Source organism: Enterococcus plantarum (assembly GCF_001730295.1).
Lineage (GTDB): Bacteria > Bacillota > Bacilli > Lactobacillales > Enterococcaceae > Enterococcus_L > Enterococcus_L plantarum.
Map to the genome: position 1 here is coordinate 57,672 of NZ_MIKA01000045.1, position 57,671 is coordinate 115,342.

At 36.1% G+C, this 57,671-nt stretch carries 53 protein-coding genes and 1 pseudogene (2 of these 54 cut by a window edge); 43 read left to right on the forward strand and 11 right to left on the reverse strand.

Translation table 11 applies throughout. From position 1 onward, the window contains the following. Positions 1 to 1,195: the 3' portion of a glycoside hydrolase family 13 protein gene (locus tag BCR22_RS11250; RefSeq protein WP_069654979.1), read on the forward strand. The gene continues 419 nt to the left of window position 1, outside the view; 1,195 of the gene's 1,614 nt are visible here — the last part of the coding sequence; its start codon lies beyond the left edge, outside the window; the stop codon is at positions 1,193 to 1,195. A gap of 135 nt (positions 1,196 to 1,330) precedes the next feature. On the opposite strand, the gene BCR22_RS11255 is transcribed toward BCR22_RS11250, so the two are convergent. Continuing rightward, complete coding sequence (locus BCR22_RS11255; RefSeq protein ID WP_069654980.1) at positions 1,331 to 3,505, reverse strand: alpha-galactosidase; 2,175 nt, start codon at positions 3,503 to 3,505, stop codon at positions 1,331 to 1,333. Between the two features lie 88 nt (positions 3,506 to 3,593). Here BCR22_RS11255 and BCR22_RS11260 point away from each other — a divergent pair, with 88 nt between their 5' ends. From BCR22_RS11260 to lepB, 12 genes are all read left to right on the forward strand, one after another. Then, on the forward strand, positions 3,594 to 4,409 hold the full coding sequence (locus tag BCR22_RS11260) for a helix-turn-helix domain-containing protein (RefSeq protein WP_069654981.1): 816 nt from the start codon (positions 3,594 to 3,596) through the stop codon (positions 4,407 to 4,409). A gap of 144 nt (positions 4,410 to 4,553) precedes the next feature. Next, positions 4,554 to 5,009, forward strand: a complete 456-nt coding sequence (argR, locus tag BCR22_RS11265; RefSeq protein WP_069654982.1) for an arginine repressor — start codon at positions 4,554 to 4,556, stop codon at positions 5,007 to 5,009. A 37-nt stretch (positions 5,010 to 5,046) separates the two neighbouring features. Next, entirely contained in the window at positions 5,047 to 6,573 is a 1,527-nt protein-coding gene (locus BCR22_RS11270; protein ID WP_069654983.1) for a phosphohexomutase domain-containing protein, read from the forward strand. A 658-nt stretch (positions 6,574 to 7,231) separates the two neighbouring features. Further along, positions 7,232 to 8,332: a tyrosine-type recombinase/integrase gene (locus BCR22_RS11275; RefSeq protein WP_069654984.1), complete on the forward strand. Its 1,101-nt coding sequence runs from the start codon at positions 7,232 to 7,234 to the stop codon at positions 8,330 to 8,332. Positions 8,333 to 8,608: 276 nt separating this feature from the next. Continuing rightward, complete coding sequence (locus tag BCR22_RS11280) at positions 8,609 to 9,319, forward strand: winged helix-turn-helix transcriptional regulator (protein WP_069654985.1); 711 nt, start codon at positions 8,609 to 8,611, stop codon at positions 9,317 to 9,319. 179 nt (positions 9,320 to 9,498) lie between these two features. Then, positions 9,499 to 14,370, forward strand: a complete 4,872-nt coding sequence (locus tag BCR22_RS11285) for a pectate lyase-like adhesive domain-containing protein (protein WP_069654986.1) — start codon at positions 9,499 to 9,501, stop codon at positions 14,368 to 14,370. Positions 14,371 to 14,388: 18 nt separating this feature from the next. Then, on the forward strand, positions 14,389 to 14,751 hold the full coding sequence (locus tag BCR22_RS11290) for an LPXTG cell wall anchor domain-containing protein (protein ID WP_069654987.1): 363 nt from the start codon (positions 14,389 to 14,391) through the stop codon (positions 14,749 to 14,751). Then, on the forward strand, positions 14,748 to 15,542 hold the full coding sequence (locus BCR22_RS11295; RefSeq protein WP_069654988.1) for a WxL domain-containing protein: 795 nt from the start codon (positions 14,748 to 14,750) through the stop codon (positions 15,540 to 15,542). The genes BCR22_RS11290 and BCR22_RS11295 overlap by 4 nt, the downstream gene beginning before the upstream one ends. A gap of 29 nt (positions 15,543 to 15,571) precedes the next feature. Beyond that, positions 15,572 to 16,378 carry a WxL domain-containing protein gene (locus BCR22_RS11300; protein WP_069654989.1) on the forward strand — a complete coding sequence of 269 codons (807 nt, stop codon included), beginning with the start codon at positions 15,572 to 15,574 and terminating at the stop codon, positions 16,376 to 16,378. A 102-nt stretch (positions 16,379 to 16,480) separates the two neighbouring features. Beyond that, complete coding sequence (locus tag BCR22_RS11305; RefSeq protein ID WP_069654990.1) at positions 16,481 to 17,566, forward strand: WxLIP family cell surface protein; 1,086 nt, start codon at positions 16,481 to 16,483, stop codon at positions 17,564 to 17,566. A 22-nt stretch (positions 17,567 to 17,588) separates the two neighbouring features. Continuing rightward, positions 17,589 to 18,254 carry a hypothetical protein gene (locus BCR22_RS11310; RefSeq protein WP_069654991.1) on the forward strand — a complete coding sequence of 222 codons (666 nt, stop codon included), beginning with the start codon at positions 17,589 to 17,591 and terminating at the stop codon, positions 18,252 to 18,254. A gap of 12 nt (positions 18,255 to 18,266) precedes the next feature. After that, positions 18,267 to 19,028: a signal peptidase I gene (gene lepB / locus BCR22_RS11315; RefSeq protein WP_069654992.1), complete on the forward strand. Its 762-nt coding sequence runs from the start codon at positions 18,267 to 18,269 to the stop codon at positions 19,026 to 19,028. Between the two features lie 90 nt (positions 19,029 to 19,118). Here the strand turns inward: lepB and BCR22_RS11320 are convergent, their stop codons facing one another. Next, positions 19,119 to 19,979 carry an RluA family pseudouridine synthase gene (locus tag BCR22_RS11320; RefSeq protein WP_069654993.1) on the reverse strand — a complete coding sequence of 287 codons (861 nt, stop codon included), beginning with the start codon at positions 19,977 to 19,979 and terminating at the stop codon, positions 19,119 to 19,121. Between the two features lie 506 nt (positions 19,980 to 20,485). Next, complete coding sequence (locus BCR22_RS11325; RefSeq protein ID WP_069654994.1) at positions 20,486 to 21,442, reverse strand: endo-beta-N-acetylglucosaminidase family protein; 957 nt, start codon at positions 21,440 to 21,442, stop codon at positions 20,486 to 20,488. A gap of 523 nt (positions 21,443 to 21,965) precedes the next feature. Between BCR22_RS11325 and BCR22_RS11330 the strand changes: the two genes are divergently transcribed. From BCR22_RS11330 to BCR22_RS15780, 10 genes and pseudogenes are all read left to right on the forward strand, one after another. Then, the gene (locus tag BCR22_RS11330) at positions 21,966 to 24,128 is read left to right on the forward strand and encodes a PBP1A family penicillin-binding protein (protein ID WP_069654995.1); all 2,163 of its coding nucleotides are present in this window, start codon (positions 21,966 to 21,968) and stop codon (positions 24,126 to 24,128) included. Between the two features lie 68 nt (positions 24,129 to 24,196). Beyond that, positions 24,197 to 24,538 (forward strand): YlbF/YmcA family competence regulator, encoded by a 342-nt coding sequence (locus BCR22_RS11335; RefSeq protein ID WP_069654996.1) that lies wholly within the window; start codon positions 24,197 to 24,199, stop codon positions 24,536 to 24,538. Positions 24,539 to 24,744: 206 nt separating this feature from the next. Then, on the forward strand, positions 24,745 to 25,350 hold the full coding sequence (locus tag BCR22_RS11340; protein ID WP_069654997.1) for a CDP-alcohol phosphatidyltransferase family protein: 606 nt from the start codon (positions 24,745 to 24,747) through the stop codon (positions 25,348 to 25,350). Positions 25,351 to 25,371: 21 nt separating this feature from the next. Continuing rightward, positions 25,372 to 26,238, forward strand: coding sequence for a phosphatidylserine decarboxylase (locus tag BCR22_RS11345; RefSeq protein WP_069654998.1), 867 nt, complete (start codon positions 25,372 to 25,374; stop codon positions 26,236 to 26,238). After that, the gene (locus tag BCR22_RS11350; RefSeq protein ID WP_069654999.1) at positions 26,235 to 27,365 is read left to right on the forward strand and encodes a metallophosphoesterase; all 1,131 of its coding nucleotides are present in this window, start codon (positions 26,235 to 26,237) and stop codon (positions 27,363 to 27,365) included. Before BCR22_RS11345 ends, BCR22_RS11350 begins: the two co-directional genes overlap by 4 nt. A gap of 171 nt (positions 27,366 to 27,536) precedes the next feature. Next, positions 27,537 to 28,769: a metallophosphoesterase family protein gene (locus tag BCR22_RS11355; protein ID WP_069655000.1), complete on the forward strand. Its 1,233-nt coding sequence runs from the start codon at positions 27,537 to 27,539 to the stop codon at positions 28,767 to 28,769. Next, positions 28,766 to 31,462, forward strand: a complete 2,697-nt coding sequence (locus BCR22_RS11360) for an ATP-binding protein (protein ID WP_069655001.1) — start codon at positions 28,766 to 28,768, stop codon at positions 31,460 to 31,462. The genes BCR22_RS11355 and BCR22_RS11360 overlap by 4 nt, the downstream gene beginning before the upstream one ends. Before the next feature lie 2 nt (positions 31,463 to 31,464). After that, positions 31,465 to 32,409: a 3'-5' exoribonuclease YhaM family protein gene (locus BCR22_RS11365; RefSeq protein ID WP_069655002.1), complete on the forward strand. Its 945-nt coding sequence runs from the start codon at positions 31,465 to 31,467 to the stop codon at positions 32,407 to 32,409. A gap of 22 nt (positions 32,410 to 32,431) precedes the next feature. After that, the gene (locus BCR22_RS15775) at positions 32,432 to 32,623 is read left to right on the forward strand and encodes an ASCH domain-containing protein (RefSeq protein ID WP_240485883.1); all 192 of its coding nucleotides are present in this window, start codon (positions 32,432 to 32,434) and stop codon (positions 32,621 to 32,623) included. 15 nt (positions 32,624 to 32,638) lie between these two features. Continuing rightward, positions 32,639 to 32,911: pseudogene (locus BCR22_RS15780) on the forward strand (ASCH domain-containing protein); the annotation flags it as partial. A 23-nt stretch (positions 32,912 to 32,934) separates the two neighbouring features. Here BCR22_RS15780 and BCR22_RS11375 read toward each other — a convergent pair. From BCR22_RS11375 to BCR22_RS11385, 3 genes are all read right to left on the reverse strand, one after another. Then, positions 32,935 to 33,966 (reverse strand): peptidylprolyl isomerase, encoded by a 1,032-nt coding sequence (locus BCR22_RS11375; RefSeq protein WP_069655003.1) that lies wholly within the window; start codon positions 33,964 to 33,966, stop codon positions 32,935 to 32,937. A gap of 297 nt (positions 33,967 to 34,263) precedes the next feature. Then, on the reverse strand, positions 34,264 to 34,605 hold the full coding sequence (locus tag BCR22_RS11380) for a YtxH domain-containing protein (protein ID WP_083241826.1): 342 nt from the start codon (positions 34,603 to 34,605) through the stop codon (positions 34,264 to 34,266). Further along, positions 34,605 to 35,033, reverse strand: a complete 429-nt coding sequence (locus BCR22_RS11385; protein WP_069655005.1) for an HIT family protein — start codon at positions 35,031 to 35,033, stop codon at positions 34,605 to 34,607. Before BCR22_RS11385 ends, BCR22_RS11380 begins: the two co-directional genes overlap by 1 nt. 135 nt (positions 35,034 to 35,168) lie before the next feature. Here BCR22_RS11385 and BCR22_RS11390 point away from each other — a divergent pair, with 135 nt between their 5' ends. From BCR22_RS11390 to trmB, 5 genes are all read left to right on the forward strand, one after another. Further along, on the forward strand, positions 35,169 to 35,906 hold the full coding sequence (locus tag BCR22_RS11390; protein WP_069655006.1) for an ABC transporter ATP-binding protein: 738 nt from the start codon (positions 35,169 to 35,171) through the stop codon (positions 35,904 to 35,906). A 1-nt stretch (position 35,907) separates the two neighbouring features. Then, positions 35,908 to 37,125 carry an ABC transporter permease gene (locus BCR22_RS11395; RefSeq protein ID WP_083241827.1) on the forward strand — a complete coding sequence of 406 codons (1,218 nt, stop codon included), beginning with the start codon at positions 35,908 to 35,910 and terminating at the stop codon, positions 37,123 to 37,125. A gap of 2 nt (positions 37,126 to 37,127) precedes the next feature. After that, entirely contained in the window at positions 37,128 to 38,003 is an 876-nt protein-coding gene (gene dat, locus BCR22_RS11400) for a D-amino-acid transaminase (protein WP_069655007.1), read from the forward strand. A 98-nt stretch (positions 38,004 to 38,101) separates the two neighbouring features. Next, positions 38,102 to 38,881 (forward strand): phosphotransferase family protein, encoded by a 780-nt coding sequence (locus BCR22_RS11405; RefSeq protein WP_069655008.1) that lies wholly within the window; start codon positions 38,102 to 38,104, stop codon positions 38,879 to 38,881. Positions 38,882 to 39,068: 187 nt separating this feature from the next. Further along, positions 39,069 to 39,716: a tRNA (guanosine(46)-N7)-methyltransferase TrmB gene (trmB, locus tag BCR22_RS11410; RefSeq protein WP_069655009.1), complete on the forward strand. Its 648-nt coding sequence runs from the start codon at positions 39,069 to 39,071 to the stop codon at positions 39,714 to 39,716. Between the two features lie 169 nt (positions 39,717 to 39,885). On the opposite strand, the gene BCR22_RS11415 is transcribed toward trmB, so the two are convergent. Continuing rightward, positions 39,886 to 40,227 (reverse strand): PepSY domain-containing protein, encoded by a 342-nt coding sequence (locus tag BCR22_RS11415; protein ID WP_069655010.1) that lies wholly within the window; start codon positions 40,225 to 40,227, stop codon positions 39,886 to 39,888. Between the two features lie 251 nt (positions 40,228 to 40,478). On the opposite strand from BCR22_RS11415, the gene pepA reads away from it, so the two are divergent. The 6 genes from pepA to BCR22_RS11445 all read left to right on the forward strand — a co-directional run bounded on the left by pepA (position 40,479) and on the right by BCR22_RS11445 (position 45,988). Then, a complete protein-coding gene (pepA, locus tag BCR22_RS11420) occupies positions 40,479 to 41,555 on the forward strand; it encodes a glutamyl aminopeptidase (protein WP_069655011.1) in 1,077 nt (358 codons plus the stop codon). A gap of 10 nt (positions 41,556 to 41,565) precedes the next feature. After that, complete coding sequence (locus BCR22_RS11425; protein ID WP_069655012.1) at positions 41,566 to 41,880, forward strand: thioredoxin family protein; 315 nt, start codon at positions 41,566 to 41,568, stop codon at positions 41,878 to 41,880. Positions 41,881 to 41,942: 62 nt separating this feature from the next. Then, on the forward strand, positions 41,943 to 42,401 hold the full coding sequence (locus BCR22_RS11430) for a universal stress protein (RefSeq protein WP_111247939.1): 459 nt from the start codon (positions 41,943 to 41,945) through the stop codon (positions 42,399 to 42,401). Between the two features lie 194 nt (positions 42,402 to 42,595). Continuing rightward, entirely contained in the window at positions 42,596 to 43,213 is a 618-nt protein-coding gene (gene ytpR, locus BCR22_RS11435; RefSeq protein WP_069655014.1) for a YtpR family tRNA-binding protein, read from the forward strand. A 236-nt stretch (positions 43,214 to 43,449) separates the two neighbouring features. Next, positions 43,450 to 44,571 (forward strand): hypothetical protein, encoded by a 1,122-nt coding sequence (locus BCR22_RS11440; RefSeq protein WP_069655015.1) that lies wholly within the window; start codon positions 43,450 to 43,452, stop codon positions 44,569 to 44,571. A gap of 76 nt (positions 44,572 to 44,647) precedes the next feature. Beyond that, positions 44,648 to 45,988, forward strand: coding sequence for a dihydrolipoyl dehydrogenase family protein (locus BCR22_RS11445; protein ID WP_069655016.1), 1,341 nt, complete (start codon positions 44,648 to 44,650; stop codon positions 45,986 to 45,988). A gap of 191 nt (positions 45,989 to 46,179) precedes the next feature. Here the strand turns inward: BCR22_RS11445 and BCR22_RS11450 are convergent, their stop codons facing one another. Beyond that, positions 46,180 to 46,569, reverse strand: coding sequence for a hypothetical protein (locus tag BCR22_RS11450; RefSeq protein ID WP_069640263.1), 390 nt, complete (start codon positions 46,567 to 46,569; stop codon positions 46,180 to 46,182). A 163-nt stretch (positions 46,570 to 46,732) separates the two neighbouring features. Next, positions 46,733 to 47,473 carry a tyrosine-protein phosphatase gene (locus BCR22_RS11455; protein WP_069655018.1) on the reverse strand — a complete coding sequence of 247 codons (741 nt, stop codon included), beginning with the start codon at positions 47,471 to 47,473 and terminating at the stop codon, positions 46,733 to 46,735. A 614-nt stretch (positions 47,474 to 48,087) separates the two neighbouring features. On the opposite strand from BCR22_RS11455, the gene BCR22_RS11460 reads away from it, so the two are divergent. Together BCR22_RS11460 and BCR22_RS11465 are read left to right on the forward strand one after the other, a co-directional pair. Further along, on the forward strand, positions 48,088 to 50,949 hold the full coding sequence (locus BCR22_RS11460) for a Cna B-type domain-containing protein (protein ID WP_069655019.1): 2,862 nt from the start codon (positions 48,088 to 48,090) through the stop codon (positions 50,947 to 50,949). A 132-nt stretch (positions 50,950 to 51,081) separates the two neighbouring features. Continuing rightward, positions 51,082 to 51,534 carry a universal stress protein gene (locus BCR22_RS11465; RefSeq protein WP_069640260.1) on the forward strand — a complete coding sequence of 151 codons (453 nt, stop codon included), beginning with the start codon at positions 51,082 to 51,084 and terminating at the stop codon, positions 51,532 to 51,534. Between the two features lie 198 nt (positions 51,535 to 51,732). Here the strand turns inward: BCR22_RS11465 and BCR22_RS11470 are convergent, their stop codons facing one another. Together BCR22_RS11470 and BCR22_RS11475 are read right to left on the reverse strand one after the other, a co-directional pair. After that, positions 51,733 to 52,017: a hypothetical protein gene (locus tag BCR22_RS11470; RefSeq protein ID WP_069655020.1), complete on the reverse strand. Its 285-nt coding sequence runs from the start codon at positions 52,015 to 52,017 to the stop codon at positions 51,733 to 51,735. Positions 52,018 to 52,170: 153 nt separating this feature from the next. Then, positions 52,171 to 53,487 carry a S1C family serine protease gene (locus tag BCR22_RS11475; protein WP_069655021.1) on the reverse strand — a complete coding sequence of 439 codons (1,317 nt, stop codon included), beginning with the start codon at positions 53,485 to 53,487 and terminating at the stop codon, positions 52,171 to 52,173. Between the two features lie 423 nt (positions 53,488 to 53,910). On the opposite strand from BCR22_RS11475, the gene rlmH reads away from it, so the two are divergent. From rlmH to BCR22_RS11510, 7 genes are all read left to right on the forward strand, one after another. After that, the gene (rlmH, locus tag BCR22_RS11480; protein WP_069655105.1) at positions 53,911 to 54,390 is read left to right on the forward strand and encodes a 23S rRNA (pseudouridine(1915)-N(3))-methyltransferase RlmH; all 480 of its coding nucleotides are present in this window, start codon (positions 53,911 to 53,913) and stop codon (positions 54,388 to 54,390) included. 83 nt (positions 54,391 to 54,473) lie between these two features. After that, positions 54,474 to 54,887, forward strand: a complete 414-nt coding sequence (locus tag BCR22_RS11485; RefSeq protein WP_069655022.1) for a hypothetical protein — start codon at positions 54,474 to 54,476, stop codon at positions 54,885 to 54,887. Between the two features lie 171 nt (positions 54,888 to 55,058). Next, positions 55,059 to 55,577, forward strand: coding sequence for a hypothetical protein (locus BCR22_RS11490; protein WP_069655023.1), 519 nt, complete (start codon positions 55,059 to 55,061; stop codon positions 55,575 to 55,577). Then, a complete protein-coding gene (locus BCR22_RS11495; RefSeq protein WP_069655024.1) occupies positions 55,577 to 56,935 on the forward strand; it encodes a Tle-like phospholipase domain-containing protein in 1,359 nt (452 codons plus the stop codon). The genes BCR22_RS11490 and BCR22_RS11495 overlap by 1 nt, the downstream gene beginning before the upstream one ends. Before the next feature lie 19 nt (positions 56,936 to 56,954). Beyond that, complete coding sequence (locus tag BCR22_RS11500; protein WP_069655025.1) at positions 56,955 to 57,260, forward strand: hypothetical protein; 306 nt, start codon at positions 56,955 to 56,957, stop codon at positions 57,258 to 57,260. Positions 57,261 to 57,282: 22 nt separating this feature from the next. Then, on the forward strand, positions 57,283 to 57,546 hold the full coding sequence (locus BCR22_RS11505; RefSeq protein ID WP_069655026.1) for a hypothetical protein: 264 nt from the start codon (positions 57,283 to 57,285) through the stop codon (positions 57,544 to 57,546). 26 nt (positions 57,547 to 57,572) lie between these two features. Then, positions 57,573 to 57,671, forward strand: partial view of a hypothetical protein gene (locus tag BCR22_RS11510; protein WP_069655027.1) — the beginning only. Its footprint extends 162 nt past the window's final position; the window shows 99 of its 261 coding nt (coding positions 1–99); it begins with the start codon at positions 57,573 to 57,575; its stop codon lies beyond the right edge, outside the window.

Consider the following 57,671-nt stretch of genomic DNA (forward strand, 5'->3'; position numbering starts at 1 on the left):
CCAATCCAATTTTGGTGGTTCTGCTTGGACCTTTGTCCCAGAACTCGGGGAATATTATTTTCATTTACATGCAAAAGAACAGCCTGATTTGAATTGGGAAAATCCTCTGATGCGTCAAGAAATTTATCGTATGATGAATTATTGGATTGAAAAAGGGGTTGGCGGTTTTCGTTTAGACGTCATCGATTTGATAGGGAAAGAACCAGATCAGTTGATCACTAAAAACGGACCGAAGCTACATGAACTATTACAAGAAATGAATCGTAATACGTTTGGAGACTATGACTTAGTTACAGTAGGTGAAACATGGGGCGCAACGCCAGAAATCGCTCAGCTCTATTCGGATGAGAGCAGAGAAGAATTATCAATGGTTTTTCAATTTGAACATATCAATTTAGATAAGCAGACAGGCAAAAGAAAATGGGATATCAAAAAATTAGATCCTAAAGAATTGCATCAAGTGTTTTCTAAATGGCAAACGGAGTTAGCGGGGAAAGGGTGGAACTCGCTGTTCTGGAATAATCATGATTTACCTCGGATTATCTCTCGTTGGGGGAATGATCAGAAGCATCGGGTGATTAGTGGGAAAATGTTGGCTATCTATCTTTACTTCCTCCAAGGAACACCTTACATTTATCAGGGAGAAGAAATTGGCATGATCAACTATCCAATTAAAACGATTGATGAAGTTGATGATATAGAAAGTCGCAGAATGTATGATGAACGTATCAATTCGGGTTATACAGAAGAAGAAATTATAACATCGATCAACGCAAAAGGACGGGATAACGCACGTCATCCGATGCAGTGGGATGCTTCTGAACAAGCAGGTTTCACAAAAGGGACGCCTTGGCTTCCAGTGGGAAATTCAACTGAAATCAATGTTGAAGCTGCGCTAAATGATCCAAACTCTTTATTTTATACGTATCAAAAACTGATTCAGCTTCGTAAAGAAATGCCGATTATTATAGAAGGAACATTTGAAAATATTCCAACGGATGATGCAACAGTTTTAGCCTATATTCGCGAGTATCAAGGTGAGAGGGTACTTGTTGTCGTCAATTTCTCTGATCAACCAGCACATTTTGTATTAGGAAAAACACGGATAATAAAAGAAATGATCATCCATAATTATAAAAAAGAGATTACAGATGAGTTACTGGCTTATGAAGCCTATGCAGTCTATTTAAAGTAAGCAAAAGAGAAAAGTATACAGCCCAGAAAAATAGGTCAACCTCTACAAAGGATAGAAAAACGATTTTTGTAGAGAGTCCCTGATTTTTCTGGGCTGTTTTGATTCTGAAAATGAGTATAGAGATTCGTTAGCTAATTAATCAAGAACCGTCCAATATTTATAGAAGCATTGGAAATCGCCTTTTATTCTTGGAACCAGTATTCCGGCATGATTTAATTCACTACCGCTGTATATGTTTCCTGTTTCCGTGTCTGTATAGTGTGCAGATTCGTCTAAATAGTTTGTTTTTAAGTATTGAACAGGTTGAGCGGGCTGGGAAAGACCATTGGAATAAACAAGTAAAGCCTCTGTTTCATTTTTAAATAACCATGCAGTAGCATACGTTGAATCAATTTCTTTGATTCGGTAGAATTGTCCAAATTGCAATAATCTTCGATGTTTTTTATAAAAGCTAATTTGGTCTTTTATTTCTGCTAGTGCTTGTGGAGACTGCTTTTCTATTGCTAGTTCGTAACCAAAATTTCCACTCATTGCAATTAGAAAGCGGCTTTCTAATGGTGTATTTCGGCCTACTTGATGGTTTGGAGTATCTGAAACATGCGCGCCCATCATGATAGGTGGATAAAGATAGCTGTATCCGTACTGGATTTTTGTTCGACATAATGCATCGGTATTGTCACTTGCCCAGGTTTGAGGCATATAAGCGACCATTCCAGGATCGAACCGTCCACCGCCGCTCGAGCAATTTTCAAATAATACATGTGGAAATTGTTTTGTTACTTCGGATAAAATATGATACAGCCCTAAAATATACCGATGACTGACTTCTTTTTGTTGATCATCTGGTAAAATAAAGCTGCCAACTTCAGTTAAGTGTCGATTCATATCCCATTTTATATAATCAATTTTATTCGAAGAAAGATAATTGCTTAATACCTGTATAAGGTACTCTTGGACTTGTGGTAAGCTTAAATTTAAGACAAGCTGCTGCCTTCCTTGGGTTTGAGGATACGCAGGTACTTGTAAACTCCATTCAGGATGTGCTTCGAATAAGCGACTTTTCACAGAAATCATTTCTGGTTCAAACCACAAACCAAATTTCATCTTCTGTTGATGTAGAATATCTGCAAAATGTTCAATCCCATTGGGCAGTTTAGTTTTATTGACAACCCAATCCCCTAAGGAAGAGGTATCATCTTCACGTTGCCCAAACCATCCATCATCTAAAACAAACAACTCAATCCCTAAATCGCGTGCTTGTTTTGCTTGGCTAATTAGGTCCTCTTCTGTAAAATCAAAATAATTTCCTTCCCATGAATTAAGCAAAATTGGTCGTTCCTGTTCTTGCCAATATTCAGGTATTAAATACGTTTGGTACAATTTATGAAATGTTTGAGAAAGGGCGTTGAATCCTTGATTGCTAAAATTTAATACGACTTCAGGAGTTTGGAAACTAGACTCAGGCATCAATTTCCACTCAAACGTTTCGGGATTGATTCCTATCTGAATGCGTGTACTGCCATATTGTTCGACTTCGGCTTGGGCAACAAAATTTCCACTATAAATGAAATGAAATCCGTAAACCTGTCCTTGATCTTCATTTGTATAGCGATCGGCAAGTCCTAAAAATGGATGATGTTGTGGACTGCTCGTTCCCCTAGTGGAGCTTATTTTTTGGATCCCTGGATGAAGTGGTTGGCGATGAATCGTCGCTTCATTCGTGTGCGAACCATTCAGTGTTAATAAATCAAAATCAGACCGCGGTAAGTCTAATAACATGGAGCCAGCGTTTTCCAAATAAATAGGTTGTGATCCATTATTTCGATACTCAATACTGCGTGTAATGACTGGAAGATCATCATAAATGGTATAGCGAAGAACCATTTCGAGGGATTGGATTGGATCGATAAGATAGATTTCTACTGTTTGCTGCGTGTCCCCACGTAATGAAGGCAACCCTTTTAACGGACATTTGCCTTGTAAAATTTCAAAGCGATCATACACAAAATCTGTGATTCTAAAACCATCTATATTTCGAAACTGGTAATTACTTACCCGATAATCTAAACTCCCTTGTGTACTTGTTTCAAGAGGTAAGGCGTTTAAGGAAAATGTTCGTTCTTCACTGATTGGGTTCGTAGCAAAACCTCGATCGATATACTGCAATTGGTTGACTTGATGGTAGTTGTTTAAATAGGGACCGAAATATCTATGGGTAAGATATTTTTCTTTTTCGATGCCAATGATATAGCTTATTTTATGATTGCTTAAATGGAAAATATTTTGTGAATCATCGAAATGTATTGTCATATCAATCATTCCTTTTCGTTTGTTATGTATATAGTATCGAGTATAATAGAACGGAACAAGACGAAATAATTTTAAGGAGGGTAATAAATTGCGAAATTTTGTTCGGCAATTCCATTATACAGATGAGCAACATTTGCCGATCATTCGTGGAGTTGGTATAGGTGAGGGCAGTAGTACGTATCATTGGGATGCTCGTGTTCGAAAAGAACAGCTGATCGTTTTGCAGGTAACATTAACAGGGGAAGGGTTCATAGAAATGGGAGGAAGAAGAATTTCTCTAACAGAAAACAACGCCTTTTTTGCTAAAATACCTGGGAACTATCGCTATTTCGGTGAGGAATGGCAGTTTTTATTTATCGAATTTTCAGCTATAATGACGCAATGGCTCGATACATCCATTTCTATTATCGAATTATCAGCAGATTTGATTAAAAGACTTAGAAGGGTTGTCCTTGATCTAAAAGATCGTGAGTTGAGTGCAGTACAAAATGCTAAAATCGCATTTGCACTTTTTTTAGATATTAAAGAAACTATTCAAAACCAAATTCGACAAAAAACGGATGAGATTCAGGCGGTGAAAATATTCATTGATACTCATTATTTTGAAGATATAAGTTTAGATTTCCTATCTGAAAAATACATGATGTCCAAGTATACATTAATTCGTCAGTTTGAAAAAGTCTACAAATCATCACCCATAAATTATTTAAAACAGGTACGGATTATTCAGTCTCTGTCGTTATTATGGGAAGAAGAAGCGATTGCCCAAGTTGCAAGAAAGGTTGGATTTTCAACGGGAAATTATTTTAGTAAAGTATTTAAAAAGGAGATGGGAATGTCGCCAAGTGAGTATAGAAGGCAAAAAGAAATTTATTATCCACGTGAATCAATAAATCAAAAGTGAATTCTGTAAGGAAGCGTCTTTTGAAAAAAAGTAGTGGAGGATTGTCATAATTTTTCTAAATAAAGTAATTTTTACCAAAAAGAAATGCAAATTCCCCAAACTTTCGCTATAATAAAGAAAATAACCAAAACAGGAAGTGGAAAGATGAAAAAAGCAGACCGACAACGGTTGATCAAACAACTGATCACAGAAAATGAAATAGAAACCCAAGATGACCTAATTGCACTGCTTGAACAATCTGGTGTCAAAGCAACCCAAGCTACTGTCTCAAGAGATGTACGTGAAATGAGCATCGTTAAAACTCACGGCTCAGATGGTCGAGTAAAGTATGCCCTATTCTCTCAACAACAAGCATCTAGTAGTGAGGAAAAATTAAAAGAATCTGTGAAAGATTCAGTGATTCGGATGGAACGGGTTCAATTTATGGTAATCGTCCACACAGATATGGGCGCAGCAGATGTTGTTACTAATTTTTTAGATGAAGTCAGTTATGAAGAAATTGCAGGAACGGTCGCAGGCGTTGATACAATTATTATTATTGCTCGTTCGGAAGATGACGCAGTAGCTGTTGTTGAACGTTTTCAAGCGATGATGGATTAAACCTAACCAATCAAAAAATGAAGGGAGAGTCGGTTACATGAATTTGAGAGCGTTACAAAATGGATCGGATATAAGAGGGATAGCGGTCAATCATGAGGACAAAAAAGCGAACCTAACACCAGTGCAAGTCGGGAAAATTGCAGTTGGAATGGTTCATTGGCTTCGTGATGAGAAAAATTTAGCTGAAAAACATCAATCGGGAAAATTGAAAATCGGTATCGGTCATGATAGCCGAATTTCAGCAGATAGTTTGAAACAAGCGTTGATAGACAGTTTTGTTCAACAAAACGTTGAAGTATTAGATTTTGGTTTAGCGACAACGCCAGCCATGTTTATGGCTACTCAATTTCCTCAATATGAGTGTGATGCGGCGATTATGATTACTGCAAGCCATTTGCCTTATTATTTTAACGGATTGAAGTTGTTCACTAAATCTGGCGGAGCAGAAAAAGCGGATATTGTCTATATTTTAGAACATGCGGACAACCCTCCCCTTGTAGTGAAAGGCTCAGTAACCAAAACCTCGATTTTAGAGGACTATTCTGTTGATTTAACAGATAAAATTCGTAAAGGGATGGATACGATAGAAGAAAAACCTCTCACTGGTTTTCATATTATAGTAGATGCTGGTAATGGCGCAGGTGGTTTTTTTGCAGAAAACGTTTTAGCTAAACTTGGAGCAGATGTCACAGGTTCGCAATTTTTAGAACCCGACGGCATGTTCCCTCATCATATTCCTAATCCAGATAATAAAGAAGCGATGGCAAGCATCCAACAGGCTGTTCTGAAAAATAAAGCAGATTTAGGTGTGATCTTTGACACAGATGTGGATCGCTCTGCTGTAGTAGATGCTTCTGGTGAAGTGATCAATCGAAATAATTTGATTGCGGTGCTAGCAACAATTGTTTTAACTGAATATCCAGGCAGTAGCATTGTAACGAACTCGCCAACCTCAAGTCATTTGAAAGAGTTTATCGAGTCAAAAGGGGGCTCACAAGTACGTTATATTTCTGGTTATCGCAATGTAATCAATAAAATGATTCAACTCAATGATGAGGGGATCACTACACCGTTAGCAATCGAAACAAGTGGACACGCAGCTTTCAAAGAAAACTATTCTTTAGATGATGGGGCGTATGTAATTGCTAAAATTCTGATGTTGTTACCTAAATTAAAAAAAGAAGGGGAAACACTTGGGGATTTGATCAGCTCATTAAAACAACCAGCTGAAACCCAAGAATTACGCTTTGAAATTCTAGCAAGAAATATTCGTGAGTATGGGGAACAAATAATACGAGAGTTGTGTGGTTTTGTCGAAAGGCAAAGAGGTATGACCATCGATCCAGAAAATCATGAGGGACTGCGAGTGACTGTTTCTGATGATTATGGTAGCGGATGGTTTTTATTACGGTTGAGTTTGCATGAACCATTACTAGTGTTACAAGTCGAAAATGATCAAGCTGGAATGAATCAAAAGGTTTTGGAGAAATTAGCGGACTATTTTGAAGCAATCCCGAATATAGATTTAGATAAATTAAATCAAATCTTAAATTATAAAAAATAAATATAAAAGTTAATATTTTTTAACAGAGTGAATTTTTTTACTCTGTTTTTTTTATTCTCATAAATTATTTTTTTAATAAAAATTAAATGTATAATCTATCGGTCGATAAAAAACAAGTTATTTAAACTGCATATGTCGTTACTTTATGTTTAAAATAATTTATACATCTAAGCACTATTTGCTGAAGGGTATAAGTCTGTTTTTTTTTACATAAGTGTTGATAAATAGGGCTTAAAACAAAAAAATAATTGATTAATTCTGAATATTAATTGTACAAGCTGTTTAAATAGCCTGTTTGATGTATCAAGTATTTAAACTCAAATGCCAAAAAAAAGTTGCATATTTTTGTTATTTTATTTATAATACAAATAAAAAATAAAAGCCTTCTTGTTTTCAGTTAAAACAAGAAGCGCTTGAAAATAAATATTTAATATTTAACGTATGTATCTATTCTATTGTTTTGTAATTGAGAAATCAATAGTAGGGACGAGAAAATAATACTGTGAATTTTCTTTTTTTTGAGGAAATTTTAAAAAAAATGAGAAAGAAGAAGAAATACTTTACTTTTTAGCAACAAATTTAATGGATTTAAGAATAATCGGGTGGTTTTTACCGCCGTCAGATTCGCCGTCAATAAGTATAGAAAGGATTTGTTTTTTTGGCTAAAGGTGAGAATATTTACAAACGAAAAGATGGACGCTGGGAAGGGCGTTATCCTAAAGCAAGAAAAATAGATGGAAGCATCCATTATGGTTATGTTTATGCTCGTTCGTATCGAGTAGTGAAGGAACAATTACTCGATAAAAAGGCACAGAAACCATTTCACTATACTGGAGAGGTCAAAGAATTTCATGGAAGATTTGGTGAATGGGCAAATCTTTGGTTAACTGAGATTATGGCACCGAATATAAAAGAAAGTACCTATGCCAGTTATAGTAGTAAACTTCAAGTGCATGTTTTACCTAGCTTAGAAAATCGCGCTTTAAAGAAAATTACAGCTTTAGATATAGAAAAGCTAGTCAAACGGTTAGCACACTCGTTAGCAGCTAGCTCTATTCGTATTGTATTTCGTATCGTAAAAAGTTGTTTTGAAGCGGCTAAAGAGCGTGGCTACATATACATGAATCCTTGTGAGCGAATCATATTACCGAAAGTAAATAAACAAAAAGTTCAAGCGTTAACACGAGAACAACAAAGAGCAGTAGAGGCTGAAAGTAAAAAAACAGAGCAAGGATTGCCGATCTTACTAGCTTTAGAAACAGGAATGCGTATAGGCGAAATTTGCGCATTAAAATGGGAAGATATAGATTTTGACTCATCCGTGTTAAAAGTTCAGCGAACGAAGCAGCGTATTGCCTTACCCAACTTAGCAGGTCAGCGAACCAAAATTGTTGAAACAATTCCTAAAACGGTTAACGCTAGTCGTTCAATTCCGCTATCTCAAAAGATAAAAGAAGCCCTATTACATTGGAAAAAGCAATCAAACTCAGAGTATGTGGTAACTGCCAACGAACATTCCGTTGAACCAAGAACAGTGAGTTATCGCTTTGAACGAATCAAACGAAAAATTGGTTTAAATAATGTGTCTTTTCATGCGCTTCGACATACTTTTGCAACTCGCTGTGTAGAGTTAGGTGTCAATATTGCGGCAATCAGTTCGCTATTAGGCCATTCGTCCATTAAGCTGACGTTGGACACATACACAAATTCTTTTATAGAAGAACAACGTGCAGCGATTGAAAAATTAGCGTTTATTTAATTGTCTTTTGAAAATACACCCGTTTTTATAACATTCGTTATTTTAATTCCTTCAGTTTTCGTGAGTTCCTATTCATTTAGGGACTCATTTTTTTGTTCATCTCCGCCGTCAAAATCTCCGTCAACGTTAAAGAGAAATCTAGGAAAATAACGATTAACGGTACCCGCTTCTTGTTTTAACTGAAAACAAGAAGGTCACATTTTTTATTTTTCCTCTCAATAAAAAGTGTAAAACTAAATTGACCAAAATACATAGAAAATAAGGGAGAGAACGTACATGTGTAATATAGGAATTATTTCATCAAACAATGAGTTAGAAAACGGTGTATATGCAAATATGTTAGAAGTAGCAGAATACAATATTCATTTTCTCAATTTACATGAGAATATCAAATTAAATGATGCTACAAAAAAACTAGATGTTCTAATTATTGAAGAAGCTTCAATAGAGAATCAAATGAGCATTATTTGTGACACTATTATCAAAGTTCGAGAACAGACCTCTTTGTTGATTTGGATCTTGTCAGATACTACTGATAAATCGACTAGAATGGTTTATTTGAAACTGGGTGCGGACAGTATCATTGATAAAACAATTGATTCAGAGGAACTGATCTTGATCATTGAAAAAAATTTAAGTCGCTATCTTGAGAAATCAATGTATCATGCTAAAAATTCAACAGGTTTTCTACAACAAGGTAGCAAACAAGAGAGGAAAAGACTCAAATTAATTCACTCTAATTCTAGTGTGTTATTGAATGGAAAGCAAGAAGTAAGCCTTACAAAACTTGAATTCAAAACGATAGAATTATTAAGTAATCATATAGGTAAAGTATTAACGTACGAAGATATATATGAAAATATATGGGATAAAGTGAGTGAAGATAAGCAATATAGAGTAACAAATATTATTTATCACTTACGTAGAAAGCTTGAAGATGATTACATTAAAACAGTTCGTTCAAAAGGGTATATGTTGATGACGTAATTGAAACAAGCGCACAAAGTGACTGTATTATTTTTAGCTTCGTCCATCAATACAACCAGTTGAAAATAGGAAATAAAATGATCAATCCGTTTTCTTGTTTCTAAAATATAGATAGAAATTTGAAATATAGTGCTTCTAAATGTAGGAACACGCAAGATAAGAAGAAAGGAGGAAGAACATTGAAAAAGAATAAAAAGGGAAGAAAGACCTTTTTAAAAGTGACAGGAGTATGTGTGATTTCTATACTAAGTTTTCAATTTTTCAGCTCGACACACCTAAAAGCCCAAGAAGAGTCGAATACTGTAGATTCTTCAGTGAGTCAAAGTGAAACGAGTGCTGGAAAAGAGTTGACTTCTAATACGTCAGAAACAAAAGAAAGCTCTACCTCTAGCGAATCGGTCCAACAACTCGACCCATCGACAGCGGAAGTATTCAATTCTAATATAGAGCGAAAGCTACCAGATCAAACGAATAGAAAAGAAATTAGTTTAAAATCAAATGCTACCGGCATTGTAGCAAAAAATATTGCGAAAAACGTAATTGATATCAAGTCTGTTGGTAGTGATGTTGAGAAATTGAAACAGACGATCATTAAAGATAGTGGTGCCATAGCCTACGGATTATCTGGTGGGGCTATTTCTGATGTGACTGACCAGATTCAAATAGATAACTTAGAAGGATTAGAATCGCTATCTTCGAACGCTCTAAAAGAATTTCGTGTCACACTCAAAGTTCCTGCGGCTCTTGCTGGAACTGAAGAAGATCTTTCGACAGAAGTCATCGTGTATGTTGGTAAAGTTGCAAAACCAAAAACATGGGCAGAATTAGATGCCGCGTTGAAAAATTCATCCATCACGATTATTGATGTCCAAAACTCAATGACAAATACTCGAGGAAGTCGAAATGACATCAATATCGGAAATACCCGCTCTAATTATGTTTTATTAGGAAATGGACATTCGTTAGATTTTATTGGCGATTCATATAGATGGCCTACGTCGACAACTGCTGTTCATAAGGCCGTTGTGGATAACGTAAATTTGTATGGTGGACATTACTTTGGTCCGATTACAATGTGGGAGGAAAATGGTCCTGGATCAGGAATCACTTATCGAAATGTTCATTATACAGGATCGCAGCTAACAGCTTCTTTTCAAGCAATTTTAAGGTTTGAAGAGAAAAATGTTATAAGATCTGTGGCGACAAGTTATGTCTCGTATAATGGTACTCGACGTTCGATAGCTAATACGAATCAGTCTGGACTGGAATCGCATACCTTGGTTTTTGGAAAAGATACAGACACAACGATTGAAGTGGAAAATGGAGACGGAATCATCTTAGGAAGTTGGTATTCTAATACAAACTGGGCACAATCCGTTCAACCTTCAGCCGTACTTGAGGAAAATGCTATTGCAACGATTCGAACACTAGGAAATGGTGGGGAATCAAATTCTTGGCAAACTTCTGGTGGAACGATTCAGTCTGCTATTAGTATTCAACGTAATGGGAAAATAGTCGTTGGTAAAAATGCCGCATTGAATGTAGAGACAGCTAACGGAACAACCCGTGTACCTGTTCGATTAGGATATCAAGCGAATACATCACAATGGGTTACTTCTATTTCAGTAGGCGAAGGCGGAAAGTTCAATGTCAACGCTAACGGGCCAATTTCAACTACAGCTGCTAGAGCAGCCATTATGTTACAGCAAAATTCTGTCATTAATATAGCAAATGGCGCTGTAATGACGGTCAATGCACAAAATATGACCACGGGAGCCCCAGTTATAGATATGGGGGCTAACTCCAAACTTAATGTAGGGTCGAAAGGGCAGTTAGTCTTAAATAAGATCAAGGGAACAGGTCGAAGTTTACAACTTTCCAGTGGCGCACAATTTGAGGTGAAGGATGAAGGCACAGCTCATTTTGCTTCAATAGATGAAAGGAATTCTACCGATTCTCAAATATATGCAGGAAACAGTTCTAGTTTTTTTGTTGGTAATAAAGCAGTATTTGAATCTGTGATCACTAACGGATCAGGTAAGCGTAGTATGCTAGATTTTGGGAGTAATACAATATTCCGATTTGCTAATGCGAAACGAATTGATTTAGATTCAAGAGGGAACACCAATGTTGATATTGTTAAAATGACGAATCCAGGTATATTTTTGGCGGATATTCAAGAAGTTTCTGCTTGGACTAAACGGGATGCGTATTTACAGGATCCTACTTATAATTGGACACCCATGTATGGGGTTAAGGTAGGCTATAACGGAACGAGAACATCTAGTGTTGTTGCGAATAGTGTGATAAATGATACGCAAAAGAACTTTTTAAATGAATATAGAACTGAAAATTTTTCAAGAGTCTTATACCAGTTCATTCCAGATGTTGTCGTAGGACTAGATATACCATGTGACAACAAAAAACTTATAGACGGCGAACAGTTAACAGGAGCTGTCAATAACTTCGCTGCTATTCAATTTTATATCGTGTCAGATGAAAATGATCCAAGTAAAGATGTTTTGTTGACACCGCCTACTGTTGATTCACCTATAGACGGAGATACAAGGAAATTTCACACTATAGCAGATGGAAATGGAAGGTTTACTTATAAGTTACCAGATAATGTGGAACTAAAAGCAGGTCAAAAAATCAAAGCGTATGCTTGGCTAGATGGTAAGGATGCGTTTGCTATAGAAAAAGTACTAGATGCTACAGCACCTACTGGAGAGTCAGTGGATTATCATATTGCAATGGGAGAAAAAACAGCTGATGCCAGCAAATTTGTTGGTAATCCGAGTGATACGAATCCTGAACCACAAAAATTCAAATATGTCTTTAATGATGAGACACCTCAAGCGCAAGTAGAGGAGTGGATGCAAACACCAGGGGAATATACTGTACGAGTGGATCTATTTGATGATGCTGGGAACAAAGCAACCATCGTGTCTAAATTGATTGTCCATGGCAAGTTGGCCAATATTGAAGCGAAAGATATTCAAGTTAGTGCCGCCATAATCAATGGGATGAAACTGGATCAATTAAAAAAGTATATTATTCAAGAAAGTGAAGCAAATGCGTATCAAATTATGGATGGAACGATAGCTTCATTGAAAGACAAAATCGAAATTTCAGATTTGGGTGGTATGACACCTAGTACAACGGGTGGCGCATATAATGTAACGTTGAAAGTGTCAAGTGCAGTGTCTGGCTTAGGCAAAGATCTGATTAAAGTACTCACTGTCACACTAACGGATGATACACCTCCAAGTGGAACAGGGAAGCTGACCATTGTTCCAATGGGAGATGCAGCATTTATTCGAGAGGAAGCTAATTTGTCTAAGTTTTTAGAAACTTGGCAAGATGACGTTACAGCTCAAGATAAGCTAGCGATTCGTTTTGCAGAAAACACTGATTTTGATGCATTAGTCGCCAAAGAAGGGGATAACGAGTTTTATTTAATCTTAACAGATGAAGCGGGAAATGATAGTGAACCAGTAAAAGTGCCAATCTTTGTATTTGATGGACCTGGCGGGGCAAATAGCATCAAAGGAAAAGATTTTAGAGTAGATCATTCAGACTGGCAAACAAATTCGACAACAGTAGAGAGGTTACGAGAGTTTGTTATTACACAAGGGAAAATCAAAGCAATAGAAGTGAACAAACAGACTATTGCCGATATCACCAAGGATACCAGTAAGTTTACAGTGAACACGAAAGATGTAGGCAATAAAGAAGAGACGTCCTATCCACTCGTATTGACAGTCAACTCAAATGGTGAAAAAAAATCAGTAACGATTTACGTAACGTTTAATGATAAAACAAAACCAAAGGGAACTGGGAAGTTTACATTAATCGACAAAGAGGATACTGCAGCTATTCTTAATGCGGCTGATTATATGAAGTTCTTAACGGATTGGTCAGATAACGTTACGGCCAAAGAAGAGATAGACATTACTTTAAAAGAAAATCAAGATATTGCGAAGATTGTTTCTAGTGTTGGGCCTAATAGTTTTTACGTCACACTAACGGATGAAGCTGGAAATATGACCGATGTTAAGGTGCCGATTTATGTGAAAGATAAACAGTCTATTATCGGTGAAAAATATATCATTGAAAGAAAGAATTTTTCTATTGCAGCTATTGATTATCCTAAAACACCCAAAGGTATTTTAGCTATGATTCGTGATAAAGGACAACTGCAACTTTTTGAAATAAGTGACACGACAGTAACTGAATTGAATGGGGAAGAGATCGTTCTTGCAACAGGGTCCTTACCAGAACCGTCACCTTCTGGACAAGTGCCAGTGAATGGTGATTATGAAGTGACACTCACTTATGGGAATGGAAAGTCTAAAGTACAAGGAACGCTCACTGTTACTATTTCAAAAAGTTTGGATACCGTAAAAGTGGAATTCATAGACGAAAAAGGACTGCCAATCGCGGACATCGATCCTGTCGTAATCACAGGGAATATTGGCGATTCAGTTGATTTGACAAGTGATAAGAACGTAAAAGACACGTTAGCTGCTATTGCGGCTAAGAAATATGTTTTGGATAAAGAGCCAGCTAATGTTACTGAGGTGATCATCAAAGATGGCGGAAGTGTTGTACAGTACAAATTTAAAGGAACATTATCGATTGATTCTGGTCCTAAAGTAATAAACTTTGGTACTCACAATATATCATGGAGAAAAACGGTTGAAGAAAATCCTGAATATGATGAGCCGCTGGTCATTTGGGATAACCGTGCAACCTTAACGAATTGGAAGCTGACGGTAAAATTAAGTCAGGAGCTAGAAATCGTTGAAACACATCACGTATTAGCGGAAGCATTAAAGTATAAAACAGCAACAGATGAAAAAACATTAACCACTGACGCTCAGGAAATTTTGACGCATAAACATAGCAGCTCAGGAAAATACAATGTTAGCTCAGAGACTTGGGGACCAGCTAAACAAGGATTACGTCTAGAAGTACTTCCAGGCATGGTAAAACAAATCGGTGACTATCAAGCGAACCTAACTTGGCGTGTAGAAGAAACCTATTAAACAATGGAGGCGAAAAAAATGAAAAAAAAGAGAATTTTCTATTTGCTTCTGACCTCGTTTGTTTGTATGGGATTCGTGATGGATACGATTCTAGTTTATGGGGCAGAAGAAGGTGGAAGAGTTCAGTCCAAAGCGGGTGTAGGTTTTTATGAAGAAAGTACAGAGTCATCAACCAAATCAAGCTCGACCTCTGACTCTCAACCAAGCCAAAGTACTTCTTATGAATTAAAAGCTGAAAAGCCAACGGGAAAATTACCTGAAACAGGGGAATTAGTGAAAAAAAGTCTATTCATCAGCGGAAGCATCCTAGTGGTCCTTATTCTAATTTTCTTTTTCTATAAACGTAAAAAGGAGAAAAGGAAAAGGAGCAAAAGGTTATGAAGAAGGAAACATTGATTTGTTCTGTTACACTTACGCTGTTTATGTTGCTAATTCAGCCTAATGCGACTTTTGCAGATGCTTTTCAGTCTGAAGGAGAAGGCAGTATCGGGTTTAGTGGAAAGTACCCCAAAGCTACCTACGATCCAGAACATCCAGAACAATTAGCCAATCCCGGACCGAGTCCAACTACAGATGGTGCGCTAAGATTTGATTTTGTTCCACAACTAAATTTTTGGACGAATGCTATTTCTGATAACGACCAAAGCTATTATGCTAATGCTCAATTATTTAAGGATGACACAGGGGTTCGCGGAAATTTTATCCAACTATCAGATTATCGTGAACAAAAGAGTGGTTGGCAATTACAACTTCGACAAGAAACACAATTCAAGAATACTGCCACCGAGAAGGAACTAAAAGGGGCCGTTATATCATTAGATAAATCATGGGCAAATTCTACCACAAGCAAAGATCAGGTTCCATTGGTGTCTAAAGAAGTGATTCACTTAGACAGCATCGGAGAAACATATAATTTGGCAAATGCAGAAATCGGTAAAGGAAGTGGAAGTTGGTCGATTATTTTTGGCGCTTCCATAGATAATGATCAAAATCAAAAGGATACCCTTATCCCTCGTTTAGATGAAAAAGGCAATCCGCTTCTTGATCCAGATTTCGGTAATAAGCCAATATTTGAAAATACAGCTGTATCATTAAACGTGCCAGGAAAAACAAAAAAAGAGCCTGGAAACTACCAAACGGTGATAACTTGGATTTTATCTGAGTTGCCATAAATAAAACACAATAGTAGGAGGATACAAAAATGAAATTGACACAAAAATTATGTGGAACTGCTTTATTATCAGTAGTTGGATTAGGGCTAGCTTTGCCAACCGTCGTAAATGCTGCACCAGAGTCACATACAGGAGATGCAACAATTAAATTTAAAGAAGATGACGGGGAAGATATTGTTACACCACCAGGAACAGATGGCCCTGAAATTGAAGAACCGACACCAAATCCTGATGCAGGACCATTAAAAATTATTGCTATTTCATCCCTTAAATTCGGTGAACACAGTATTACTGCTGCATCAAATGGTGGTTGGGAATACTATGCACAAACAGCTAAAGCAGTAGCAAAAGTGAATGAAGATAATCCTCTTGAACTACCTGAGGCAGTGAGAAGTAATAGAGATAACCTTATTGAAATGCCTAACTTTGTAACATTTAAAGATACACGTGCGGATGATCTTCCCAATACACACACAGTATCTGCTAAAGTAACAACACCATTTACAAACGAAGCACAATCAGTTTTGACTGGAGCGAGTTTAACATTTTCTAATATTGAATTAGGTACGACTGGTGATGCAGCGACGCAACTTAATCCCTCTGCGATTGTTGCACCAACAAGAGAATTATTAACGGATGGCACACCAACGACTTTTATTGAACAAAAAGATGATAGTAAAGGTTTTGGTAAATTCGATTTAACATTCGGTACAGTGGGGGAAAATGGAACGGCAGATAAATCAGTGAAATTATCTATTCCAGCAGCAAATAACAAACTATCAACAAAAAGTGAATATAAAGCTGTAGTCACTTGGACTATTGCATCAGCACGTTAAACGAAACATAACTTAAATTAGCAAAAAAGAAAATGGACAGGATACACTAGCTCAATCGAGCTAGTGAACCTGTCATTCTTTTAAGGAAGGTAAATAAATCGAATGAAAAAACAGAAAATCAAATGGTTGATCGCTCTTATATACATAATGTTTGGGTATGTTACTATGCCCGTTCAAGCAACAGCACAAAAAGATAAAAATGCATCAGAGGGTGGTTTTACATATAAAGCAATCTATCCAGAAAATCAACATAACGATGTAGGTTATTTTGATTTACGTATGAAACCAGGGCAAAAACAAACCGTAATCATGCAAATGAGTAACAGTAGTAACAAAGAACTTGTAATGGAAGTTCGACTAAATAGTACAAAAACAAATAGTAATGGGGTGCTTGAATATGGCTCTTCTTCTCTGGCAAAAGATAAGTCCCTTAAATATGAGTTCAGTGATATTGTAAAAGGTCCAGATACTGTTACAATCCCCGCTAAAGGGACTCTTGATTACACTATGGAAATTAAAATGCCAGAAGCTACATTTGACGGCGTGATTTCTGGAGGCATTGAAATCCAAGAAAAAGAATCGGAAGAAGCTCAAAAAAGTGAAAAAGGAATGGTCATCAATAAATACGCATATGTTGTGGGAATGCTTTTAACGGAGACCGATAAACAAATCAAACCTAATTTGAAATTTAACAAAGTATATCCAGAGCTTAAGAACTATCGGAATGCTATTTTTATTAATTTTTCTAATGTAGAATCAGCTTTTATAGATGAAATGACCATTGACGTACAAATCATGAGAAAATCCTCTGATGAAGTTGTTTATGATACAAAACAGAGCAGAATGAGGATGGCCCCTAATTCAATGATTGATTTTCCCGTTTCACTGAATGGAGAAAAGATGGTGGCAGGTGATTATCGCGCTCGAGTGGTTGTCACAGCAGATGGGGAGAAATGGTCATGGGAAGAGCCATTTACAATTACAGATGAAGAAGCGGATAAGTTTAACCAAGAAGATGTATCTTTACTGCAAGAAAATGGGATCAACTGGGTCATGATCATTCTAATCGTTAGCGGAGTATTTCTGTCAATCGTCGCTATTTTCTTTGTTGTGAAAAAGCTAAGCAATAAACCAAGTAAAAAGAAAAAAGGGAAAAGAAAACAGTCAAAAAAAAAAAGAACTATTTAGACTGATTGAGGAGGATAGATAAATGCTTTTACTAGATTGGTTTTTTATAGGACTATTATCAGGCGCTATCCTCTTCAGTATGTTTGCCTTACTCTTTCTGTCATTCTCCATAGTAACCAACAAAAAGGAAAAGCAACTAAATGGGAAAAGAAGCAAGAATAAACAGAGAAATAAAAAAATAAAGAGAGAACGAAATCGATTAAGAAGCCAAAAGAAAAAACAAGTTCAATCTACAATTAGCCTCGTTGTATTAGCGACAATGTTATTCGCAGGTGCTTGGTACTCTCGTTATTATCAGAAAACAAATCTGGCAGACCAAGATGGAGCCAATATCGTACAAGGCTACTATCTATTATCGCAGGTAGAAAAGCAAATAGAGTCCGTAAAAAACACTTCAAATATAGAAAAAACGAGAAGTAACTTACGAGATTTATCAGCAAAAATCGCTAGTTTTGGGATTAAATCTGCAAATGGTCGTTTAACGATAGAAGGACAACAAATCCTGAATCGTTACTATATTCAGATGAAAGAGTTGGGGTTGAACCTCAATAATCAAAGTGTAGAAAGCCTTCGAACCGAAGAAGTGTATAATGAATATGTAGAGAATTTAAATAAAGTAAAAAATATTCAAAAGAAGGTAATCACGTATTTTAAAGTGAACGAAACAGCTCTTAAAAATAAAAAATAAGAGATAGAGGCAATGACAAAAGATAAACGACATACCCAATTTTCTACTAATAAAAAGGATAAAGCAGAACGAAATCGAACAAGACAAAAACCTAAGAGAATAGCCACAACTAAAAAGAAGAAACTAAATAAGCAAACAAAAGTTAAAGTTGGGGAAAAAAAGAGTCAACGAGTTGTAAGAAGAAAAAAGAAGGTATTGAAAAAGAAACACCAAAGAAATCATTTCTCTGCTCTACCCTTTTATTGGAAAGAACTGATTATCACGGCTTTTATCGTGAGTGGGCTTTTCTTACTTGGTTCCCAGATTTTTTTTGCGCTACCATTGTTTGAAGGATACGGGATGACTCCAACAGTAAGTGATGGAGATCGAATCTATGTAAATCGTTTAAAGAAGGTTAAACGATTTAAACTAATCTATTTTAAAGTTCCTAATAGTAAAGAGCGCTCCATTAGAAGAGTGATTGGACTCCCTGGTGAGGAACTAAGTTTTAAAAATGATCAATTACTGATTAATCAACAGCCGATTGTAGAACGCTTTTTGGCAATGCCGCTGTATCGCGCTAAGCAAGAAGAGCAGTTGTTAACAGAAGATTTCTCAGTCAATCAGTTGTCGAATGGGCAGCAACAACATATTCCTAAAGGCAAATATCTGGTGCTAGGGGATAATAGACAGTATTCTACAGATAGTCGTTATTATGGAATGATTGATGAAAAAGACATTATTGGTGTTGTTGAAGCAAGAGTGTTCCCGGTATATAAATGGAGGTCCTATTGAGCAACGTATAGGCAGTTGTTCCAATATAAAACGAAAAATAGAGTATACAGACATTTTTAGTTGACTGTCTACTCTATTTTTGACGTGTCCTTACCATAAACTATGTTCTGTAATCACTTTGATTTGCTCTTTGCTGAATGGGTGTATTAGATGTAGCTCATAAGCGTGTAGCATCAAACGTCCACTGGGTTTTGGATGATACAAAGGATCTCCAATGATAGGATACCCAATACTGGCTAAATGCACGCGTATTTGATGGGTTCTACCGGTTTCCAAAATGCAATAAAGAGTTGTTTGGTTTGTCTTTTTCGCATAAGAAGCAATGTCAACATGAGTAACCGCGATATCCCCACGTCGCTCATCCACCACTCGTTTTCGTCGATCATGCCGATCACGCCCAATTCTTTTTCGAATCGTTAAAGACTCGTTTAAATGACCTGAGACAATTGCTTGATAGCGTCGGTAGATTTGCTTGCTTTCTAATAACCGTCCTAAAATTGGCAATACAAAAGGATTTTTAGCAAATAAAATCGCCCCACTTGTTTCTTTATCCAACCGATGAACCACATAAGGAGTTTGATTTTTAGGGGCTAAGTAAGCAGCTAAATGGTTCAGTAGCGTGTCCTGTTCATCCGGTTGATTAGGATGGGTTTTCATCCCGATCGGTTTATTCAAAATAATCAACTGTTCATCTTCAAAAAGTACATCAACGTTCGAATTATTGCCCAAAAGGATCTTAGGTGTGGGGTAGTCTTCTGGTTCGAACTGTAACGTAATGACATCCCCACTTTTTACAGGGAAATGGAACAAAGCAGTTTCGCCATTGATCGAAACATTTTTTCGAGTACGTAAAAAATGACGTACTTTACGAGGGACTAGCCATTCTTGTTCGAGTAATTCTCGAACGGTTTGTTCTTTAAAATGCTGAGGTAACTGGATGGATAATTCCATTGGTGTCCCACCTTTTCATTAGTGTTCTCTCATAGTTTAACAAATGAAAGGATAAGTTCAAGTGGTTAGGTAGAATTAAAGCAGCTGATGAAGAAGAAATCAATTTTTTTGAAAAGAATTAATAGAAAGGCGTCAGTTTTCCATGGTTACTTTTTTGAGTTATAACAACTTACAAATCAGTAAAATATGCTGTTCTTTTGGGATTTGTCTAACGTTGTGTAGTCTGGAAATAGTAATGATTCACAAGTAAGGAAACGTTGCTCACTGCGTTCGCCAAGTACTGTTTATTATCCGCTAGGGCAAAGCCAATGGCAGTGACGAAAAAAATACCCGTCCTTTGGGGAAGGACGGGAAAAGGAGTTAAAAATGAAAAAGTGTTTTGTTAGGGTTGTTAGTTGGTATACATATATAATACAAATCAAATATGAATTTTTTGTGTATTAATTTACTCAAAACTGTAAAATTTTTCTAAAGAAGTGTTTAAGTTTCAAACAAAACACCCCTAATTAGTGGGTATTCATCGTATTGATCAAACGTTTTGTCCAGCTGAAATCGGTTTTTGTGATTGTATCATCCCCAAATTGTTTACCATCACGATCAATCGCATAGACAAACATTCCGCCTTTTTGACCCTCTTTTGGATGCCATTTTGCATAAGAATACGCACGACTTGTTTCGTAAGGTTCTACCGTATCGTTCCATCTATTGTGGTCCTGTTCTTCTGGGAAGGAGATCCCTGGAAGAAATTGTTGTGGCGTCACAGAACTTTTATAAGTATTCCAGGTCTTATCTAAAGAACTAGCTGGGCGACCATAGGCTTGGATAAAAAGATAATCAACATAAGAAGCAACTTTTTGAAATAAAGAATGATTGTCTTTATTAGTGTCATAAATCAACAACTTTCCGGTATTAGCATTAGGACCTAAGTGTTGAGATAACGCTTTGAATGTCCCAGCAGCCATTGCTTCTTGTTTAGCTGTTAAACTAGACTCCATATCGATATCTAGTCCGTCCAGATTCCATGGCGTAAGATAGGTATCTATTAATTGTTGCGCATATCGATCATATTCTTCAGTGGTTGGTATTGCACCTGCATGAGGGACATTCCAAACTTCTCTAATATCGATCGTTCGAATAACGCGCGTTCCTCTAGCATGTAATGTCGGAACATAAGTATCTCTTAATGTATCCCAAAATTTCTGTTGATTGGTACCTGGGTTTACATAATGAAAAACAGAGACGATAGCTACGCCTTCAGGAATATCAGTCATCGCAGTGACATTTTGATCAGGTAACGTTGAATTTGCATCATGAGGCATCGTCACGTCTCGCCAGGTACGATAGTAAGCCATCATAACTGGCTCTTTTGGAGATGCTTGTACGGCGTTGGCTTGTGTAGATACTAAACTAAAGCTTAGTAGAAAGAAAACTGGAACAAGGAATGACGCTAACTTGTTAGACATAAAAAACGCTCCTCTTCATTTTTTGTAAAACGTTTACATTTCGGGAAAAGTGTAGCACAAAAAATTCTTTAAACACAAGTGCAAGGAGCTCTCAGCAACAATATAGGTAGAACTTTCATTTCGTTTGGTTTTAATTGAAAACTTTCTCAAGACAAAAAGAGACCCACTCTTTGGGGAAGAGTGGGAAAAAGGAGTTAAAAAATGAAAAAGTGTTTTGTTAGGGTTGTTTGTTGGTATACTTATATAATAAAGGCAAAATATGAATTTTTTATGATTAAACTTTTTATAAAGTAGCACTTTTTTACAACGAAAATAAGAATTTATACGTTAAATAGTTATTCTACTCCGTGAGTTCTATGATTTCTTGATGGATTCTTAACCTTTTCTACATAAAAAGAAAAGAAAAACGTGTTAAAATAGGCAAAACAAAATTTATGTGCATTATTCATGCTAAAGCCGTATGAATAAGAGTAGCTTTCTATGTTAAAATGGCTTAGAAACTTTTATATAAAGAGGGAGCACTATGGACGTTAAAACAATTATGGGAAAAATAAAATCTGGTTTCCAACGCTTTTGGACGTGGATCAAACCGTATCTTGTTCGTTTTCACTATTGGAGAAAGCGGATTTGGAAGAAATATCAAATTAATAAAATCATTTTACTTTTAGGTTTGGTAGCTGTTTTAGTAACTAGTATCTATCTATTTACTTTAGCAAAATCAGCGAATGTCGGTGCGTTGAAGGCCGGTCTAGAAGAGTCAACGGTTATTTATGATAAAAATGGAGAGCAGGCTGGAAAATTATTTGGTCAAAAAGGGACTTTTGTCACCATAGATCAGATTTCACCATTCGTTAAAGATGCCTTGATCTCAACTGAGGATCGAAACTTCGAAACACATCATGGGTATGATATCAAAGGACTTTTACGAGCAGTAGTTGGAAAGTTGAGTCTTGGTATGATAGGTGGCGGTGGTGGTGGTAGTACCATCACACAGCAACTAGCTAAAAATGCCTACCTGACGCAAGAGCAAACTATGACACGTAAAGCGAGAGAATTATTTTTAGCGATTGAAATCGAGAAAAAATACGATAAATCACAAATTTTAGAAATGTATCTCAATAATTCATATTTTGGTAATGGGGTTTGGGGAATTGAAGATGCCTCTCACAAATATTTTGGTGTTAGTGCCAGTGAATTGTCAGTCGGCGAAGCAGCCACTTTGGTCGGAATGTTGAAAGGCCCTGGAATCTACAACCCACTAGATTATATTGACAATGCAGTAAATCGTCGTAATACGGTTTTACAGTTGATGGTCGATAACGGGAAATTATCCCAAGGTGAAGCAGATGCGCAAGCAGGAGTCGAGATGGCTAGCTTATTGAATGACAATTATTCTGATCAAAATTCAGATTATAGATATCCGTATTACTTTGATGCAGTCATCGATGAAGCGGTCAATCAACATGGCTTAAAAGAAGAAGATTTATTGAATAAAGGCTATAAAATCTATACAGCATTAGACCAAAACTATCAAAAAGCGATGGAACAAACCTATGCGAATGACGCCTTATTCCCGCCAAATGCAGAAGATGGCGCAATGGTGCAAAGTGGTTCTGTTGCGCTAGATCCAAAGACAGGCGGAGTTCAAGGGGTTGTAGGTGGACGTGGCGAACATGTATACCGAGGATTTAACTTTGCGACTCAAACGAAACGGTCACCAGGGTCATCCTTGAAACCAATTTCAGTTTATACACCTGCATTAGAATCAGGAATGAAGCCCAATAGTATTTTAGAAGATAAACCACAAGAGTATTATCCTGCTGAAAACTACAGCCGCACAAACAGCGGTGAAGTGACGATGTACCAAGCGTTAGGTGAAAGTTTGAATCTCCCAGCCGTTTGGACGTTGCATAAAATTGGGTTGGACAAAGGCTTTGAAAAAACAGAAAAATTTGGTATTCCTTTAGCCCAAGAAGATAAGTATTATGGATTGGCTTTAGGGGGCTTGAAAACGGGTGTTTCTCCGTTAACGATGGCAAATGCTTATAGTCCATTTGCCAATGGCGGTGTTCAGTCAGAAGCGCATTTGATCAACAAAATCGTTGACTCTACGGGAGCGGTCATCGTTGATAATACGAATGCTAAAACGAAACAAGTTATCACAAAAGATACCGCAGACCAAATGACGAGTATGCTTTTAGGCGTATTCAGTTCAGGAACTGGGATGAATGCTGATCCAGCAGGCTATGTCATGGCTGGGAAAACTGGAACCACAGAAACGAACTTTGACACCGATAAAACGAATGACCAATGGGTTGTCGGATATACACCTGATGTGGTAGTCGCGACATGGTTAGGCTTTGAACAAACGAGTGAAAGTCATTACTTACAAGGTAGCAGTGCCACGCATGCTTCGACTGTTTTCAGTAACCAGACGCAAGGAATATTACCTTATACGACACAAACACCATTTACTGTAGCGGATGCTTATGCTACAGGAGGCGTCGTGCAGCCAGCAGGTGAAGTACCAACTAATGATAATAGCGATGCCTGGAAAGACAGTGTCAAAGATATTGGCGGTCAAGTCAAAGAAGGTGCGAAAGATATCGGCGGCAAACTCAAAGAGGGCTGGGACAATGCGAAAAATGGTCTTAAAGACTTTTTGGGTGGTTTAACAGGAGAATAATCGGTTTGAAAACGAATCAAAGAATGGTACAATCAAAGAGAAGAATCTATAGAAACGAGGGAGATTGAATGAGTAATATTTATGATACAGCCAATCAAGTAGAACGCGAAATCCGCGAAATGGAAGAATTTAAAGCCTTAGAACAAGCGTATGCAGATGTAAAAGCAGATGAAGAAGCGTACAAATTATTTAAAGAATTCCAAACGTTCCAACAAGGACTACAAGAAAAACAAATGCGTGGTGAGGAATTTTCAGAAGAAGATGCTGAAAAAGCTCAAGCTTTGGCAACGGAAGTTCAAAAAGCAGAAGTCATCAATCAATTGATGCAAAAAGAACAAGCATTTAGCCTGATCGTGAATGATTTAAACCGTATTATCATGACACCGATTCGTGATTTATATAACGATTAAGAGCTAAATAGAGAAGGGGTTAAAGATAGTGGACACGGAATATCTTCCGCTATCTTTATCCTCTTTTTTTAGTGGATTACACTAAGGGGAGAGACTGCACTTATTTCTGGCACTAAAAACACATAAAATGTCAAAAAATCTCCCAAATTCGGTAACTTTAATGATATAGTAATACTAAACGAAAAAAGAATTGGGGAACAAATTGTATGATTGGTATTTATGATTACACAGTTATTCTAACTTATGGAAATGCCATTTTTTCTATAATCGGAATGTATTTAGCGTTAACGCAGCATATCGTTGAAGCAATTTTTTGTTTAGTCCTTTCTGGGATTTGTGATATGTTTGACGGATTCGTCGCAAATCTTAAAGAGCGTACAAAAAGCGAGATGTGCTACGGTATTCAAATCGATTCACTTGCTGATTTGATTAGTTTTGGGGTTTTCCCAACAGTTCTAGGTTATGCTTCAGGACTGACACAAGGAATTTATTTGCCATTATTTGCATTTTATATTTTAGCTGCTTTGATTCGATTAGCCCACTATAATGTAACGGAAATGGAAAGAAAGGAACAAGCCGACGGATGCCGAGAATATTACGAAGGGCTGCCGGTAACAAGCAGTGCAGCATTGATTCCGTTGTTATTTTTTGCTGCGGGTCGTTTTCATATAGCAATCACACTTGTTTATCCAGCGGTGCTGTTGATTATCGGATTCTTATTTATTTCAAAGGTAAAAATCAAAAAAGTCGATCCTAGAAAATTAGCTTTCGGAGCCTTAGTTGGCGCTGTTGTTGCTTTTTTTGTTCGTTAAATTGTTCAAAGGGGAAAATAGATGGAGAAGCACTTTAAAACAAAGCCTATCAATGAAAATGATAGCTGGTCATTAAACTTTTTATATAAAAATCCGATTGGACGCTTTATTCTAAAAGGACTCATCCAACCACCGCTTACAAAAGTGGCTGGGGCTTATTTAAATAGCTCGCTTTCAAAAGCAATGATCAATCCGTTTATTCAGAAAAACGAGCTTCAAATGGACGAGTATGAACCGATGGTCTATCGTTCATTCAACCATTTTTTTATGCGTGAAATCAAACCTGAAGTACGTGTTTTGTCCCAAGAAAAGACAGTGTTGAGTGCGCCTTGTGATGGCAAGGTCACAGTCTATCCAATCAGTGCAGACCAAACATTCAAAATCAAACGATCAGAATATGCTCTGTCGGAGTTACTTGATAGCACAAGCCTTGCCCAAGAATGGCAAGGCGGCTGTGCTGTCATTTTTCGTTTAACACCAGATGATTATCATCATTATTATTATATTGATGAAGGAACTATTTTAGCGCAGCAGGAAATAGCGGGAGTGTTTCATACTGTACAGCCGATAGCAGTTCATAATGAACCGGTCTTTTCGAGAAATGCAAGAGAAGTTACGATTATCGAAACGAACCACTTTGGGAAAATCGCTCAAATCGAAGTCGGTGCTCTAATGGTTGGGAAGATCAAAAATCTGAAAAATTCAGGCGGTTGTCAGCGTTTTGAGAAAAAAGGCTGGTTTGAATTTGGTGGCTCAACAGTAATCTTGCTATTCCAAGAAAATCAAGTGACGATTGATCCGGACATTTGGTCAAATACCGAAAATAATCTCGAAACAATCGTGAAATTCGGACAAATCGTGGGTAAAAAAGCTGGAGGACAGGCATGAATAAATTAGTATTTTTACTTATCGGAGGATTATTCCTCTTGAGTAATTTTTACATCGGGAAACTATTTTTGTCCATACTTGAACAGTTTTCATTTTTTAAGTATTCATTTATTGTATGGGTCATCATTAGCGTATTTTCGATTGCATCGTTGCTGACGATGTTCTTATTTGATGCAGATGTGGGCGGTATTGTCGGGAAAATGGGTAGCTACTGGTTATCATTTTGGTTTTTATCGTTGGTTATTTTTGGTTTGACAGACTTGATCTTAAAAATTACTAGAAAAATCACTCTGCTTCATTCAAAGACCGAACTGATGGTTTGGGTAGGGGCGGCGTTACTGGTTTTTGTGCTATTTTGCTATGGTTCATGGCAGGCGCAGCAAATCAAGACGGTGAGTTATCAAGTGGTGATCAATGAACCAACCAATCAGCAACAGAAAAAAATCAATGCTGTGCTGATCAGTGATTTGCATTTAGGGTATGTCAACGACGTGAAGAAGTTGGGCAAAATCGTGAATAAAATCAATCAACTACATCCAGATATTGTGTTTATTTCAGGTGATTTATTTGATGGAAATTATAATGCATTACAAGATCCACAAGGGATGGAGAAAGAATTCAAACGTCTTTCGTCTACTTACGGAACGTATCTATGTTGGGGCAATCATGACGCTGGAGAAACGTTTGAGAAGATGAGAGCACTTGTTGAGGCGTCAAACATCACGTTACTTGAAGATGAAATGACCGTGGTAGGTGAAGAGATTTTAGTGGTCGGTAGAAAAGATAGTCGGCCGATTGGATCACAAGATGGTGGTAGAAAAAGCATGCAAGAACAATTCAAAAAAGTAGGCAACAAACTTCCAAAAATCATCTTAGATCATCAACCTTCAACGATTGAAGAGTATGAGCAGGCGAATGAATTGATTCTTTCAGGACATACACATCAAGGGCAAATTTTTCCATTTAATCTAGTTACAAAAGCGTACTTCACTGTGGATTATGGCTATTATCGTAAAAATAAAAATAGCCCCCAAGTCATCGTGTCTTCTGGTGTTGGGACATGGGGCCCGCCGATGCGAATCGGAACGCAAAGCGAAATTGTTCAAATCGAGATTTTAACAAACTAAGATAGAGCGAATAGAGGCTGGAACGAAACTCATAGAGTTGGATTTCAGTCCCTTTCTTTTTTATCTCTTCAAAAAAATAAAAAACGAACAAATTTTCGTATATTTTTACTGACCGCTTCTTAATAAAATGATATGATTAAAGAAAACAATTAGGGCGAATAGGAGGATCTAATGAAAGTATTGCATACGGCAGATTTACATCTGGATCGGTCTTTTGAAGGCCTAAAAAATAGTCCAAAACAAATCGTTGAAAAACTACAACAAGCGAATCACGAAGTAATCACAGCGATTGTTGATATAGCACTAAAAAATCAGGTAGATGCAGTGATTTTTGCTGGGGACACATTTCATCAAAGTCGAACTTCGATCCGAACACAAGCTTACTTTATTGATGAAATGAAGCGGTTGGATCAAGCGAAAATTCCTGTGATCATGTCATTTGGAAATCATGATTATTTTGTAGCTGAGCGCTATTGGTTTGATTTTCCGAAAAATATGTCCCTTTTTCAGAAAGAGCAAGTCGAGACACATTATTTTATGACAAAGAATCAAGAAAAAGTAGCCGTCACAGGATTTAGTTATGAACATCCTTGGATCAATGAAAATAAACTAGCGACTTTTCCCACTAAGGATTCATCGGTAGACTTACATATCGGAATTTATCATGGTGATACAACGAATAATGGTCAGCAGAATTATGCACCATTTTCATTCAGTGAGATGAAAAATAAGGGGTATGATTATTGGGCATTAGGGCATATTCATCAGCCGCAGGTAGTGAGTGCAGCCCCCTTGATCGTCTATCCAGGAACACCGCAAGGACACACGAAAAAAGAACGAACAGTTCAAGGGGTCGCTATCGTATCAATAGAAGCTGGGCATGCGACGGTTCGATTTGAATCGGTAGCTCGAGTCAGTTGGCAAGTGGAAAAGTATTCATTGCGACATGCAGGAAGCTTACAAGAGGCATTGGTTATTCTTCAGGATCTTCTGTTAAAGAATGAACTGAACCAAGGACAGCTGGTTTTAAAAGAGATCCAATTAGCAGATACACAGCATTTAGGTGAAGAATTTCGTCTCTCTTATGAAAATGGAGAATTACTTCAATATCTACAAGCAACGCTAGTACAGCAAACAAATCAGGCAATATATTTATTTCGAGTAGAGGTATTGAACAACAATCTGGATAAAAAGGTTGTGATCACTGCAACACCAGAGTTGTTGAATCAACTAGAAAAAATCTATTTGCAACCAGATATATTCTCAAATACGTTACAGGAACTGACGCAAAATCCGCTATTTTCTTCAGTTGTACAGATTAATGAAGAGTGGCGTGAGCGCAGTCTTGAACATGCCGATCAAAAGATCAAGGAAGATTTTGTCATTCAGGAGGATCAGCCATGAAACTCATTGCAATAGAACTTGTTGGATTTGGTAAATGGCAACAACATAAAATTGAGTTTCTACCAAAAAATCAATTATTATTTGGTGCAAATGAAGCTGGAAAATCAACGATTTATCAATTTATTCAAGCAATGCTTTTTGGTTTTCCGGCCAAAGGAAAACGAAAAAAAGATTATCAACCGAAAAATGGTGCAGCCTATGGAGGGCGTTTATGGTTTGCTCATCCAGTTTATGGAGAAGTGCAAGTAGAACGTTTCAAAGGGCAAAATAAAGGACAAGCTAAAGTGTATTTTGATGATCAAATAGGAGACGAGGCACTGCTGGAAAAGATGATTCATCCACTAACGAAAGAGTTATTTCAGTCAGTCTTTACTTTCCAACAGGAACAACTTAGCCAATTAGAAAAATTAAATGAAGAAGAACTGCAAACCTCGTTGCTTTCTTTAGGTCTGTCTGGAAGTCAGCAACTATTATTGAGCAGAGAAGATTATTTTAAGAGTGCTCAAACGATTTATAAAGGCAAAGGCAGTCAACCACCATTAAATCAAAAATTGCATGCTTACCAAAAACTACAACAGCGTATCAATGACAAAGAACAGCAAGAGAGACCTTTTCAACAATTGAATGTAGAACTATCAGATACGGAGCATCAGATTGCAACACAACGTCAAGCGGCTCAAGAAATTAAGAATCAGCTAGCGCTGGTTGAAAAACAAGTAATGAATTTACCTTTATACGAAGAGCTGCAATCGATCGAGCAAGTCAAAACAACTGTTCTATTAAAACCAGAAGAGCAAGAGGAACTGCTTGCCATCTACCAGCAGCATCGCTTTTTGAGTGAAGAACTAACTCGTTTGAATCAAGAGATTGCTGCGCAAAGTGAGACAGAGGATCATAATGAGGACTATCAGTTTTATTTAAAAGAAGAAGAACAGATTCAGCAATTACTGAATCAACGATATGATATTGATAAATTACTTTCTGAAATCAGTTGGATGACCCAATCCTTACAGCAAAATCAGCAAGAAATGTTTCCTTTAGAAAGACAATGGGGTTGGAATTCAGAGACACCTCCGCAACTATCTTTTGAAGAGCAGGTGGTCAAGGAGATGAGAGAGGAAATCGTTGCCCGAGCAGTCAAATTACAGACCACTCAGACTGATTTACAGTTGTTGGAAGAAGAAATTACGACACGTGAGGACAATTTAAGCACGTTTGAAACAATCAATAAAGAAATGTTTCGGAAAAATCATCGTCAACCTAAAAAGGCAGTTAATTTTGTTTTTTGCGGATTTGCAGGAATTATTGTATTGCTGAGTTTCTTTTTACCCGTACCAATTCGGTATGGCGCATTCTTTTTAAGTGCAGGACTTTTGATTGCAGGGGTATTACCGCTCTTTCATCAACCCAAAGATAACTATGAAAATGAAAAACGGCAATGGCAAGAAAAGTTATCACAATTGGATTATTTAAATGATCAATTAGTAAAAATAAAATCGGAAATCAAAAAAATTCGTGAAGAAGAAACAGAAATGGCACGATTTATTGCTCAAAAAGTGAAGGAAAACAATTTAGGGCGTATGGATCAAGTCGAGTTTTGGGTGACTCATCGTACCGATATTACCCGTTATTTGATTTTGCGCAATACAAATCAAGAGCTTGAACATCAGTTGAAAGAGGATCAAAAACGTGTAACAGTATTAGCAGAACAAACTGAACGCTATACAGCACGCCTACCGATCGCTGGAACATCATTGGCGGAAAGAATCCGTGTAATCAGTAACTTTGCGGATAAAATGGAGAAAGTGCGTTTTGCCCAAGAATATCAGGCAGATGCTTATTCACGTCAGACGATTCGCGAAGTCAAAGAAAAACAGCAGCAAGTGATCGACCAAGCTAGACCCTTGTTACAACGGTTCCAGATAGGATCAATCAACGAGATTCCAGAAATGGTTCAAAGCTACCAAAAAGCTACAGCTAATCACAAACGAAAACAAGAACTACAAACAATGCTAGTAGGCTTATACCCTGATTCGAGTGAGCCAAAACAATTCCCATCCTCACAAAGAGAATTGGCACAAAGCCTTGATGAGATAGAAGCGTGTATCCAACAATTGCAGGAAAAAGAACAAAAAATTCTTTATCAGCGGCAACAAATGTTGTCTGATGGCACGCTAGATGAGCTTTATCAGGAACAGACCGAGCTGAAAACAGAAATCGAAGAACTTGCTTTAGATTGGTCAGCTTATCAATTGTCTGGTCAGTTATTAATGGATCTGTTAAACGAGTTATCAGAAAAACAACTACCGAATTTATTAAAAAAAGCGACGGATTATTTTAAACTCTTGACCCGAAATGCGTATCGAGGAATTCAATTGCATGAAGAGCAATTGATCGTGATTCGTGAAGATCAGCAACGGTTTATGTTGCACGAACTATCTACAGGTACTAGAGATCAAGTTATTATGGCTGTTCGTTTTGCGTTTCTTTCTTTACAAGAGCAGCGTAATTTATGCCCGATTATTATAGATGATGGCTGGTTGCATTACGATAGTCAAAGAAAAGAACAACTAGCACAACTATTTGCCGTTTTTTCGGAACATCAGCAAGTGATTTGTTTTTCTTCTGACCAAGAAATGGTAAGCTATTATAAAGAGTTAAAACAACCGATTATTGAACTAGAAGGAGCATAAGTATGAAAAAAATCCGTGAACTGTCTGTAGATGAGATGTTTGAATTATTTCTGTTGATCAAAAATGCTGATGTACGCGTAGCAAAAAATGGCAAAAAATTTATTGCCTTTACTTTTCAAGATACGTCAGGTACGATTGATGGGAAATATTGGGATGCTTCAGAAGAAGAAATCAGCCGTTTTACAGCTGGAAACGTTATTCTTTTAAATGGGAAAAGAGAAGTATATCAGGGAAATCCCCAAGTAAAAATCATTCATATGCGTGTTGCGCGACCAGATGAGCCTTGTCAGCCAACCCTATATATGGAAAGAGCACCATTGAAACGAGAAGATATGGTTGAAGAAATCAATCAAACGGTATTTGAAATCACCAATGCACATTGGCAACGAATCGTTCGCTATTTATTAACGCAGTACCAAAAAGAATTTTTTGATTATCCAGCAGCGAAACGGAATCATCATGCTTTTGCAAATGGCTTAGCATACCACACAGTTTCTATGCTTCGTTTAGGGAAAGCAATCTGTAAAGAATACAATGAATTAAATGCAGCACTACTTTATTCGGGTATTATTTTACACGATTTGGGAAAAGTCAAAGAATTGTCTGGAGCTATGACCACTGAATATACCCTTTCAGGAAATCTGATCGGTCATTTAGTTCTTGTAGATGAAGAAATTACGAAAGCTTGTATTGCGTTGAAAATCGATGAGAATGATGAAGATGTGATTGTGTTACGTCATATGGTTTTAGCACATCATGGTTTATTGGAATACGGGTCACCTGTTCGCCCACGAATCATGGAAGCGGAAGTATTGCATCAAATCGACAATATTGATGCATCAATCCAAATGATGTTAGGCTCAGTCCGTCAAACAGAACCAGGACAATATACTGATCGTATCTTTGGGTTAGACAATCGTAGTTTTTATGTGCCGAAAGATATTTAAGTAAATGAGGCGGGAGATAAGAATGAATCAATCCGTGGTAGCGTTATGGACACAATTTAAAAATCAATATGGAATCACGCATGATGAGTATCAAGCTTGGGCTTTTGGCAATTCTTCGAAGATGGCCGATGAACTGTTAGCTCATGTTCTCAGAAAAGAAAAGACTGGTACGTCGTCTTTACATCTTTTGTATGAACAAGGTTTTGAAGGGTAGAAGTTACCAGAAGTTGGGGATTATAGTGTGCTGTTGGATGGCAATGACCAAGCACAAGCAATTATTTGCACAAGAGTAGTCGATATTCTACCTTATTCTCAAATCTCCGAAGTGCATGGCTATCTAGAAGGCGAGGGGGATCGGACATTACAGTATTGGCGCAATGTCCACCAACCGTTTTTTGAACAGGAGTTACAGGTGAATGGGCTACCTTTCTCTGAAGATATGTTGATTGTTTATGAACTTTTTGAATTGGTTTTTCAAAATAGTGCACAAAAAAAGAGATGACTATCATCTCTTTTTTGTTGTGCTTATTTAGAAGATTCTTCTGTTTTGCTTGATGAATCTTTAGATTTTTCAGAGTCGCTTGATTTAGATTCTTTTTCTTTAGAAGAAGATTCTTTTTCTTCTTTCTTAGAAGAATCGCTTGATTTAGCTGAATCTTTTGTTTCAACTAAGCCGGCTAAAACATCTTTAAAGGCATCATCTTTGATTTTAACGTTTGCTTCAGTTAAAACTTCTGATGTCACTTTTTGAGTGAATTCTTGATCGTTTTGTTTTGCTGTTTCAGCAATTTCTTTCAACTCTTTTTTGTAAGGAGTCATGTCATTGCCTTTTTCTTTGTTTTTAATCATTTTTACAATAGTGAATGTTGATTGGTAACCAGTTGCATCAGTTGCTTGGATTGGTTCAGAAACTTCACCGTCTTTTAATTTGAAAGCAGCTGTTTTAACTGGTTCAGAAATTGTTTCTGTTTGAGAATCAAATTTCACTTTGCCGCCGTCTTTTTTAGTGGCTTCATCAGTTGATTTTTCTTTAGCGATTTTAGCGAAGTCGCCACCATCATCTAATTGTTTTTTGATTTCTTTTGCTTCGTCCTCAGTAGCAACTTGGATAATTTCTGCTTCAACTTCTGGGTGGAAAGTTTCCCAAGCAGCTTTTAAATCAGCATCAGTAATTTTGATGTGTGCTTTGATCCCAGCTTGATAAGCTAAGCTTTGTTTGATTTGTTCTTTATAGCTTTTCTCTGTAAGACCAGCTTGTTTTAATTGATCCGCAAAGTTTCCGCCTTGGGCTTCAATACTTTTCTTAGTTTCGTCAAATTTAGCTTGAACCTCTTTGTCTGAAACATCTTTGCCATATTTTTGATCAAATACTTTGAAAATGATCATTTGTTGAACTGTTTGTTGGCTTTGTTGACTTGATTTGGTTTGGTTGTAGAAATCATCAACAGTGATTGTGCCACCTTTCATTGTTGCGATGTCTTGTGAACCACCTGTACAAGCAGCTAAGGCGAAAATACTGAACATACCTGCTGCAGCTAAGATTAATTTTTTCTTCATTCTTGTAAGCACTCCTAAGTTTGTTTTATTTTTTATTATGTAGAAATAATTTCTCACGGTTATAACTATAACACACTATGTTTCATAAAAGAAATACGTAAGCAATAGTTTCGAAAAAATTTCGAATTTAGGACACAATTTCATCTATAAAAACGGAGGGTTTTAAAAAATTAAGTCTAAATTTCGAGTTTTACTGGGGAATAAAGCCGAAGAAAGGAAGGAAAGTAAAAAAAGGGTGTGTAACCAACGTATAGTTCACGTAGGTCACACACCTTAAAGACTTCCTCTCAAAAGTGATTAATCTTTTGACGTTGCCTCAGGTAATTCCTCTTGGATTTTTTCAACTTGTTCTTGGATTTGGTCTAAACGTGGCTCTGCTTGGAACATGAAATTTTCAACGTCTTGATTGACACCATCGATGAATGGCTCGATATACATATCAGCAGCGGCTTGGAATGCCTGCGCTGATTCTTTGAATTGATCTAATTTTTCAGTAAAATCCTCTTTTAAATCAGACCAATCTTCTAGTTCATCGACAAATTTTTGACGAGTAGCCTTACCACTTCTTGGGGCAAAAAGTAACCCGCTAGCAGCACCAACGACAGCTCCGAATAACATTCCTTTAGAAAATTTTCCCATTATTGTTCCACCTGCTTCATGATTTTTTCAGCTATTTCCTGCATTTCTTCAGAAGAATAGGTTTCCTGATTATTGCCAAAATGAATAGAGAAGTCATCTGTTTTCCCATAACGAGGTATTAAATGGATATGAGAGTGAAAAACAGATTGATAGGCTAATTCTTTATTATTGTTGATAATGTTTAATCCTTGCATTTCTGGAAATGCTTTTTCCAAAGCTCTCGCTACTTTAGGAACACGAGCAAAAACGTCGCCTGCAAGGGCTAGATCATACTCAAAAATGTCAGTTACGTGTTCTTTAGGAACAAGTAAAGTATGGCCTTTGGTCACTTGAGTAATGTCTAAAAAGGCGTAAACCTTGTCGTCTTCATAAACTTTATAACTTGGAATTTCCTGATCAATAATCTTGCAAAAAATACAATCTGTCATGGTTTCCCTTCTTTCTTTTTGTTGTTTCTTTTACTTTACCATACCTTGAAATTTATTTGGGAGGAAAAGTTCATGAATCCTTCAAAAAGTTCGTGGTATAATAGAATCATGATAAAATAAGTTGGAGGAAATAAAATGAGTTTAATGATCGAACATTTAACAGGAGGCTATGGCCATATTCCTGTATTAAAAGATATTAATTTTGAAGTGAAATCAGGCGAAATGGTAGGCTTGATCGGTCTAAACGGTGCTGGCAAGAGTACGACGATCAAAAACGTGATTGGTTTATTAACACCCCAAAAAGGAAAAATTTCCATCGATGGCGAGACGTTGAAGCAACAACCGGAAAGTTATCGAAAAAAAATTGGGTATATTCCTGAAACGCCTTCTTTATATGAAGAATTAACCTTGCGAGAACATATTGAAATTACTGCAATGGCGTATGATATCCCGATTGAAGAAGCTTTTAAACGGGCAGATACATTATTAAAAACCTTCCGTTTAGAAAATAAACTAGACTGGTTTCCCGCTAATTTTTCAAAAGGGATGAAACAAAAAGTCATGGTTTTATGTGCTTTTTTGATCGAACCGAGTTTATATATCATTGATGAACCATTTTTAGGCCTAGATCCTTTAGCGATTCATGCGTTGTTAGAATTGATGGATGAAATGCGCAATCAAGGAGCAGCCATCTTGATGTCAACGCATATTTTGGCTACTGCTGAGCGCTATTGCGATCGTTTCGTTGTCTTACATGACGGTGAAGTTCGAGCAGTAGGCTCAATGGAAGAGTTACGTGAAGAGTTTAGTTTACCTGGTTCTTCATTAGATGATATTTATATTGCACTGACAAAAGAAGAAAAGGTGGGTTAATATGTCTGGATTTTTTGGCATTCGTTTAGCACGCCATTTGAAAAAAATGATGAAATATATGCGTTATGTGTTTAATGACCATTTTATATTGGTTTGTGTTTTTCTATTAGGTGGATTGGGTTTTTATTATTCTCAAGTATTAAAAACATTACCGGCAAATTTTGTTTGGGGCAGACCGATTATCTTAATTTTTTGGCTAGCGTTGTTGCAAATCGGCCGCATTGCTACATTAGCAGAAGAGGCGGATAAAGTTTTTATTTTACCGAAAGAGCCCGAAATGAATCGTTATTTGAATCGTGCTATTCGTTATTCTTTCTGGATACCATTAGTCGCGTTATTCTTGCTAGGCGGTATGTCAATGCCGTTAGTCGTAGTTTCGACAGGGTGGGCTTTTTCAACATTTTTCTACTTTATTGTGATGTTAGGGATTTTGAAGGCCGGTCATTTGCGGTTACAAAAATATGAGCTGTACCAAATTTCTTCAAGAGAATATTATTTGTGGTTTCTCCTATGGTTCATCACAAGTTTAGTCGCAATTGTTCTTAGTTTATATGTGGTACCTATAGCAGGACCACTTATCGCATTAGTACAGGTTGTTTTTTTCTATATACTATTGAATAAAAAAGAACAAACTGTATCGTTAGATTGGGAACGAATGATTCAAAAAGAAAAAAATCGGATGCATCGAATTTATCAATTTATCCACTTATTTACAGATGTACCAGAAATTTCCAGCAGTGTAAAACGTCGGAAATTCCTAGATCCGTTATTGGGAAAAATCAAGAAAACAAGCCAAAATACCTATTTATATCTTTATGCCCGTAGTTTTTTAAGAGGCTCTGAGTATAGCGGATTATTTATTCGTTTGGTATTGGTTGCTGGAGTGATTCTATTTTTCTTGAAAGAATTTTGGATTTCGATGGGAGTATCTGTTTTATTTGTTTATCTGATCGGCTTTCAGTTGATTCCAATCTATACGCAGTTTGATTATATGGTGATGACCCACCTTTATCCCGTGCCAGACGGTCAAAAGAAGCAGGCTGTGAGTAAACTTGTAACAGTGTTATTACTTGTAGCAGCTCTTTTGTTCAGTGTCTTTGTTTTGATTGCGTTACCTGATCTTAAAGAGGGGCTAATGGTGGTAGTTGCGTTGATTGTTGAAGTTTTGTTATTTGCTAAATTTTATGTTCCTTATCGGTTGAAGAAAATGGAGGGCTAATCATGCATATTTTATGGAATGATCAAATTGTTGAACGAGAAGCAGTAAAAATTGATATTGAAGATCGCGGCTATCAATATGGAGACGGTCTGTATGAGGTGGTGCGCGTGTATAATGGTCATCTATATATGGTAGAAGAACACCTGGATCGTTTATGGCACGGTGCTGAAAAAATTAGAATGCACTTGCCTTTTACAAAAGAAGAGTTGACCGCTAATTTAAAAAAATTAGTCGAACTTGAAAGGTTCAAAGAAGGAAAGCTTTATTTTCAAGTAACGAGAGGCATCGATTCACCAAGGAATCATGCGCTGCCAGATCCTGAAAAAGTCAAAGGAGTTTTAACGGCCAATTATAGACCGTATGAACGTCCAGTGGAAAAAATGGAAGAAGGAATCACCGTTGCTGTAGTTCCGGATACACGGTGGTTACATTGCGATATCAAATCATTAAGTTTATTGGGGAATGTTTTATCCTTAGATGAGGCTCGCCGTCAAGGGTTTGATGATGCAGTGCTTGTACGTGATAACAAAGTGACGGAAGCATCAGCTGCCAATTTCTGGATAGTGAAGGATGGTACAGTTTATACACATCCAGACGGTCAATTGATTTTACCTGGCATCACTAAAATGAAAATTATCGAGTTGGCAAGAGAAATGGGCATTAGAGTGAAAGAAGAAGCAGTTTCAGAAGAAGAATTGTTTACGGCAGATGAATGTTTTGTATCTGGATCGCTAACCGAAATTGTGCCTGTTATAAAAGTAAATGATCATATCGTAGGAACAGGAAAACCAGGAGAAATCACTAAACGATTGCTCAATGCCTATATTACCAGTGTCGATACAGTATGCGGAACGTCAAAAAACAAAGGTGAACGTTAAAAGAACAAGAGAGATGCTTGACGTTAAACGCTGTGGAAGATAAAATGATACTTACTGTAATTAATTATTAGAAGTTGTTAGGATAGGAGATAATTTCCATGGCATTTCAGTTGGATAAGGAATGGCGCTTGCAGCCAATAAAAGGCGCAACTGGCCAAACTTTCATGGGTATACGTGCGACTGAAAGAGTATTTATTAAACGAAATACTTCTCCTCTTTTGGCTGCATTGTCTAAAGAAGGAATTGCCCCTAAGCTAGTTTGGACGAAACGAACAGTGACAGGCGATATTTTAACAGCACAAGAGTGGCTAGACGGTCAGGTACTCAAAGCCCAAGAAATCGGTGGAAGAAATGACGTTGTGGATGTCCTTTATCATTTGCACCATTCACATATGCTGAAAAGCATGCTAGGAAAAATCGGCGGTCAAGTCCAAACACCTGCGATGATGCTTCAATCATATGGCGAGAGATTGCCTCAAGAACTTCAAAACAATTCGTATCTTGCTAGAGTCTATCGCTATCTGCAAGAAAATATACCAAATTATTCTATTCATAATTATATGGTTGTTCATGGTGACGTTAATCACCGTAATTGGATCGTATCGAATAATTATTTATATTTAGTTGACTGGGACTCAGTAATGATTGCAGATCCAGCTTTAGATTTGGGCATGCTATTAGGTCATTATGTTCCAAGAAGTAGCTGGAATAAATGGCTGCTAGCATATGGTATGCGACCAAGTGAAGAAGCATTGACACGAATCAAGTGGTACGCGTTATTCAATTTTCTACAAGAAACTCTCCGACACTATCAATCAGGAGAAAAAAGAGAAATGAATGCTGAAATCTTGAAGCTGAAACAAGCTTTTGGGTATTAACAGAAGGTTGAGATAGACGTCCAATAACTCCAGCATGTGTCATGTTTAGAAGTTAATGAGATTGAAATGAAGTGTAGTCGTTGCTTCTGTTTTCAACGTTTACTTAAATAATTAGAGGGCAGCACAAGACGATGATTGTTTTGTTCTACCCTCTTAAAATTTGTTAGGGAGAAAGGAAATAAAGAATATGCGAATGAGAAAAAGACCTGGGGCAGCTGAACTTTTGGCTAGTCATCCTGAATTAGTAGTGGATGAACCAGAGAAATGGCAAGGACGTTGGACTGAACGTTTTGGGAATGATCACCCGATTCATATCGAAATTGGCTCCGGAAAGGGACAGTTTGTAGTTGGGATGGCAAAAGCAAATCCAGAAATCAATTATATTGGGATTGACATGCAACTAAGTGTTCTTTCAATTGCGTTAGAAAAAGCCTTGGAAGAAAAACTGCCGAATTTACAATTGCTTCATGTGAATGGAGAAGAGTTAACACAATACTTCGCAGAAAATGAAGTGGACCAAATTTATTTGAACTTTTCTGATCCTTGGCCAAAAACAAGACATGAAAAACGTCGTTTGACGTTTAAAACTTTTTTAGCGACAGATGAAAAGATTTTAAAACCGAACGGAGAAATTCATTTTAAAACGGATAATCGTGGCTTATTTGAATATTCATTAAGCAGCTTTTCGAAATATGGCATGATTCTTGAACAAGTTTGGCTAGATCTACACGCTAGTGAGTATGAAGGCAATGTCATGACTGAGTATGAAGAAAAGTTTTCTGCTAAAGGTCAGCCAATATATCGCGTTGAAGCGAGGTTTCAATCTGAAAACTAAGGATATTTTTATTGATTGGATTGCCCATTGCGAGTTCCTTTTTTTAAAAATGAATTTGAGAAAAAATAACCTATAGAGCATAGAAGCAACAGACGGAAAAAAATAAAATAAGAGCAAACAAAAGCAGTTGAAACACTACACATAAAGATGTATCGTTTCAACCGCTTTTTTAATCTTTGATTCGTTTTACATCAATGACAGTACCGGTAAAGGCGTCGGCAGTAAATTCATATTGCACCATAATCCCATCTTCCAACCGTGAAATGCCGCCATTGTAAGTTTTTGAATGGACAGCAAATTTTCTTAGAGGTTTTTTCTCAAATTCAATCCAAGAGCCTTCAATCGGTCCCTCTTTTAAAAATGCATCCTTAACATTTTCTAAAACTACATCAGCATCTACTGTCCTTTTCTTTTGATACCATAAAGTTGAAGCAATTCCGCTTAATAGGCCAAGACTCACGCCGATTGCCAAGCCGCCTTTAAAATAACTTAATTCATTTTCTTCATTCATGGGGAATAACCTCCGCGTATTTTCAAATGTTTGCCAAAAATCTTCAGCTTTGACTCTATTCTAACACATTGTATGGAAATATCGAAAAACAAAAAACGTGGGCAATTGAAAAAATTTGCGTTATAATGAATGTGAAATCATATGAAAGGAGTATCTGCCATTTTTGTTGAAAAATCATGTTATTTTGAACAAAATAGAACGGTTTATCCTGAAAAATGTAGCAAATAGGAAATCTGGTAGATAATACAACGATGGAAGAAAAAACATTTCAACGCATTAAAGAATTAACAGAGTTACAAGGAACCAGCGGATTTGAAGATGATATTCGTACGTATATGAAAAAAAATATGGCACCATTAGTAGACGAGATTCAATATGATGGTTTAGGTGGGATTTTTGGTCTAAAAAGAACGAAAGAACAAGATGCACCACGTGTTATGGTAGCGGCTCACATGGACGAAGTTGGTTTTATGTTGACACAAATCAAAGAAAATGGATTATTCCAAGTAGTGCCTTTGGGTGGTTGGAATCCATATGTGGTATCAGCGCAGCGCTTTACGTTAAAAACAAGTAAAGGTAATTATCCCTGTATCTCTTCTTCCGTTCCGCCACATTTATTACGTGGGACGAGCGGTCAAAAACAATTAGAAGTAACGGATATTTTATTTGATGCCGGGTTTGAATCAAAAGAAGAAGCGGAAAGCTTTGGCGTTCGTCCAGGGGATTCAATTGTTCCGCAAACGGAAACGATCAAAACGGCTAACGGCAAAAACATTATTAGTAAATCCTGGGACAACCGTTATGGCTGTACCTTAGTCTTAGAAGCCTTAGAAGCGTTGCAAAATGAACAATTAGGCCATACGTTGATTGCTGGCGCAAATGTGCAAGAAGAAGTTGGACTACGTGGCTCTAAACCTTCTGTGCATAAATTCAATCCAGATTTATTCTTTGCAGTAGATTGTTCAGCGGCCGATGATATCCAAACGAAAAAAGGAACCTATGGACATCTGGGTGAAGGAACGTTGCTACGTATTTATGATCCAGGTATGATCACGTTACCTCGCGTACGCGAGTATCTATTAGATACCGCAGCAACCCACAACATTCCATATCAATATTTTGTTTCTAAAGGTGGAACCGATGCAGGTGCCGCACATACAACAAATAATGGTGTACCAAGTACAGTGATCGGTGTTTGCGGACGATATATCCATACACATCAAACCATGTTTAATATCAAAGACTTTGAAGCAGCCCGTGAAATGCTGATTCAAGTCTTAAAAGGGTTAGATAAAACAACCGTTAATACAATCATTTACGGAAAGTAGAGGAGAACTTATGATTATTCCGACATCTTATGAAGAGCTAGCAGGATACGTTTCAGAAGGAAAAAGTGTTTTCTTTTTCACTGCAGACTGGTGTGGTGACTGTCGTTTTATTAAACCAGTAATGCCTGAAATCGAAGCAGCATTTCCAGCGTTTCGTTTTATTGAAGTGGATCGAGACAAGTTCATGGATCTTGCTTCAGAGTGGACTATATTTGGCATTCCGAGTTTTGTGGTGACCGATCAAGGGAAAGAGTTAGGTCGATTGGTAAATAAAGACCGCAAAACAAAAGAAGAAATCACAACCTTTTTAAAAAGCATCAGTTGAGAGAATAATCGACAGTAGCGAGCCGATTCAAGAGAAAATAAAACAATCGGGAGATGAGGACTGTGTTAACACAAACCTATAAAACTATTTTAGTGGGTGTAGACGGTAGCGATCAAGGGAAATTAGCGTATCAACAAGCAATTGAAGTTGCTAAAAGAAATAATGGTCGTGTGATTATAGCGCATGTGATTGAAAATAAAGTCTATACGATGATGGGGTATTCTTCTTTAAATGATAGTTTGTTAGATCAAGAAACAGATAATGCGAAGGAACTACTAGATGACTGCAAAGCATACGCAAAAAGTGTTGATTTTACTCAAGTGGAAACAGTCATAAATTACGGATCAGCTAAAGAAGTGATGTGCCAAGATTTACCAGAAAAATATGATGTTGATTTGATCATGGTTGGCCAATCAGGATTGAATGCAGTAGAGCGTTTGATGATGGGGAGTGTCAGCAGTTATATCATACGTCAAGCTCCATGTGATGTTTTGATTGTCCATCCTGAGGCAAAAAAGTAACAAAATAGAACATGTAAAATAGGTGAAGCAAGGCGTAACCGTTTTGTTTCACTTATTTTTCTGGAGCAAACAATAAAATATCTAAGGAATTTCATGCAGGGATGCTAATTTTTTGTTAAGATGAGACAAGCAATAGAAATACAGTATCGTTAAAAAGCAGTATAATAGAAAAAAGATAAAATGGAGTGAAAAAAATGATTTTTGCGTATAATAAAGAACACGTCGGTGATGTCTTGATGGTCATCGCTGCAGATGATAAAGGGCAAGAAAACGCTGTGGAACGTAAAGGGAACGTGGCACGAGTATGTGTAGCTGAAGGGAATCAAGTTGTGGCTTGGAATATTTTTGAGGCATCAACGATTGTAGGGAATATTGAAGGCAATGGTCAAGTAGAATTGACCGAAGAACAATTAAAAAAAGTAAATGAAGAACTTGCGAACGTTGGTTTTTCCGAAACGCTAGCCAAAGAAAATAATCCGAAGATGGTCATCGGTTTCGTTAAATCATGTAAAAAACATCCTGATTCGGATCATTTATCTATCACTCAAACAGAAGTAGATAACGGCGAAGTACTACAAATCGTTTGTGGAGCGCCAAATATCAAAGCTGGACAAAAAGTCGTTGTTGCAAAACCTGGTGCTATGATGCCAGATGGTCTGATGATTTGGCCAGGAGTTTTACGTGGTGTAGAAAGTTTTGGCATGATTTGTTCAGCAGGTGAATTACGCTTACCTGATGCGCCAGCGAAAAAAGGAATTTTAGAATTGCCTTTTGATGCAGTAATTGGCGAAGCCTTTCCTGTTGGGAAATAAATGTACCTAAATCTATTTATTAGTTGTTAGGGACTGGAAGAAAACACTTGGTGTTTTCTTCCAGTCCCTATTCATTTATTCTAATTACGCTAAATCTATCTATTAATTGAGAATAGGTTGTTATAAAAACGACTCTTTTTAAAAAGTGATGCCCTTAGATTTGCAACTTATCATTTTTTTAAATAGAATTAAAGAAATAGAAGAAGTATAAAGCATTTGGAAATGGAGGAGATTTTATGCAGACTCGATTTAAGGGGATGATACTTTTTCTTTCATTCATGACGATTTTTTCTGGTTGTTCAAAACTCAATAATAAACACGATTCGGCATTATCAACAGACATAGAGAAACAGCAAGAAGCTATGACGAATGTAACATCTGCCATTTATAAAACATACGAGCAACAGGCTGAAGCAATCATCGGATATTCAGAATTGTATAATTTAGCTGTCGAATCCCAAGAAGGAAAAAGGGAAAATGGCATGTATGTGATACCGGGGTTACTTAGTACAACATCACTTGAAAATAATCAGATAAAAACAATCGTTGAATGCGATTCTATGACACCACAAGGAGTCACGATGGCAGGCGATTACTTACTTATTTCTTCTTATTGTCATGAACATAAACATAATTCAGTCTTTTATGTGCTGGATAAGAATACACATCAGTATATAAAAACAGTGGTTCTTGAAGGCTATCCCCATGTTGGAGGGATCACATATGATCCGATTGCAAAAAATGTCTGGGTTTGCGCTCGCCATAAAGATCGAGCAGAAATTGTTGCGATTCCAATGGACAGTATAGAAAACTATGAATTAAAAAATACGCTTCAACCAATCAAGTACACACAACAAGTAGAACTACCACAAGTAAAAAGAGCGTCAGTCATTACGTATTCAAATAAAAATATATATGTCGGCTATTTTGATAGTCAATCAGATGGCAAGTTAGAACAGTACCCTTTAGATGAAAGAGGGAAAATGACAGGGCAATTGGCTTCGGAGCAAGTAATCCACACAACTATGGATATAGATAAAAGCAAAACAAATGAAACAATCGTTAAAGAGTTACAAGGGATTACGTTTGTTGAAGATAAACTAGTTGTTACTCAATCTTATGGTGCGTTCAAAAACTCTAAATTACTACTATTTAATTATAATACAAACAAAAAAAGTTTTTTAGATAATGATATAGAGAAAGTGGTTGATATGCCGGCTCATGCAGAACAAGTATCAGCAAGTGAAGGACAAATATATGCGATTTTTGAGTCTGCTGCTAAACCTTATCGAGAAAACGAAAAAGTATGGGTTGATCGAGTTTTAAGGATCGATACCAAAAAATTGCTTCAAGAATAATAAAATCACTAAAAAGAATATTTAGTAAAGAGCGAAACATTCTAAGCTAAAATTAACTAGATGGGAAAGTGAGTGTATGACAAAATCGTATGATGTGATTGTTATTGGAAGTGGATTAAGTGGTTTGACGATTGCTTACGGACTAAATAAAAAAGGGTTGAGTGTTGCTATTGTCGAAGCTAACAAGTTTGGTGGCGCGGTTGCAAATTACGGTAGTACTCGAAAAAAAGAGTTGGTTGCTTTTGCAGAGCTAAAACTTACTGCACAGCAACTAGCCAAAACAGGTGCGGTAAATGAACTAACGCCCAACTGGCAGTCAGCTATGGCCTATATAGATTCACTCGAGAACACTGAATCACTAGAGCATGAAACAGCATTGCGAAAGGCTGGAATCGATACAATTTATGGAGAAGCAATATTTGTGGATGAGCATCATATTGAAGTAGCTGGCACTCAATATGAAGGGGAAAAATTTGTGATAGCAACAGGTGCAAAAAGTAGAACATTACAAATTGAAGGTAGCGACTATTTAAAAGACAGTACTGATTTTTTGACGCAAAAAGAGTTGCCGAAGAAAGTAATTTTTATTGGGGCTGGGATTATTGCGTTCGCCTTTATAACCATTGCTGAAGCTTTTGATACAGAAGTGACTGTCATCCAGCATGATGAGCGAGCCTTAGCTGCCTTTGACCAAGAACTTGTTTATAAGCTGATTGAGTTAAATAAAAGTCGTGGAATAAACTATCATTTTGATGAACAGCTTATTGCAGTAAAAAAGAATCGAGACAATTATAGTGCCATAACGGCTAAAGGTATCGAGTATCAAGCAGATGCTATTTATTGTGTTGCTGGTAGAATACCAAATATATCTGATTTAGGAATTGAAAGGATCGGGATTGAATCAGATCAACACGGTATTGTCGTCGATGAGTATCTAACAACCAACATATCAACTATATATGCATGTGGAGATTGTAGTAACACTCCTGTACCAAAACTAGCTACATATGCAGTTTGGGAGGCAGACTATTTAGTCGAACATTTGACCGGAGATGGGCTGAAAAACATAGACTATCCATTATCCGTGATGTCCACCTTTAGTCAACCTAAATTAGCCCAAGTAGGCATCTCAATTTCCCACGCCAAAGAACATCAAGATCTATATAGCGTTGAAACGATTGATATGACTGATTGGCTAGAATATAAAAAAAATAATGACACTATTGCGTTAGTAAAAGTTATATATCAGAAAAGTGATAATAGAATAGTTGGTGCAACTAGCTTAAGTAATCAAGCGGATTTGTTTATTAATTATTTTACAATGGCATTGCATGCGGGATGGACTAAATCAGAGCTGAAAAAAATCATTTTTGCTTACCCATCATTAGCGAACGATGTGTTAAGAGCGTATCATTAAAATAATATAGAAAAATCGATGCGAGTGAAGGAAATTCAATCTTTGAGTTTCCTTCACCCTGTTAGTGAGGAGAATAGCACGATGAATACTCGCTATATCAGTCTTGACAATAGTTGGCATTCATAGAAAAACTTCTTAAAAGGAATTGTTTTGTTATGATTACGACGGAAAAATTTAAAATCATACCATTGTTATTTTTTTCTGTTTTTTTCCATATAATCAATCGTTGTAGGGATTATTTTTTGAACATATAACCAGATAATCAAAAAAAATATACTAGGAAATACTAAATTTACTACTGTATGAAGAGTAGCGTTTGTAATGAAAATATTTATAATCCCAGTTATGTAGCAACTGCAATAAAAGGTAAGTGCAATATTTTTAAATTTTAAAATTTTTAATTTAGTAGATTCACTTATTTTTTTTTTATACTTTAGTTCATAGTTATCAGTGTTTATCAACAATGTAATCATCGTACCAAAGACACCTATTTTAGCTGTTTTATCTGCTAATAATAAGATATATGCAAGAACAAAAATAATTGGAATATATGAGATGATGTCTTTTAATTCTTCCTTCACTTTATAACCATCCATTCGCTAGCAGATCTTTTTTTATGGTAGTGTATTAATTTTAAAACGAGATTGGGACATACCTCTACGATTTAGACAACTCGAATAAGCGGTAGGAACAGAAGCCACTATCTCAACCTCGTTTTCTGAGATAGGTTATGTTCAATAACTGCTAAACAATGAATTTTTTTCTGAATTGATCTACATAATCAGTATCTAGTTTTAATCCCTCAAGTAAATAATTGTCAAAAGAACCAAAATGCTCTTCTAAAACTTTTTTTGCATGACATAAATACGTTTTATCAACATTTAAAGCAAGTTCCAAAGCGTTTAATTGCTGTTCAGTAAGTTTGCTTTTCAGTGAGTCAATAATTTGTTTATTTGCTGATTTTCTAGATTCATTTGTTTTTAGATAATCGTCCATGATGCTTTGATCAGAGGCACCAGCTATTTTTAAAATAAGAGCAGCTGCAAATCCAGTACGATCCTTCCCGGCAAAACAATGAAATAGAATAGGTTGATTTTCTTCTAAAATTTCCGTAAGAAACTTACTATAACCAGACAGTGCAGAATTACTGATTACAAGTTCCTCATAGGTTTCAAACATCGCTTTTTCGACATCACTTTGGTCAATATCTAACATTCCTTGTAAAGAAGCGATGCTAGATGAATCCTCAGATGCTAATATATCAATATTCTCTATTTTAATGTTGTTCATATCCATATCTGGCTGCTCTGAGATTTCTGTTTTGTTTCTAAAATCATAGACCTTTTTGATTCTACAATCATCCTCTAAAAATTGAATGTCTTTTTTCTCTAATCCAACTAACTGACCACTTCGATAGAAATAGCCTTCTTTTAAAGTTCCTGTAGGTACGGTAATGCCACCTATATCTCTTAAATTTGTTATCATAATAAACACCTTTCTACATAATTTGTATATGTAATAATACTCGCGATATTTGCGGATGTAAAATAAATAGACAGATGAAATTGTTAATAGTAGCGACTCTTTATAAAAAATTAATATTCTATTTTTATAGAAGTATATTGAGGATTAATTGTATTTTTAGTGTAAATTTTTATTTTATTAGAAAATATATTTTTTTAAAAAGAAAATATTAATTGGCGGAGAAACTCCTTGTGTATCATCTTTTTTTATTATAAAAACAGTTATTTTGAAATTAAATTAAAAATATTATAAAATTAAATATTAATATTGAATAGTTAGTTAATCAGATGATACTCTAAATATCTAGGGAAGAGAAAACTTCATTTCATGATGTGATAATTAAATAACAAGTGTCCGGTTTTTATAATTTCTAAAGGTAATGTATAATCTAAACTGTTTGATACAGAATAAGATTTTCAATAACGTTTTAATAGTGAGTAGATTTTAATAAAAGAACATGTATATTCTAGTGAATTAGAAAAAATGTTTACTTTAAAAATTACCTTTGAAATGTTATTGGAAATCAGATACTACTCCGTTTATATGCAATTATAAAAAAGAAAGAAGATGAAAAGATGAAGAAATACATATATTTATTGTTGATTTTCTTTAGTTTTATTTGTTTGCCTAAAGTTGCCAAGGCGGAGGCGACTATTTTACCGCCAGAACCAATTAAAAATGTTCGTTTAGATACGAATTTAAAAGGTAATCCTGATGTTAAGCTAGTTAATTTGAATTTATTGAATTCTAGATTATATACGATTGTCGATAATGATAAAAATTTATATTTTTGTTTGGATGAGAGTAAATACTATCCATCAGGTCAAGATTATAAAGTAGATATGAATGAAAAAATATCTGGCTCAGTACTATGGTTGATGCAAACTTTCTACGAAAATCAATATACTCAGAATTCTGTACCAAATGTTGAAGGATATCGTGATGCAAACGAGTTAACTAGATATTCTGCAATACAAGTTGTTATTTGGAAATTAACTGGAGGAAAATTTGATAATAAGTTAATTGAATCAAATCCTTTAATAAAAGATCTATACAAAGAAGCGCAAACAAAGACCAATGATGATACTTCGTATCAAGAAGTGATTAACAAAATAAATAACGTTGAAATCAACGCAAAAGAGATTATTCCAAACGGTGACGATGGTACAAATTATAATTACTTATTGCAATTTGAAGACAATATCGATCAAGAAACAGAAAAATTACTTCAAGTAAAGGATGAAGAGATAAATATAGGGGTACAACTGTATAAAAATTCCAAAATAACTGATATTACGAAAGATGCTACAATCAATAAAGACTACAATAAGCGAACAATCTCTATAGATATACCGAAAGACCTAATTGATAAAGATAAAGCCGATGATGCGGTCATTTATTTTAATATAGATACAATGCTCACGACTAGACATCCCTACTATTTGGTATTTGTTTCAAGTGGAGTTCAACCACTCGGTGGATATCAACCAATTGAAAGGACATTAACTACCAGAACCAGTATTGATTTAGATTTATCCGAAACATCTTTTTCAGTGTTGAAAAATTGGGAGGATTCAAATAATCAAGATGGCATACGTCCGTTGAATTTACCTGTACAATTATATCAGAGCGATAAACCATACACACATACAAGTAACGAAAGCCTGACACAAGGCAATGAAACTAAATTTGGTGAGGTACAAGAGCTAAATGAAGAAAATGGCTGGGAGTATATCTGGGGGAACTTACCAATAAAAGATAATAATGGAAATCCTCTATATTATACGGCTAGAGAAGAACTTGATTCAAAATATGATTTGAGTATAAATTCGACTGATGAAGGAAAAGCTATTCTTTTAACCAATACGTATAAACCTGAAACAGTTGACCTAAAAGGAGTCAAATCATGGGAAGATGGAAATAATCAAGATGGGATACGCCCCTCATCTATTGTGGTCAATTTATTAGCAGATGGAGAAATAATTCAAACAAAGAATGTTACAGAAAATGAAGGATGGGCATATGAATTTTCCGATTTACCTAAATACAAAGAGGGGAAAGAGATTGACTATACAGTGACAGAAAATTCCGTTCCTAATTATACAGCAATTAGTGATGGAGTGAATATTACAAATACCCATATCCCAGAGGTAACAGAGATCAGTGGAACAAAAATATGGGATGACAAGAATGACCAAGACGGTAAACGTCCAACAACGATAACAGTAAACCTTTTAGCCAACGGAGCACCAGTTGACTCAAAAGAAGTAACGGAAAAAGATAACTGGACATACCATTTTGATAACTTACCTAAGTATAAAGATGGGCAAGAGATCGTTTATACTGTAACAGAAAATGATGTGCCAGAGTATTCAACAAGTATAGAAGGAACAACTATTACGAATCATTATACGCCAGGAAAAACCAGCGTAACAGTAACAAAATCGTGGAATGATGGAAACAATCAAGACGGCATACGTCCTAACAGCATCAAGGTCCAATTATATGCGGATGGTGAAAAATCAGGAGAAGAAGTTGCCTTAAATGAAGCCAACAATTGGACAACCACTTGGGCTGATTTGGCAGAGAAAAAAAATGGACAATCGATTGTCTACACTGTAAAAGAAGTAGGAAGTATCGAAGGATACAATAAAACAGTCAATGCCGAAAATAGCGGCAACATTATTATTACAAATACCCATATCCCAGAGGTAACAGAGATCAGTGGAACAAAAATATGGGATGACAAGAATGACCAAGACGGTAAACGTCCAACAACGATAACAGTAAACCTTTTAGCCAACGGAGCACCAGTTGACTCAAAAGAAGTAACGGAAAAAGATAACTGGACATACCATTTTGATAACTTACCTAAGTATAAAGATGGGCAAGAGATCGTTTATACTGTAACAGAAAATGATGTGCCAGAGTATTCAACAAGTATAGAAGGAACAACTATTACGAATCATTATACGCCAGGAAAAACCAGCGTAACAGTAACAAAATCGTGGAATGATGGAAACAATCAAGACGGCATACGTCCTAACAGCATCAAGGTCCAATTATATGCGGATGGTGAAAAATCAGGAGAAGAAATTACCTTAAATGAAGCCAACAATTGGACAACCACTTGGACTGATTTGGCAGAGAAAAAAAATGGACAATTGATTGTCTACACTGTAAAAGAAGTAGGTAATATTAAGGGATACGATGCAACAATCAATGCCGAAAATAGCGGCAACATTATTATTACAAATACCCATATACCCAAAAATGGAATAAAGGGTAATGATCCTAAAACGCCAAGTAAAAATAGCTCTAATAAAGATTATCCAGCAACGGGAGAAAAAAATAGTTGGATTTTCTATGCAATAGGATTACTATTGATAGTAATTGTGAGTTATGTAGGCTTAAAGAAGGTAAAATACCATAAGTGAAATGGTTATAAAAAGCACACGAATCGCAAAAATTAATTCTTAAATAAAAGATAATAAAACCAATATAAAGTTGTATTAAAGGTATAAATTTCAAATGAATGATATACTTAAGGAAAAATTGAGGTGAATTTTATGTATAAAAAAATAGTAACAGTGGTTGATGTATTTGGAGAACCAAATGGAGTATTAGCTGAAGTCATTACTATGTCGCAAAGAGAAAATTCTGAACTTCATTTATTAATTAACAAACCTGAAATAGAAGCGCTTGAACAACTGAATTATCTACCATATGATAGTGGAATGTATATGCCTTATGAATATGATATGATTAAAGAGAATGACGAAAATTATCAAAAAGATGTGGATAAGGTTATTTCAAAAGTCAAAGCCGAGGGCGTAGACAAATTAGTGACTACAATTTATAGTGGCAGTACAAAATCTTTTATCAATAAATATATCGAAAAAAATAGTATGGATTTAATCGTCCTAGGTAGCTATGATGAATTATTGTCTAAAAGAGAACTAGAATCTGTCGCAAAACATGTTATAAAGAATACGACTAGTAATCTACTTATTTTGAGATGATCCCGATTTATGTTGAATTTGAACGTGAATAAAATAGCTTGAAGCGTAGAGGAAAAAACCTTCTACGCTTTTTTAGAGCTATCATAGCTGTACTGATGATGAGTTTTATCTGTAATTAGTTTCATAAAAAAAGATGTCGGTGATTATTCAGCGACATCAGAACGTGTAGATTCGATATATAGACTTTACTTACATTTGCTAGTCGCCGTTATATTCAGCAAAACTAGGCCCATTTGAACGAACTTTATCTTGTTCTCCTTCTTCTAAAGAGGTAAACAAAGTACTATCATTTAAAAAGGTATTCCAATCTGCATCCATCATGGCATTTAGATCTTCAATAGAACGATGTCCTAAAACCTCAGTGTTCAAACCGTCACCTGTAATGAAATGTCCATTTTCATCATGCTTCGCGTTTTTTACTGTATCTAAATCATATTTTTTATCAAATAATTTATCCCATTCTTCACGTAATTTGTGAGCCATAGTGCATCCCTCTTTCAATATTTTTACTGTATCTTTATTCTACAATATTCTTTGAGTTATTCCTCCTATAAAGCTTTATGATTAAAGCAAAAAACTAGGCTGTACTTTTTCATGTCATTGAAAAGAATACAGCCTAGTTTTATTTAACTGAGATTATGGATTTTGAGAATTGTCTGAGTTAGATGAGTTTTGTTTAAGTGCGGATTGATCAATAGTTAAATCAACATCTACACTTTGTTCTTTCCCATCACGATAGAAGGTAACTTTCATCTTGTCGCCGACTTTTTTCTTATAAAGTGCGCTTTGTAAGTCAGTGACAGAATCAATATCTTTGTCATCGATTTTAGTGATAACATCGTATCTTTCAATTCCTGCTTTATCAGCTGGAGTAGCTGTTTGAACGGTACGAACAAGTACGCCCATTTGAACTGACTCAGGAAGTTTTAAGATTTCTTTTCGTTGTTGTGTTGAAACATTTGTTAATTCTTCCATTGAAATACCTAGAGCTGGACGAGTGACTTTACCTTCTTTTTCCAATTGGTTGATGATATTTACTACATCATTACTTGGAATCGCAAAGCCCATTCCTTCAACACTTACTTGGCTTTCAGATTGAACGATTTTAACAGAGTTGATTCCGATTACTTGTCCTTCAATATTCACTAAGGGACCGCCAGAGTTACCTGGGTTGATTGCGGCATCTGTTTGGATTGCATTGATATTGATTGCTTGCCCGTTATTTTCATTTTGGATATTTCTGTTTAATGAAGAAATGATCCCTTGTGTCACCGAGTTAGCATAAGCGGAACCTAATGGAGAACCGATAGCTAATGCTGGTTCACCGATTTTTAGTTTATCTGAGTTACCAAATTCAGCAATTGAATCAACTTTATCAGAAGAAATTTTAATTACCGCAAGGTCAGTATAAGAATCGGTACCGACTAACTCACCTTGAACTTTTGTACCATCATGTAAAACCACTTCTAAGCCTTTTGCTTGGTCTACTACGTGATTATTGGTCACAACATAAGCTGTTTTACCATCTTTCTTATAAATCACGCCACTCCCTTCACTGGCCGCTTGTAAATCACTGCCGTCGGAATTTGAACTGTCCTCTTGACTACCATCGTTTCCACCAAAAATACTACCAAACCCTCCATCAGAAGTATTTTGACTAGGGCTTTGCAAGTTGATGACTGAAACCACAGAGTCTTTCACTTTATCGACGGCTTTAGTCACATCGCTTGTTACGTCTAAATTAACATTAGTGACTTTCGTGTCTCCTTTATTATCTTTCACTGTGTTTGTAGTGGTAGATGAGTTAGAAGATGGACTTTGACCAGTGATCACATACGCACCACCGAAAGCCAGTGCTCCTCCGAGTAACCCACCAACTAAACCAATCCCAAATTTTTTGAATAAGCCATTTTGCTTTTTATCTGAATTAGGTGTAACATCTTTTTTTTGCATACAAGCAACCTCCTATTTAATTATCATTATTTGTTCTATTTAGTATAGTCTTTCAAGACACCTTTAGTCTACCCAAGAGCTTTGAATTTTTTATGAACAAGTTGGGGAGAAAAACAGATACAAACAATGAAAAAATGATTTTAAGAAATACTTATACACAATAAAATGTGAAAAACGGTTGAAAAATAGAGGAAAACCTCTGTTAAAAAGTTATCCACAAAATGTGGATAATGTGGATAAACAAATGGGAATATCTGTTTGTATCTCAAAATACTGTGAAATGAAGGATATTTGGACCTGTAACTGTGGATAAGTCTGTGCATATGTGTATAACTTTGTGGGAAAGTATGTGGAAGAGTAAAAACATTCATGATAAAATTGTTAACAAGTAGAAAAATGGAAACAGGAAGAGATGTGAAACGAGTGAAAATAAAAATTATTACTGTAGGAAAATTAAAAGAAAAATACCTAGTCCAAGGAATCAATGAATATTTAAAACGTCTGCAAAGTTATGCAAAAGTCGAAATGATTGAAGTAGCCGATGAAAAAGCACCAGAAAATTTAAGCGAGGCGGAGATGCTTCAGGTGAAAAGAAAAGAAGGCGAACGGATTTTAACTAAAATAGGGGATCAAGATCATGTTTTTGTTTTAGCTATAGATGGGAAGCAGTTTAGTAGTGAAGCATTTTCAAAAGAGATTGAGCAATTAGGGATTCATGGAAAGAGTCAATTGGCTTTTGTAATCGGTGGCTCGTTGGGATTAAGTGATGAGGTAATGAAAAGAAGTCAGCAACAGATGTCGTTTGGAAAATTGACTTACCCACATCAGTTGATGCGTTTGGTTTTGGTAGAACAGATTTATCGTGGGTTTCGGATAATGCGAGGGGAACCGTATCATAAATAGGGATATTTTTGAAAAGATAATGCAGAATTATTGTATTTTTAAGACGATAATTATAAGTTTGGGAAAGGAATGGGCTATATTAAATGAATGAATTATTGACCGAAAATGAAGTAGTTGAAATTATGAAGAGCTATTTAAATAGTCAAGGGTACACAATAGAAAGATACGCAACTACAACACAAACAGGAATTGACATCGAAGCCTTTAGAGCGAAACAAAAAATCTGTATTGAAGCTAAAGGAGCGACATCGTCAATGGAAGATTCTGCTAGGTATGGTATGCCATTCAATGATAATCAGGTAAAGAATCATATTGGAAAAGCAGTCATTGCGGCATTAAAAGTTTTAAATCAAGATGATAAACACACGATTTCTGCGATTGCCTTGCCTGATAATAGTATGCACAAGAAACAAATTGACCAAATACAGAGACCACTTAAACAATTAGGCATAAAAGTCTTTCTTGTATCTAAAGATAGTGCATTGGATTATTTTTGAAATTTTTAATTAGGTGGTAAGAAAATAAAATGAAGGTTGTCAATGTTTAGTTGATTGAGAGAATGTTGGTTATACAACATTAATTTTATACTCTAGATATTGTTAATACGTAGTTTTATGAATTCAATAATTATGTTATAGTTAAATTACTCTTACTTTAAGGAGAAACGAATGAAAAAAAGTGCATTCATAGCTTTAGCTATAATAATTTTAGTAGGCTTAATAATTGGAGGTAAATGGTACATGGACAGAGAGAAAGACAAACAAGAGTTAATAGAGATTCAAACTGATTTAGCTAATTATTTGTATAATAATTACGTACTATCTACTATTGACGAAAAACAAAAAAAGAAAATATTTAACGAATTTAATAATGGAAACGGTAATTTAACGGAGTCTCAATTTTTTGAAAAATTAGAAGAAATGGAAAAAAAGATTAGTATTGAAAGCGTTGAATTTACGAATTTTTCAGTTACTCCAATGAATACAGTTAAAGTTTATTTTAAACTAAACAATGTTTATGAAGATAGTGTTTCTCTAGATACTGTTTCGGCAGAAACTGATAAATTAATCTACAATATAAGAACACTCTCAGGAGAAGGACCTTATTATCTTGAGGAGAAACCAGAAAAAACAGAATCTAGTATGCCTACTCAAAAAATTGTTTATTATCAGGGGACGGTGAACTAATGGATCAAAATAGACAATTTTCTGATCAAGTTTATCAAGTTGAAAACGGAAATGTACCAGTTAATGAACGATCACAAAATAAAGAGTATATCATTCTAGATAAAGTAGACACGAATAAAGATAAAATTGGTACAGATAAAGCTCCAAAAAACAACAGTATGCAAGCCATGGTTGTAGCAGAAATTAGGGATGAATATAAGGATAAAAAAACAGAATATTTGAAGCAAATACCTGGGTATCCTGAATCAGTCGTAAAAAAAGACATAACGATTGCCTATGCAGGAACAAGTGGATGGCAGGATATAAAAACCGATGTCCGAGAAATCGCTCAAAATGACAAACATGCAAATGGTGCTTTTCAGTCTGCTTTAGATTATGCTAATGTTATTGAGCAACGTTATTCTAAAAAAGATGGTTACACTATTTCTACTACAGGACATTCATTAGGTGGTGCAGAAGCTATCTATATTGCTGTTTTAAAAGGATATAATGCTATTACATATGGTGCTGCTGGTTCGGGTTTAACGGATGCACAGATTAAAAATTATAAAGGGGTTATTGTTAATATCTATGATACATCTGATACGGTAACTAGTGGTTGGATGACTGGTGGTCAGAAGAAAATACCATTCTTAAGTATAGGCATCGATAATAAAGGGTGGAAGTTATTTGGTCATTCAAGAGATCAATTCAAAGTAGATAAAAAAGGGAATTATATTAATAAATATGGGGATATAGTCATTTATTCTGACTTAAATGGTGGGATATCAATTGAACAAACCCTTTTAGCGCAAAGTATCGTTGAAAATAAGATGCAAATGCGCAGATTAGAACAGTATGGTGTACATAAAAGTGGCAGTAAAAAAGAGTACCAACAATTAAAAAAAGAAAATGAGTGGCTTCAAACTCAAATTGATAGTTTTACCAAATTGAACGTTTTACGTAAAAAATTTACTGCTAGTGGTGGCGGTTTATCTGGAAATGAACAAATCTATTTAGACGATAGCCAAGCGCTAACCATTGTAAAGCTTGCATCTTCAAAATTTGACATGGCAATGGAGAACGTCGTAAAGCTCTACAAAGATGCGATTAGGGAATTAGAAGAAATATGGCAAGAAGGACGTTCGACGATTCAACGTAATTGTCCTGACTTATCTTATGGCGAAGTTTTAGATGCTATGCAGGCAATGGGGTGTACGGAACAAACCATGGTGACGATTCCTTCACAAGAATTTCAAGAAAAACTCAGTTTAGCACATCAAATGAGTAGTAAATTTAGTACCCTAACCAAAGATATCACTGCAAAAATAGGTGAATTAGTTCAACGAGACCAAGAATTAGCGAAACAACTCGCCTAAAAAAGGGAGAGATACGAGCATGGATCAAGAAGAGCAAGCATTAGCGGATTATCAACAAACGAGACGACAACTTGAAGAAGAATCTGACGCATTGACAAGAATTAGGCGACAAGCGGAACAAGCAACGAATGATACCTATTCTGAAATGCAGCGGCAGGTACAACGATTTGGTGAAACAAATGAGCCTATGGAATGGGCAAGACGTGAGCTATCACGTCTTGAAGAAGATTTTTTCTCAGAATTAGACAGAGAGAAACGGACCCTTTCGTTAAAAGAAGACGAAGCAGAACAAGCCTATCGTAAAAAAACTTCAAGAACAAACTAAACCGTAAAAGGAGTATGATTACGTGTTAGAAGCAATCGAAAAACTATTAAAAGAATATAAAAAGAATTTACAAAAAATGAGCGCTCAAGCCACTGCAATGGCACTTGTTCAAAAAAAAGATAGTTTTGTGAAAAAAACAAAAAAATCTGGAGAAACGGAATCAGAAAGTGCAAAAAGTTCCATTACTTCTGCAACAAGTGGTCTAGGGGAGACAGTAAAAGGGCAGTTTGGAAAGAAAGTAACACAAGTTTTAGATGAACAAGGAAAAATGCTAGATAAATTTTAATTGAAATAGAAAAAGGTGTGTTTCTAGTGGATGATAAAGAATTAGAACTGCGCAAGGAAGAACAACGTCAAAAGATTCGTGAAATTGGACAGAATGCCCAACTCAAAAGTTTAGAAAGCCAGTTG

Bases quoted from the DNA above. Each gene is read 5' to 3' on its own strand.
- BCR22_RS11255 (WP_069654980.1), bottom strand. From the start codon at position 3,505: ATGACAATACATTTCGATGATTCACAAAATATTTTCCATTTAAGCAAT.
- argR (WP_069654982.1), top strand. From the start codon at position 4,554: ATGAAAAAAGCAGACCGACAACGGTTGATCAAACAACTGATCACAGAA.
- BCR22_RS11270 (WP_069654983.1), top strand. From the start codon at position 5,047: ATGAATTTGAGAGCGTTACAAAATGGATCGGATATAAGAGGGATAGCG.
- BCR22_RS11280 (WP_069654985.1), top strand. From the start codon at position 8,609: ATGTGTAATATAGGAATTATTTCATCAAACAATGAGTTAGAAAACGGT.
- BCR22_RS11290 (WP_069654987.1), top strand. From the start codon at position 14,389: ATGAAAAAAAAGAGAATTTTCTATTTGCTTCTGACCTCGTTTGTTTGT.
- BCR22_RS11295 (WP_069654988.1), top strand. From the start codon at position 14,748: ATGAAGAAGGAAACATTGATTTGTTCTGTTACACTTACGCTGTTTATG.
- BCR22_RS11300 (WP_069654989.1), top strand. From the start codon at position 15,572: ATGAAATTGACACAAAAATTATGTGGAACTGCTTTATTATCAGTAGTT.
- BCR22_RS11305 (WP_069654990.1), top strand. From the start codon at position 16,481: ATGAAAAAACAGAAAATCAAATGGTTGATCGCTCTTATATACATAATG.
- BCR22_RS11310 (WP_069654991.1), top strand. From the start codon at position 17,589: ATGCTTTTACTAGATTGGTTTTTTATAGGACTATTATCAGGCGCTATC.
- lepB (WP_069654992.1), top strand. From the start codon at position 18,267: ATGACAAAAGATAAACGACATACCCAATTTTCTACTAATAAAAAGGAT.
- BCR22_RS11320 (WP_069654993.1), bottom strand. From the start codon at position 19,979: ATGGAATTATCCATCCAGTTACCTCAGCATTTTAAAGAACAAACCGTT.
- BCR22_RS11325 (WP_069654994.1), bottom strand. From the start codon at position 21,442: ATGTCTAACAAGTTAGCGTCATTCCTTGTTCCAGTTTTCTTTCTACTA.
- BCR22_RS11330 (WP_069654995.1), top strand. From the start codon at position 21,966: ATGGACGTTAAAACAATTATGGGAAAAATAAAATCTGGTTTCCAACGC.
- BCR22_RS11335 (WP_069654996.1), top strand. From the start codon at position 24,197: ATGAGTAATATTTATGATACAGCCAATCAAGTAGAACGCGAAATCCGC.
- BCR22_RS11340 (WP_069654997.1), top strand. From the start codon at position 24,745: ATGATTGGTATTTATGATTACACAGTTATTCTAACTTATGGAAATGCC.
- BCR22_RS11345 (WP_069654998.1), top strand. From the start codon at position 25,372: ATGGAGAAGCACTTTAAAACAAAGCCTATCAATGAAAATGATAGCTGG.
- BCR22_RS11350 (WP_069654999.1), top strand. From the start codon at position 26,235: ATGAATAAATTAGTATTTTTACTTATCGGAGGATTATTCCTCTTGAGT.
- BCR22_RS11355 (WP_069655000.1), top strand. From the start codon at position 27,537: ATGAAAGTATTGCATACGGCAGATTTACATCTGGATCGGTCTTTTGAA.
- BCR22_RS11360 (WP_069655001.1), top strand. From the start codon at position 28,766: ATGAAACTCATTGCAATAGAACTTGTTGGATTTGGTAAATGGCAACAA.
- BCR22_RS11365 (WP_069655002.1), top strand. From the start codon at position 31,465: ATGAAAAAAATCCGTGAACTGTCTGTAGATGAGATGTTTGAATTATTT.
- BCR22_RS15775 (WP_240485883.1), top strand. From the start codon at position 32,432: ATGAATCAATCCGTGGTAGCGTTATGGACACAATTTAAAAATCAATAT.
- BCR22_RS11375 (WP_069655003.1), bottom strand. From the start codon at position 33,966: ATGAAGAAAAAATTAATCTTAGCTGCAGCAGGTATGTTCAGTATTTTC.
- BCR22_RS11380 (WP_083241826.1), bottom strand. From the start codon at position 34,605: ATGGGAAAATTTTCTAAAGGAATGTTATTCGGAGCTGTCGTTGGTGCT.
- BCR22_RS11385 (WP_069655005.1), bottom strand. From the start codon at position 35,033: ATGACAGATTGTATTTTTTGCAAGATTATTGATCAGGAAATTCCAAGT.
- BCR22_RS11390 (WP_069655006.1), top strand. From the start codon at position 35,169: ATGAGTTTAATGATCGAACATTTAACAGGAGGCTATGGCCATATTCCT.
- BCR22_RS11395 (WP_083241827.1), top strand. From the start codon at position 35,908: ATGTCTGGATTTTTTGGCATTCGTTTAGCACGCCATTTGAAAAAAATG.
- dat (WP_069655007.1), top strand. From the start codon at position 37,128: ATGCATATTTTATGGAATGATCAAATTGTTGAACGAGAAGCAGTAAAA.
- BCR22_RS11405 (WP_069655008.1), top strand. From the start codon at position 38,102: ATGGCATTTCAGTTGGATAAGGAATGGCGCTTGCAGCCAATAAAAGGC.
- trmB (WP_069655009.1), top strand. From the start codon at position 39,069: ATGCGAATGAGAAAAAGACCTGGGGCAGCTGAACTTTTGGCTAGTCAT.
- BCR22_RS11415 (WP_069655010.1), bottom strand. From the start codon at position 40,227: ATGAATGAAGAAAATGAATTAAGTTATTTTAAAGGCGGCTTGGCAATC.
- pepA (WP_069655011.1), top strand. From the start codon at position 40,479: ATGGAAGAAAAAACATTTCAACGCATTAAAGAATTAACAGAGTTACAA.
- BCR22_RS11425 (WP_069655012.1), top strand. From the start codon at position 41,566: ATGATTATTCCGACATCTTATGAAGAGCTAGCAGGATACGTTTCAGAA.
- ytpR (WP_069655014.1), top strand. From the start codon at position 42,596: ATGATTTTTGCGTATAATAAAGAACACGTCGGTGATGTCTTGATGGTC.
- BCR22_RS11440 (WP_069655015.1), top strand. From the start codon at position 43,450: ATGCAGACTCGATTTAAGGGGATGATACTTTTTCTTTCATTCATGACG.
- BCR22_RS11445 (WP_069655016.1), top strand. From the start codon at position 44,648: ATGACAAAATCGTATGATGTGATTGTTATTGGAAGTGGATTAAGTGGT.
- BCR22_RS11455 (WP_069655018.1), bottom strand. From the start codon at position 47,473: ATGATAACAAATTTAAGAGATATAGGTGGCATTACCGTACCTACAGGA.
- BCR22_RS11460 (WP_069655019.1), top strand. From the start codon at position 48,088: ATGAAGAAATACATATATTTATTGTTGATTTTCTTTAGTTTTATTTGT.
- BCR22_RS11465 (WP_069640260.1), top strand. From the start codon at position 51,082: ATGTATAAAAAAATAGTAACAGTGGTTGATGTATTTGGAGAACCAAAT.
- BCR22_RS11470 (WP_069655020.1), bottom strand. From the start codon at position 52,017: ATGGCTCACAAATTACGTGAAGAATGGGATAAATTATTTGATAAAAAA.
- BCR22_RS11475 (WP_069655021.1), bottom strand. From the start codon at position 53,487: ATGCAAAAAAAAGATGTTACACCTAATTCAGATAAAAAGCAAAATGGC.
- BCR22_RS11485 (WP_069655022.1), top strand. From the start codon at position 54,474: ATGAATGAATTATTGACCGAAAATGAAGTAGTTGAAATTATGAAGAGC.
- BCR22_RS11490 (WP_069655023.1), top strand. From the start codon at position 55,059: ATGAAAAAAAGTGCATTCATAGCTTTAGCTATAATAATTTTAGTAGGC.
- BCR22_RS11495 (WP_069655024.1), top strand. From the start codon at position 55,577: ATGGATCAAAATAGACAATTTTCTGATCAAGTTTATCAAGTTGAAAAC.
- BCR22_RS11500 (WP_069655025.1), top strand. From the start codon at position 56,955: ATGGATCAAGAAGAGCAAGCATTAGCGGATTATCAACAAACGAGACGA.